This window comes from Patescibacteria group bacterium, assembly GCA_041645165.1.
Lineage (GTDB): Bacteria > Patescibacteriota > Patescibacteriia > 2-02-FULL-49-11 > 2-02-FULL-49-11 > 2-02-FULL-49-11.
Genome location: JBAZQN010000009.1, coordinates 1 through 57,671, shown reverse-complemented (window position 1 = coordinate 57,671; position 57,671 = coordinate 1). Strand labels below are relative to the sequence as shown.

Below are 57,671 nucleotides of genomic sequence, written 5' to 3'. Positions count from 1 at the left end.
TCATCCTTCGGATCCTGTTTCATGGTATGTCCAAATAATTGTGACTGTCTCATATGAAAGTATAGAACAATATAGTAAAAGAGTTTTCACGCAGATTTACGCAGATATTCTTTTTCTATCTCATTATGGAACTAAGGCGTTGTAAAACAATAAGTTATTCATTCCGTCATTCCAGACTTGATCTGGAATCCAGACAAAAATAAACAAAAATAGATGTTTCTTTTAATTTCTGGATTCCCGCTGGAGTTTACCCCGTAACGGCATACGGGGCGGGAATGACAGTGGAAGTTGAAAAGTTTATTAATTTACGTGCCCTAGTACCGTAACAATTAAGTTTCGCAACATGCATAGTGCCAAATCTCCCTGTAAATACTGTTCAAAACGCGCCAGTGATATGGCATAATTAAATTGTTACGGCACTAGCCAATAAAAGATTTAAGAGCCTGGAGTATCCCCGCCCCGTAGCGAAGCACGTCCCGGTAAGTCACAAATACAATCAAGAGGAGCAACAGCGCAAAGCCGACCGTATGGGTTATGGACTCTAATTTTCTGTTTACCGCTTTTCCTCGCAATATCTCTATAAAAATGAAAAGCACCCTCCCGCCGTCAAGCGCGGGAATAGGCAGATAATTCAGGATGGCGAGATTAAGCGAAAGTGTTGCCGCGAATTGCAGCACATACAAAAATCCCAAATGGACCACCTCACCGGTAAGCACTGCAATTCCTACCGGGCCGGATATGACCGCTTGAGTGCTCCCCGTGGTAATTAATTTAACAAGTATGGCGATAAACGTCTGGATAAGGTGCTGCGTGAGATAATAGGTGCTCCTTATCCCCTCGTACACGGCAAGGTACCATGGGTAGGATACGACTCCGGTGCGGATAAGCCCGACTCCCACAAGAGGAACATCGCCCCCCTCGGGGAGCTTTTGAGGCTTTACCGAGACATCGCGCGTGATGCCATTGCTCTCAAGAGTAAGCGTGAGGGAATTTCCTTCCATGCTCCGGATCGTATTTTGAAACTCCTGGATAGAATCAACCTCTACGCCGTTAATGGCGCGTATCGTGTCTCGAAGCGCAATATTCGCGGCTGAAGCCGGAGAATTCGGGATGACTTCGACAATCTGAATGCGGACATCGCGGAGGCTGGCATGAGATGAAAGATCATCTTCAATGACTGAGGGTGTACCGGTCATAAATCCGGCGCTGAACAGCACAATGGTAAAAAGCACATTCATGGCAACGCCTGCGCTTAATATGATGATGCGCTGCCACGCGGGTAAGCGGGAAATGCTCCCCTTTCCCTGCTCTTCGTCCACTTTATCCTCGCCGTAAAGTTTTACAAAACCTCCAAATGGTATCCAGTTCAGGGAATAGATGGTCGAGTCTTGCTCTTGGGGCGCATAAGAACTTCCCACCACCTTCCATGTGCCGTTCATTCGCATGACCCCAATAAGCCTCGCGGGAAGCCCGAAACCAAATTCAATGACGCGAACCCCGAAGCGCCGCGCAGTCAAAAAATGCCCCAGCTCATGCAGGAAGATGAGAAGGCTGAAGATGATAATAAATGTAATGAATGTGGCCATAGCTTTATGCGGGCTGCCTAATTAAAATTCAAGCTCCTTCTCCTTCTTCTTCCCCAGCTCGTCAAACGCATCCTGAAATTGCTTTATTTCCTTATCAAGGCGCTCCAAAAGGCGGAATTTCTCATCCTCCGAAATGGCCTTTTCTTTTTCTTGCCCGTTAATCTGTTGCTTCACCGAATCCCTTAACGCGCGAAGCGCTACTTTTGCCTGTTCCACTTCTTTCTGGACGCTTTTTTTCATCTTCTCGCGCGTTTCTTGGGTAAGAGCGGGGACAGAAAGCCTGATGACGTCCTTGTCCACCGCCACGCTGCAGCCAGTGTTCGCTTCTATCAGCCCCCGTTCAATATCGCGGATCAGCTGCTTATCCCATGCCTCAACGACCAACGTTTTAGGGTCTGGCACAGAAATGGACGCCACTTCCATAAGGCGCATCGTGGAGCCGTATGCCGCGATCGGCACGTGCTCAATCAACGATGGCATGGCTCTCCCTGTGCGTATCGTGGAAAGCTCATGCTCAAAATGCTCTTTGATTTTTTGGTAATCAGAGACGAGGGAGTCAAGAGGAGTAGGCATACAATATGAGAATTAAAAAATATGAATTTAGAATGTAGAATGAAGAATTAAGAAATCGTGTAGCGTGGCAGCTTGTCTGCCACCGATTGGTCGGAGACAATCTCCGACACTACTTTTTGGGATTCGTAACCCCCATATAGAGGATATCCGGGTTATACGCATCAACGGAAAGCGCAGTAGGGAGTCTGCCGCTGGGAAGCGCGAGCGTTGCCCAACGCGCGCCGCCATTGCTGCTTGCATAGAGCGCTTGAGGCACCGTGTAATAGATTTGTGACGAATTCTTTGGATTCACCGCCAATGAAAGGATTTCTATGGTCCCCGGCTTTGATATGAGGGGTATGGACTGCCATGCATCGCCGTTGTTCGTGGTGCGAAAAATGCCGTATACTGTCGCGAGCAAAAGCGCGTTTGGGGTGGCGGGATCGGGAATGAGCGTCTTATTTTCAAGCGCACCGGAGAACTCCTTCAGTGATTCTGAAACCGACTTCCATGTTTTGCCTTCGTCCGTGCTGCGCCAAATGCCCTGATTCTGCGTGGTGGCAAAAATATAATTTGATTTCGGCAACTGCAAAAGCCCCAATACCGGCATATCGAAACGGTACGCTACTTTCCAACTTCCTCCCTCATCCCTGCTTTCCAGGATATCTCCCGCGCTCGTAGAAGCGATTACGTGCCGCGCATCATTACGATTTATCAAAAGGCTCGTAATGCTGACATTGGAACGCGGTTCAAGATATATCTCTTCCCAGGTATTCCCCCCGTCGCCAGAGGTCAATATCCTATTCCCTGCCGCGAGATACAGCCGGGCGGTATCGCGCGCATCAAGTACCAGCGAGGAGATGCCCCCTCCTTGGTAAATGGAGAACCACCGCTCCGCCCCATCTGTAGTCTTCCAAAGGCCGGATTCGCGCGTAATAAGGTAGATAACTCTGCTATCTTCCGGATCTGCCACAAATCGCTTCACATTGACACTCGCAATAGTGTTGATTTTCTTTTTTACTTTTTCCACAAATACTTTCTGTTCCCATATTTCGCCGCGATTCAGGGACTTATACACCCCGCCATCTGTCGCCTTGTTCGTTGACAATGATATGGTACTGCATGAAATTCCGGTAAAAAGCATCATGGAAAGAAGGATAAAGAGAATGGATTTCATCATAGGCGTTGCGCAAGTGATAACGATAATATATCAAGGGCTAAATCTTGATTGACATGATGCGCGTGCGCGGACCAAAGTGCGCCAAGCGCCTTGCGCGCGCAGGGTGAAACGTCCTGATCACGGAACAGGAGCGCCATTTCATTGCGCAAGAGCTGCAATAACGCGTCAGGCGCTTTCCCATAGCGCGCCAGCATCTTGCGAATCTGCGTCTGTAATTCCCAAAAAGGCGCGTTTTTAAAATCTTTAAGCGCATCAACTTGCGCCAACATAGACGCCACATCCTCGCGCAGTTTAAAATTATCGAAAATTTTTCCTGGCACTCCCTGCGCATAGTTAGCAAGAGGGATGAGCTGTTCTGCGGCAACGGACTCTGATTTAAGAGCACTCATCATATCATGATGGGAGATGCGCTTGAAAGGGATCGCGGCGACCCGCGAATGGATGGTGGGCAGTAGCAGTGATGGCTGCGTTGCAGTAAGAATAAGGAGTGAGCGCGGATGCGGCTCTTCCAGCGTTTTCAAGAAGGCGTTCTGTGCGGCAATCGTACCGCGGTCTGCGTCTATGAGAATAAGGACGGAAAAACGGCCCTTAAGAGGAGTCTGATGAAGCCTCTCCTGCGCGTCCCGCACTTCGCGAATACTGACGGTGCGCACGTTGCGGTCCGCAGCGGCTATAGTCACATCCGGCATGGTGCCGTGCTCAATCGCGCGGCAATGTGCGCATTTTCCGCATGGCGCGTCAGATAATGCTAAAGCTTCACACTGGACCATTTGCGCGCACCACTTGGCCAATGTGGCCTTGCCTATGCCGCGCGGGCCGGTAAAAAGATAGGCATGGTGCATGGTGCCAGCTTGATATTCACGGCCTAATCGTGCCCTAATTTCTCTGTGAAATAGAATTATATTACTCTCGCGCATAACATTATAAATTCCAAATTGCAAGCACCAAATTGTCACCCTGAGCCTGTCGAAGGGTATTTATGATTTGGATATTGGGATTTGGAATTTTATTGGGCATTGGGCATTGGGATTTACGCGATCTATCGCGTAGCGAGTATGCTCCTCTTATACGCATCTAAATTATCAAGCGCCACCCCAGTGCCGCGCGCGACGCACAGCAGCGGTTCATCTGCCACATAGGAAGGCACACCCGTCGCTTGGGAGAGCAGCTTGTCGATGTTTCTTAACAAAGAGCTGCCGCCTGAGAGCACCATGCCTTTATCAATCACGTCAGCGCATAGCTCTGGCGGTGTTGCTGCAAACACGGATTTCACTGCGGAAATGACAGTTTCCAGCTCATGCTGAATTGCTTCCGTCACGTCGTCCGAGGTTACGGTAATGGTACGGGGAAGACCGGTGACCGTGTCGCGGCCGCGCACATTCATAGAAAGCTTTTTTTCAAGAAACAATGCAGAACCTATGGAAATCTTGATGTCTTCCGCGGTGCGCTCGCCTATCGCAAGGTTATACTTGCGCCTGATGAACTCTGTGATAGCGCTGTCAAACCTGTTGCCGCCGGTGCGCATAGAAGTATTGGCCACTATACCGCCGAGCGATATGACTGCGACTTCAGAAGTGCCTCCTCCTGTGTCCACAATCATATGGCCGGATGCTGAACCAATAGGGATTTTTGCGCCAATGGCGGCGGCAATCGGTTCCTTGATGAGATAGGCGGTTTTCGCGCCTGCGGCTATTGTTGCGTCAATAACGGCACGGCGCTCCGTGGAAGTGATGCCTGCGGGCACCGCAACCATAACTTCAGGCCTAAAAAGCCGCACGCCGCCAATGGCTTTATTAATAAAATACCGCAGCATAGCTTCTGTGGTGCGGTAATCCGCGATCACGCCATCTTTCAATGGCCGGGACGCCACAATCGTGTCAGGCGTGCGGCCGATCATTTCCTTGGCTTCCTCCCCAACCGCGAGCACCCTACGGTCCGAAAGCGAATGCGCCACCACCGAAGGTTCATTGATTACAATACCTTTCGTGGGCACATACACCAGCGTATACGTCGTACCCAAATCAATCCCGATTCTCTTGATGAACATAACAGGAACTCAAAACTTAGAACTCTCCGCCAAAGGCGGATCCGCCTCGGGCGGAAAAACTCATAACTTCAGTGTCTCAACTTCAGTGTCATTTCAGTGTTACACCACAACCAATTCAGTGCTCATTCAGTGTCTTTACTATACATAAAAATCCCCCTTTCGTCAAAAATAAACAAACTATTATCTCAATACATTAACCTATCCAACCCACCAGTCCAATTTAATTTATCCAACCTTTCCAACTTATCCGCCCTAATCACGACTCACCCACCCTATTTGCCTTATCTGCCCTATTCCGACTTACAATCTTATCCGACCTATCCACCCTATTACGACTTATCCGTCCTATTCACCTTATGACCGTAACCATTCCCCCATTACTTTATAATCGCTCCTACCTACTCCCCCCCTCCCCACTTATCCACCCTTGACAGGAGAGAGAAAGAGTAGTAAACCAATCCTTTATAAGCCAATCAAATAAAAATTGTTTCATTAACAAATGAGGAGGTGTGATACACTATAAAAAAGTCTATAAATCAAAACAATGTTTCACTAAACCTAATGGAGGTGCGCCATGAACGCACGAGCAATTTTATTGGCAGGGGTCCTGGGGATTTTTTTGTTTTCGTATTTTGGCTGCAATAGCGGCCAAAGTCAGTTGGAGAAGGAACAGCAGCAGGAAGCGTATCGTGACGAGAGAGAAAGGTACGTCACGACAGCAGAAACTTACTTCTATGAGGTGGTAGAATCCATGTGGAGGAATTCCTATGGATGTGCCGTCGACTTTAATAAAGTCGATACAGGCCTTCGTAGGAAAAATTGGACTGCTGTTATTCAAAGTCTAGTGCCAATGGATACGGCACGGCTGGACTTCTATCAAAAGCTCTCCGTCGCACATTGCGGAGGATTTTTGATTAATGGTGAACCATTTAAAATGGTGGTTTCCACCCCCCCAGATTCTGTATCCAAATCCAGTCTGGGACCGTGGTTCCATCCAGAAATCAACACTCCCACCACACCGCTCGTTGTCATCTCGGCGCAGCAGTGGGATGACCGGCGGGAAATAATCTACCAAATTTATTCAGGTGATTTTTCATTTACTTATTTAAAAAAAATGAAAAATACCGAATTCACATGGAAATACCATGGAATTCAATGGTTCGTCGCATTCTTCTATTACTCGATTGTAAACCGTTGGGGGGAAACGATCACAGATATTTTACCGTGGGAGCAAATTCCCAGGGAGACTCTATTTTTCAAGCCCGCAACTTTAGCGCAAGCGAAAAAATGGTATATGAGGCTGGTAAACGATATAGCCGACCAGTTATATCCGCCAGTTTCGTTAAAATCCTCCACTATCGTAGGGCTATAAGAATTACCCTCCCTAAATCACCCACCAACCGCACCTCACGACTGACATCAAAAAAGCCGCAGTGATGTACGATATTCCACTCGTATAATCATTCGCGGTTTTTGCTTTTTATTGAACTATTATACACTTTTCCCCCTACGATACTTTTTCTTTCACCTCACAAAAAACAGAAACCTTCAATTTTCTTCTTTCTATCTTCCATCCATCTTCCATCTTGTTATTTCTCTCCATTCCTTAATTTGAATCAGTGCCTATTAGCAGCGATCGTGGTATATAGGCATAGATACAAATACACTTTTTCGCTAGAATATCTTATCCGCAACTACAAATTTTACCCTCTCTTCTAATTCACAATTCACTACAATTCTGCCTGCGAATTCGAACGCTTTCTTGTCTTGGGTAAAGAAAACACTCTTTTGCAACTGGCTGAATCCAAGCGAATAGAGCACGTTACGAAAGGTATCGCGGAAATGCCGATATTGTTCGGGTATATCGAAAATAAGGATGTAGCCACCTTGCTTACCTTGAGGAGCATTTGATGTTTTGAAATGCTGTGAGTAGGTATACGCATATTTAAGCCATCCTTTTGGGGTAAGGCGGTACTTACCCTCTTTTCCTTTTATCAAAGTCACAAGATCTGCATTTACCAGATTCCTAAACGCTTTCTTAATGCGATCTTGTTCACGTTTTGCCTTTTCGCGCTTATAGCGGTCCCACCGTCTCATTTTTCTAAGATCATTAAAACCGAAAAGCTCATACGCCGCGCCTGATGACATACTAAAAATCGGCTCAAGCTCAGTGAGTTTAGAAAGTACACGTTCTGTGAGAGACTCCTTAGTGCGCAAACTCATATTTACTTCTTAATGGATAAAAGTATAAAAAGAGTATATCATATCCCTCCCTATTAGCAACGATCGCTGTATATAGGTACAGGTATCTTTTAATAATTATTCTTGTTTTACAGAATGTATAATAACAAAACCTCAACGGTATGCCCGTGAGAGGTTATTAATAACTATATCTTCTATCAATTTAGACACTTAATTGTGACTAAATTTATTCACTGCCGAAAAAGGTTCTTGATTGGGTAAGAGGGTATGAATAAGTAAACTCATCTGATTTTTTTGATTTTGACTGGAGAATTTTATCCTGAAGTATAATAGATTTTGGAAAATGGAAATTAAGGTTGAGGGTTGGCGTGCCGCTGCCGGCTTGGCGTTCGGCATGGAGGGTATAGGCTCCTTTTGAGAGTTTTTTAATTAGCGCAGAATTATTGAGCGAGTATTTGAACGTGAGCGTGCGTGAGGTGCTAGGTTCCACCGTAGTGAACGTGCCAAATATCACATATCCAAGCTCTTCAGTGACATCCAAAGGCGTTTGCTTCCCCTGCTCATCAACATTGCCATCCACGGACCTGATAGCCCCTTGGTTCGTATAGATGCGCGTGTACGTGCGGTAGCGCGATGTTTTCCAGTCAGGCTTTCCTTGATGGTCATAGGTAATGGAAAGCGTGGCAAGCGGCGGTACACCCGATTTCGTCGCATCCAATGAATAGGAAATAGTCCGCTTGATGACTGCATCTGTTTTTAACGCCTCCATATTGGCGTCCACGACAAACACTACGTCATTGTCTCCCGGTGGCGGCACTGCGCCTGCCCATCCGCTTTCGCGTAATGAATCCTGTGCCTGCGCTTGGGAATAATATGCCTGGATGTCTTTTGTGGCGAACGAGCGCGTAAGATTTGCAGCGATCTCAAAAAGCGTTGCGTTCTCAGTGTTGCTTATGCGGTCTATTAGCACGCGGCCCAAGAGCCCAACCAAATCTTTTCTGCGCGACTTCTCAATCCCCCGCTTCCAATATTCCATTTCAACTTCTTCCTCAAGCACTGACACGAGATTTTCGCTGGTCACCATCCTTTCATATACATTTAAGGGACCTAAAATTTCAAGCATGGGCGTGATTGCTTCTGGAGTCAGGGCGATCACGCCGCTCAAAGACTGTGCACTGCCCTTTGCTTTCCAGTATTCCAGAATGGCACGCGCGGTGGTAGGGAAATCAGGCGACCAGTTGATATTACGCAAATAGGTAGCATCTTGGCCCGCATAAGTCCTTATGGGCTGCGGCGGAGGAGGAGGAAGGCCGTCCCTCCCTCTTATATCAAAGTTATATACATCATCACTCTCAAATTCAACCAGCTTCCCGTGAAGAATGGTGGCAACCGCATACGTGCCAATGAAACCTCCTGTTGGTTTCAGTTCCGTTGAATTTTGCAAGAGAATGAGATACCGCTGTCCCTCCAGAGGCAGATACGGTATCAACGCTGAAATATTTGCGACAAACAGCGCACCGTCCCTCAATGACCGCAGCGCTTCAGGGGATGGCAATTGTGGAAATACATAGGTGCGTACGGTCTGCGGCAGCTCCCCATACGCATCGGTAAAAAGAGAAACATCGCGGGTTATCGTCTGAAGTTTAGGTGAAATTTCACCCAAACGGCGGGTAAGCTGAAGGCGTGACTCCGCTGGCAAATCAAAAAAGGTGTTCTTCCCGAGCGCATCCCGCACTTCTATCATCTGCGGTAAAAGAGGCTCTAAATCTACCATCGCTTGAGATGCATACTGGAATGTATCATTCAGCTTGTTCTTTTGATCTTTAAATACAAAAGGTATTCGCCCGGAAATCTTCTCATATGAAGCGCGTGACACTTCCATATTATTCCGAAAATCTGCATAGCGGGTTAAAACTTCGCCAATCGGTTCATACGCAATACTTTCCTTAAATGCATACGCCGATGCAGGGAGCGCGCCCCTCTGCTTCCAGAGGGAATAAAAAGGGGCCGCCACGACGGCGATAAGTATGCATAATAATATGAATATGATAAAGAACGCGCCCGCGACAACCCTCAAGGGATGGCGCTTATCCGATTTTTCTTCACTTTTAGACTCATGTGGATGCGCTCCTTCGAATTCATGAGAGCTTGAAATTTTTAAGGCGGAAATAGGCATATCACATGATAAATTCCAAATTACAAATTCCAAATCCCAAACTTCGCAATATACGAATCCGCGTCACTAATTGGTCATTGGGAATTGGTCATTGGGATTTAACCTCTGGTTTCTCCACTTCCAAAAATATTTGACCCATGAGGATATATGGATCCAGGTGAGCCGGTTAAAAAAAGTCCAGATCCCGTCAAACGATGAAAGTCGCTGCGGATAGTGGACCATAACCGCATCTGGCACATACGCCACCTCCCAATGCTTCTGCCAAAAACGCCGGCACCAGTCCGTATCTTCAAAAAAAAGAAAAAATCGCTCATCAAATAAACCAACCTCCTCGAGCGCATTGCGCCGCACAAGAAACGCAGAACCCTGCAGCCATTCGACGGAGCGGATATCATTATGATCCCATTCGCGCATTAAGAAACGGTCCAGTTCACTTTTGCCAGCGCTGAAATGCGACAGTTTTGTTCTTCGAAAAAAAGGGGTATACCAGCGCGGAAAACGGAAACAGCTGTATTGGAGAGTCTGGTCAGGGTTTAGCAATTTTGGTCCTGCCATACCGACCCGCGGTGACTTTGAAAGGTATTCGCAGAGCGTTTCAATCGCGCGCGGCAACAGGATGACATCAGGGTTAAGGATCAGCACATATTCTCCTTGCGCGCGTTTCAGGCCGGTATTATTCCCTGCGCCCATTCCGCAATTCCATGTAAGCGGCAATGCCAGAACGTTGGGAAACTCTTTTGAAAGCGTCTCTATACGATCGCCTGACGCATTATCAACCACAATTGTTTCATAAGAAAATGGCAGATGGAGCTCGTCTAATGAACGGAGTTGCTGCCGCACCAGATTGATTTTTTTATAGTTCAAGATAATTATGGAAAGATACATATTTGCTCAACTATCATTTGAGATATTTTCTCCTGTCTATAAGGACCCGCCAATTCTTCATAACATCCAGCCACGCACGAAAAAGTATAATAGGATGCGTACAAAGAAGATATCCTATCTTACCAAATTCCCATGATAAAAGCCATGGCAGCTCTTTCCAGTTCTTGAGCCAACGTTCATTTTTAACAAGTAAAAATATATGGTTGCGGTAAGAGAGAAAAGTAATGCGTGCAGTGCGGGATGCGTGCTCATGCCAAATAGTCCTCAAATCTGTGCCTGTCGTGCCTGCGCGGCGATAGTGGTATGCGCGTGCGCGCGGCACAAAGAGCGCGCGCCAGCCTCGGCGCTGCAATCGCCATGCAAGGTCAACATCTTCCTTATAGGAGTGGAACAGCTCGTCAAAATATTCCACTCTTTCTTTTTCGCGATATGCGGTGCTCTCAAGCGCCTTTCGGCGATAAAGCGCCGCCGCGCCGCTAGGGCCGAAAATTTCTGTACTCGAATCGTACTGTGCGCGATCCTCCTCCCCTGCCCCACGATCACGAAACCAACGCCTGCGGTCAATGAGAATACCGGTACTGTCAAGCGTGCGGGAAAAGGTGCTGTTCCCTAATTCGCCGGGATTCCCTTGCGCGCGCAAAATTTTGCCAGTGGCGCTCCCTGCGTGCTGGTTTTGATCCAATGCCTCAACCACCCGCGCGAGATACCACTCATGCAGAATCACATCGGGATTGAGCGTGAGCACATAATCACTCTCGGTAAAGTGGATCGCTTGGTTATGCGCCCGCGCATACCCGGCATTCTCCCGATTCCGCACAATCCTGTACTGCGGCCAACGTTCCGCAAGATAGCTCAAGGTACCATCGCTTGATGCGTTATCCACCAAAAGCACGGACCAGTCACTAAAGGTCTGATGTTCAAGCGACAGCAACACTGATTCCAAAAAAGGCTGCGAATTATGCGTGACAATATGGACAGAAACTTTGGGCATATTTAAGGTGAAAAATCCCAAACCCCAATGACCAATTTCCAATATCACGCCAGAGGCGGACCAGCCTTCGGCTGAAAACCCAATTCATAAAACATCAAACTGGCCATTCAGGCATTTAATCATTCGTTGGGCATTGGACATTAATTTGATATTGGAGATTGGAAATTGGGACATTACCTCCCCTCTTGACTTCTTCTTCTTCTGCTATTTTACAACGTTAAACCTATTTTAAAATCTAAAACTGTTAACTCTAGCGATTAAAGGAGGTGATACGAATGTCACGCGGGAGCGAAAAAAGAGTTCTGGGTAATACCATTCACATTTTTATCGCCATCATATCTGCAGGAGCGTGTTTTTACGCCGGGAGAGATATATTTAGTTATCCCGTGCTTGAAAACATTGGGTTGGTGTTCGCAGGTGTGTTTTGCCTGTGGGACGTGTTAATACACAGCATGATGGTACGTTGGGAAATCAGCTAAACCAAAAGCTGAACATCAAAGGCCTGCACCACTCTGTGGCTGCAGGTCTTGTTGCTTTAATACTATAACGCAAATACACAATAACACCAACCCGATCCCCAACGGATGATTCAGGTACGGGCTGGTGATATTAACAGTACTTATGCCAACCAATGCTAACAATAGTGCTGCCGCGAGCGTGGGAATTTCTGTCTGTTCCATCATATCCCATAAATTTTTCCCGATTACCGCAATAAGCCACAAATAACCCGCCAATCCCACAAGTCCTATTTTTAACCAAATGTCTAAAAAGCCCCACTCAAATGCGCTTGTGGTATACATGCCGCTCCCCCCCGGCGAGCGTGCGACGATCCGCGGATCTGCGCTGATGTAGGTGAGGGCTGTACCGAATCCAGAGCCGATGACAGGATGTTTGGCTATTGCCTTCATTAACGGGCTTAATTGGTTCATCCTGCTTGATCCCGCTGCTTCTATCGCTAATCGTTCACGCAGAGGGATCCCTCCTGCGGGAATCGGCGGAATGCGCTGAAATGCAATCATAAGGAGCATGGCTCCCAGTATTCCTCCCGCAGTCACTGCAAGGATGCGTTTTACAGGCGCAGCGTGATGATACAACGTCAATGTGACTCCGGTTATACCTACTGCAATAAGTCCAATCCAATTACTCCTGCTGAAGCTGATGAAAAGCGCTGAAAGAGTGACTGATAATAAAGCAATATGAGCAATTTTATTCTGTTGAGATTTAGCGATACTCGTGAGAAAGAACCACGCCGCCACAAAGAGCAGCCATACCTGGCTTTGAAGGAAAACACGCCATGCGCCAGGGCGAATAAAAGTAATCTCGCCAAACTGCATGTCCCGAATCCATAAGTAAATAGTGTGGGTAAATACATATTGATGCGCAAATACATGAAAAAATATGAGTGTGAGCAGCGCATTTGCAAGGCCTGCCCCGAGCACATACGTTACGGTACGATTTAAAAAAATATTTCCTTTCCCTTGATCAACGATGGACAACAACGGGAATAGAATAATTAAATATATCCACGCGTTCGCGTCAAAAAAAACTGGCCCAAACCCATTCCCTCTCACCAAGCCCCACCCGACTCCCCATATTATACTCAATCCCAATATAATAAGCACACTGCGGATCCCCGCAGGTATATTTTTCAATAGGGCGAATGGCGACGAGCTATTTCTAGAGTGAATTAAGATAGTGCCAAACCACGACAAAAATACTCCTGTAAAAATGAGAATTCTGATAGGCAATATAGTATCGCCAAATTGTAAGCTCAGCCACCAGCCTTTTCCTCCCATGGCCAGCTCGGCGAATACAAGACCGAACGCAATCTCAGGATATTTTAAATATAAATATATGATGCAAATGGTAATAATGCCGGCAAATATCCCATTGAGGAATGGCCATTGCCAACTAAGAAACGAACATAAAAAAAATAGAAGGGCGGCACCGAAGGCTTTCTTCATATATTTGTGGCGTTTGCCTTGTTTATTTTAAATAAAATTAATAAAAAAATTCGATATACAAATAACACAAGAGGAGTCGAAATAATGAGCGGCAACGCGGCGTGCTTTCCATGCCACTTGCCAATATAACGTTTCATGCTGATGAGAAATTGCTTCTGGTTCTCATAGGAGGAAACTTTGGAAAAGCTTTGCGCCCCCCAATGGATTGCTTTTGCGCGAGGATAATACCACACCTGCCACCCCAACTCATGTGCATGCCGCATAAGGTCAACCTCGTCGAACCAGAGAAAAAAACGCTCATCAAATCCGCCCACCTGGGTTAAGAAGGAATTCCTCACGATGAAAAAAGCTCCCATAACCTGATCTACCTGCTGGCTTACTTCATAATTGAAGGCGTCCTGAAAATAGGTGCGGAACAATGCACGCAGCACCGGTATATGGGGAATTTTAAGCGCCAACCCCAGCGCGACGAGGGGTGCGGGAAATGATCTGACTGATACCTGCCTGCTCCCATCAACATTTTGCAGCATCCCCCCTGCGATTCCGGCTATTGGGTGCTGATCCATAAAAGATACTAAATGCTGAAGTGCGCTATTTAGTAACTCCGTATCAGGATTTAAAAAACAAATATAACGCCCTTGCGCATGTGTAATGCCTACATTGCACGCGTGCGCAAAGCCCGTATTTGCAGGAAGGCGTACGAGAATCACCATAGGGAAGGTATCGCGCACAAAATCCGCGCTCCCATCGGTAGACGCATTATCGACCACGATAATTTTACATGACAGGCCTTGGGCGCACCTTTGCACCGACTTCACACAACGCTCAAGAAACTCTTTGGAATTCCAGCTTACAATAATTACTGAAAAATCCATACCCAGTATATCAACTTCCCACGCCAAACGCTGGTTTACTGCGAGTGTATTCCTGTAGTCGCAGACCTAGGAATCTCCGGCCTTGAGTTCCTTTCAGATAATGTTCACGGCGTTTGGCGTCGTTTATATTAAGACATCCTTCGAAGTAAATGAGTTTAAATGGTAGTCTAAACTTTGTTGCAAAATTTAAGCCTTTCCTATGTTCTTCCAGTCTCCTTTTCAGGTTATTCGTATACCCTATGTATTTATTATTATCCTTTATACTTTGTAGTACATAGACATAAAAGAACATATGGGAAGTTGTATAACTGGGCATAGTCATAAGGTTGTGATAGGTCTGCTCTGGAGCAGGTAAAACTTGCCACGGACTAATGCCCACTCAATGTCGCAAGGAAATCGCTCATGGCGCTCGACGCGCATACAGAGCTCCGCTAATGTTTTTATTTGTGCAGTCGTAAGCTTTTGCTTTGTCCGTAGTTTTTTAGGTACAGAAACCCAACAGTCGCCATTTCCTTTTTGATTGCGTACAAGTTTTTTTTCTTGTCTGGCAGTATGGAGATCTATTACTGAATAATCTTTTTTATGCAGCACATACGAATCAGGGGTAATCTGGCCGGACACCACCGCTTCCCCCAATCCCCACCCTGCTTCTATAATCATTTGATTTTTGTCTTTCGTCACCGGATGCACCGTAAATGCGATTCCGGCAACCTCTGACTCGACCATCGCCTGCACGACAACCGCAACTGACACTTTCACGCGGTGCAATCGCTTCTCATGACGGTAAAAAATCGCTCGTGGGCTAAAAAGCGACGCCCAGCATTTTTGGATATTCGCAAATAATGTCTTTGCAATAGTATTTAAATAAGTCTCCAACTCCCCTGCCCAGCTTGCCGTCTTTGAATCCTCCGCAGTCGCGCTGCTGCGCACTGCCACGAAGGAAGTATTAAGTGTGCCAAAAAATTTTATAACTTCCTGCCGCAGGTCTTTAGGAAACGGAGCCTCAAGGATAAGCGCACGAATCACATTTGATGCACGATCAATTGAATTCGTATCTTTATAATTCACTCTGCTTAATTGCGCATCGATATCTTCAAGCAATTCATTTTCTTCCAGAAACCGATCAAATGCCGCTGCTGTCACTACGAATCCAGCGGGTACCGGCAGCCCCGCCCGCATCAAATCACCCAAACTTGCCCCCTTCCCACCTGCAAGAGCAATATCCTTTTTTGAAATACTAGACAATTCACGAACGAATAACAGAACCTTCTCGGTTCTGTGTGCAATTCTTTTCATCTTTTTTAGATTACCCATACCTATAGAATACATTATTACACAATTTCATCAAGTATTAACATTCAGCATCTCGCCACGTGCTCAATTATTAAGCTTGTGTTTCGTTTTAATAATTTGTTCTGCTTCGCGGTACTTATTAAGTCTCGAAATATTCATGCCAAACTTGGTAAAAGGTATCTGGTACATGATGGACGGCAACCAACGGCTCATGGTGCCTTTTGTTTCCACGGTAAATAGAATTTCCGGCACATAGGCACCTATGGTACCCCGTTCAAGAAGCGTGAGGTAAAGATCCCAATCCTGCAGCCGTTTTAATTGTTCATCAAATGGATTCTCCGGGAGCGTTTCGCGTTTTATCAGGGAGGTAGTATGGATATAGGGCATCTGGCGCAAGCGAGCTGCATCAAAAGGGTAGGAAGGGAACTTCTTCCGCCCCCATCTAAATGAACTGTAGGCATAACCTACTCCTAAATTTTGATTTTTTCCGCCTGAGGCGGATCCGCCTTGGGCGGAGATTTTTGATTTTTGATTTAACGATATATACAACCTTTCCAACGCGTGTTTTTTCAATATCACATCCGCATCAAGAAATACGACCAGTGTGCCGTGAGATTGTTTAAATCCACAATTACGGGCTGCTGATGCCCCCCGATGGTCTTGTGTCAGTACGCTGACCTCAAAGGGTAATGTACGCCTTGCTTCTTCTGCCCATATGGCAGTTCCATCGATTGAACCGTCGTCAACAATAATAACCTCCGAGGGTTTTAGAGTTTGTTCCGCAACATGCACACTACAGCGCGCAAGCGCACGCTGCATGTTAAAGGCGGGGATTATTATTGAAATTGTATCCATAGCACATTAACCATCAATAGGTTTAAGATTTGATATAATTGCATTTGCTACCTCGTGAATATTGAAAGGATCATGAACAACAGTCACCTGCTTGCATTTTTGCAATGCCTCTCCCGTGCCTCCAGAAAGTGTTGCAATAATTGGTACATGGTACTGATCCGCTTCTAAAAATACAATGCCGAATCCTTCCACATCGCCGTGAGATTCTCGCGGTAATAAAATAAATTCATCCGCCAAAGAATAATAAACCGCCAACTCCTCGTCGCTCGCCTTCCCGACAAAGTGTATGGATAAATGGCCATTCACCCCTACGGATGGCGCCAACTGATAAACTATGGACTGATAAACTGGCAACTGGTCGCCTTCTCCCACAATCACATAATGAAGATGGGGCGAACGGCGCCATACCTCCGGCAATGCGCGCAATACGCAATCAATTCCTTTTCGCGCCACAAGCCTGCTCACCGTCAGTAAGACTTTCGCATCATGAGGGATTCCCAGCCTTGTCCGCAACGCTAAAATCTCTTCACGCGCCGCCTTTCGTTTCGGTTTCGGTTCAGGATATATTACCTCAATTTTGTTTCTTGTTCCTTGTTCCTTGTTCCTTGAAAAATAATTTTCAATAATTTTTTGCTTCGTCCATTCGCTGTTTGTAGTAATCAATGTGGCGCGGTTTAATATACGCTTCATGAGCCATCGCTTCCTTGGGGAATACAAAGGCAAAAGCACGTCCATGCCATGTGTTGAAACAATATAATATTTAGGCCAAAGATGTGATAACAGCCATACCACCGTACCCACTGGCAGCACCTGCCCCACCCACCAGACATCAGTTTTAAGTTTAATAGTTTTAAGTAATAAGGGAAATATCAATAACGGCCACCATGGCGTGAGCGTCCATCGACCCAACAATAATACTACAACTCTCGCATCACCTCCTCTGAATCTCTCCCTTGCCATGGGGGAGACGGAGGGGGTCTCCGCAGCGTTCAATCTGCGCACTAAATTTTCATAATACCACGCTACCCCTCCTGTCGCAGGCGGGTAATCAGTAGTTACCAATAATATTTTCCCTTTGGGTAATTGCGGTACCGACATCACCTATAGTGTATCGCTAAACTATCAAAATGAAAATCCCGCCTAGAAAGGCAGGATTAAATAACTCTACACTATCTGCGTTAATCTGCGTTTTGATCTGCGTATATCTGCGTCTAGGGTTAGCGTTTCTGCCATTGCGGCGCGCGCCTGGCGCGTTTTAAGCCGTATTTCTTCCTTTCTTTTGCTCTTGGATCGCGCGTCAGATACCCGTGCGCACGCAAGGTGGGGCGCAATTGCTCATCATATACCACAAGCGCCCGGCTTACCGCCATACGCAGCGCTACCGCCTGACCGTGTTTCCCTCCCCCTTGCGCGCGTGCAATCACTGATACCTTGCCCTCTAAACCCACGGCACCCAAAGGTGCGTGACCGAGTGCTTCATATAAAGGATAGGAAAAATACTTTTCAAGATCCTTCCCATTGACTTTAAATGCTGCAGGTTGCGTGAAATAGAGCCTCACCCCCACGATAGATTCTTTCCTCCGCCCGACCGCATAGAAAAAACGCTTCTCGCTCTGCTCTGCCTTTGGCGTTGCGCTTTTCAATTCATGATGCGCTTTGGGGGTGACGTGCCTTACGACAGGTATAGCTTTTTCCGTTCGCGTATACTTTGGCGCGGGGGTGCGTCTTGTAGCGGGCTTGCGTGCTATTTTTTTGGGTGTTGATGCGCTGCTGGAAGACATAAAATTAAATTAACCTACAGTTCATATCGTCTGCGTCAGTCTGCGTGGAGTCCGCGTATGTCTGCGATAATAAGGTTTTTAACGCGGACTTACGCCGACGTTACGCGGAACTACGCGGAAAGTGTAAAATGTCGAAATAATAAATTATGCGAACAAGAGCCTCTTGAGCCTTTCTTTTCTTAATTTATTTTTAGGCAACATGCCTCCTACCATCTTCACGAATAATTTTTGCGGGTTCTTTGTCCATTTCTCCTTCAAGGTGGCAATACGCATATTGCCGGGATAATTGGTGTGGGTATAATAACGCTTACCCGTAAGTTTTGGCACTGCCATATGCACTGACGAGAGATTCTTAACTGTGACTGACACACCCTCGTCTTTATTGGGACTATATGACACGAGATGCTTGCCTTGAAGATACTGGGCAGCGAGAGACGCGAGCCTACCTAAACTCTCCCCTGACGCATCGAGTGTGATGGCTGCGGGTTTGGATACTGCGTTCATACAAATGTGATATGCGCCAAACGCGCCGCATCGCCACGGCGTGTCCCGAGATGGGTAATCCGTAAAAATCCTCCTTTGCGATCCTTATATCGAGGCCCTAATACGTCACATGCCTTGCGCACCGCGCCTTTCGTGTAGAACACTTTGATGAGCATCCTTCGGTTTGCCAATGTGGGATTTTTCGAGAGGGTAATGAGCCGTTCCACGAAGGGGCGGAGCGCCTTCGCCTTTGCCTCTGTCGTCTGGATTTGATCATACAATACCAGACTCGTTGCCATATTACGAAGTAAGGCATTCCGATGGGCGGAACCTCGATCCAGGGTAATTTTGTTTTTTCGGTGTCTCATACAAGTCAGGTATTTATACGATTAGCAATTCTGACCCGTCAGGCATTATGCCGCGTTCTTCTTGCTTCGCTTTGTCTTTTTCTTAGGCGCATCTAACGCTGCTTCTTCTTGTACATTATTTCCCCCGTCTGATTTTTCTTGAGGCTGCGATTCTCCGGACTCATGCGTTGGTTCCTCCACAGACGATTTCATGTGTTCCTGCGCATCCTCAAACACGAGTGATGATATTTGATCGCGGAATATATCAAGTGACTGAATAAGAGCGTCTTTCGGGGATATGCTTCCGTCAGTTTCTACGGTAAGCACTATCTTATCGAAATTTGTCATCTGGCCCACCCGCACATGCTCTAAATTGAGCGCTACGTGCCGCACAGGCGAATAAATCGCATCTATGGCAATAGTGCCAATATCAAGCTTCTCTTTTTCTCGGGACTCCACAGGCAAAAATCCTCTCCCACGCGTAAGATATACGACGAGGTTAAATTCTGTATCGGGGCTGGTCGCGGTGGCGATATGCACCAGCGGTGTTACAACCTCTATCCCTGCGAATGTTTTGAATTCCTTTGCCAAAATCTCACCGCTCCCATTAAATTCCAGCGTTATGGGAACCGGTTCCTCATGTTCGCCCTCCATGCGGAACCGCACTTGTTTTAAATTCAATAGAATATCTACCACATCCTCTTTGATATCCTTTAAAGTGGAAAATTCATGGTGGACCCCGGGGATCGCCATCGCGCTGATCGCGCACCCTGGCAGTGAAGAGAGAAGTATGCGCCTTAAGGAATTCCCGAGCGTCGTCCCATATCCCGGATAGAGAGGTTCGATCGTAAACTGTGTACGATTATCAGTTTCTTCAACGAGAGTAATGTGTCTTGGATGAATAAGAGGTTCTACCATATGAAAGTGGTGGTATTATAATTGAGGTCAATAATAATTAACGTGAATAAAATTCTACAATGAGCCGCGTATCGATATTAGGTTCGCACTCTTTTAGCTCCGGAATATGGACCACCATTCCTTTGAGCGCATCATAATCAAACTCAAGCCACGAGGGTGCATTTAAATTCATCGATTTTTGAGCGGCAAGACGGTCTTTCACAATCTGGAGCGATAAAAACCGCGGAGTAAAACTTATACTGTCCCCTACCTTTATCTCATAAGAAGGGATAGATACTCTTTTATTATTTACGAGCACATATCTGTGACTGACGAGTTGGCGAGCCTGCGCGCGCGATGACGCAAGATGCAATCGGAAAATCACATTGTCTAACCTGCGCTCCAGCAATTCAAGCAGCTTCGAGCCCGTCTCCCCTTTAAATGTCAAAGCTTTCTCCATGGCGCGCGCAAACTGTCGCTCCATCATCCCAAAAAGCGCTTTGAGCTTTTGCTTCTCCCGCAGCTGAATACCATATTCTGTGAGGCGCCCGTATCCTTTCGGTCCATGAATTCCGGGAGGATAATTCCTTCTGGTAAACGCATGTTTCGCGCTCAAATCGCGCTCACCTTTAAGCTGGAGCTTTTCTCCAATTCTGCGGCTAATCTTACCTTTTGGCCCTAATTTTCGTCCCATACGAAGTAATTCCTAACTCGTGATTATAAAACTAAATTCGTCTCGGTTTCGGCGCACGAACCCCATTATGAGGTATAGGGGTCACATCGCGAATTGCAGTAATCAAAAAGCCGTTTGCCGCAAGTGCGCGCACTGCCGATTCGCGGCCTGCACCCACACCACGCACAAATACTTCTATTTCACGGATCCCCATTTCCTTCGCCTTGTCCGCTACCGCACGAATGATGACCCCGGCCGCGTAGGGTGTCGCTTTCTTGGGGCCCTTGAATCCGCATTTTCCCGCAGAAGCCCAGGTGAGTACATTGCCGCCAAGGTCTGTCACGGTCACCAAGGTATTATTGAAGGTAGCAAGAATATGGACATGCCCACGGCTTTGCAGCGGTTTGTTCGCCTTATGGGGGTGGGGTGCCGCTGCTTTTGCTGCGGCTACCTCAATTTTTTGAGATTCTTGTGGTAATGGAGAATTTGGTGTAGTATTTTCTTCCATAAAAAATCTTAAGTCTTTTGTGCGGCAGGCTTGCGGCCAGATCCCATGGTACGGCGCTCATTGTGCCTCACCGTCCTTGAGTTGGTCTTTGTCCTCTGGCCGCGTACCGGCAAACCCCGCGCATGGCGGATGCCGCGGTAGGATCCAATTTCTTTCAAACGTTTAATGTTGAGCATCACCTCTCTCCGCAGATCACCTTCCACTTTGTATTGCTTCTCGATGTATTCGCGCAGACGTGATACCTCATCATCGTTCAGGTCTTTTACGCGCGTTGCCGGATTCACATTCGTCTGCGCAAGTATGCGCACGCTTAATGAACGCCCTATGCCATAAATATAGCTTAGGCCGATATCTATTCTCTTATGTGGAGGAAGCGTTACACCTGCAATACGAGCCATATCTTAAATTAAATCAAAAACCAAAACTCAAAAATCAAAATGAAGGTATTCCGATCCGACGTAACGTCGTATCTCCATAATTTTGACTTTTGTCCCGCACCTTATTGTTAATCTCAATGGTATGCGGGATCCCGCTAAAGCGGTGAGATTTTGCGTTTTGCATTTTCAAGACTTATCCTTGCCTCTGCTTATGTTTCGGATTCGCACATGTGACATAAAGACGGCCATGGCGCCGCACTATCTTGCATTTCGTACAAATTGGCTTTACTGATGCACGTACTTTCATAACAGAACGATTCAAAACCTGTAAGTAATTCTTCCTTTACTCAGATCATACGGACTCATTTCTATTTTTATCCTGTCACCCGGCAAAAGAAGAATGCGGTTCATACGCATTTTCCCGGAGAGATGGCATAAAATTTCATGGCCGTTCTCCAATTTCACTCTAAAGGTGGCCGCCGGCAGTAATTCAACGACTTCGCCAATGGCGTCAATAAAACCTTTCCGGTTCGTTTGGATCCCTAAATTCCCCTCATTGCTTATGGGTGCGGCAGATGGTACCGCCCCGCTGCTCCCTGTTTGGTTTTGTTGCATAAATTAAACCTCAACCTTCTTTATCTTATTTCCCAGAAGGTTGGGTTATAATAGGTGAATTATTCGAAAATTTTGAAAAATAACACCAAAGAACACGGTGACAATATCATAGAATACTCTCACGGTTGTGTCAACTCTTGTTGCGCAACTTCAATGGTAATACGGTCCGCATCCCGCGGTATATAGTTTCTCAAACTCCAACGCAATGAAATCCTTACATCTTTTACTCCCGGGAGAGAGAGCAGGGTGAGGCGCGCTTGCTGCACGCTTTTCCCTGTAATTTTTTCAGAAAGCGCAACAGGATCAAAAGGAGGCGTCTGGACTTTGGAAAATACAAACTCTGCGTCCCCTTTCCTTTTCTCCATATCAAGTTTTCGCACTTTATCCACGCGTATCGCGCAGACCTCTGATTTTCCATTCTGAAATGAACCGCATATTTGTACATTAGCGCCAAACGCGCGGAGTACGTCTGCGGAAGAAAACGCAAGCGCCTGCATGGTCCCTTTCATATTTAAAGAAACAGCATCTGCTTCTACCCCTAACGGTGGGTCCACGGTGAGGTTCGTCACGGTTGCCGTAGTAAGCGGAAAGGCAACAAACCATTCATTGCCCAATCGCGATTCTAGCGTCTGGAATAAATCCTGCTGCAGTCTGTCCCATAATAGCGGTTCAAGTGCAGCCACGTGCTCTTGGCGCACTACCTTCCCCATGCGATCCGACCCTCCGGTAAAGGGAGACGTGATGACCGCCCAGATGCGCTGCTGCTTGTTTGAGGGGAGCGACGGAATCGTAAACCTGCCGCTTGAGCGATTTCCTTTAACTCCAGGTTCCTTGGCGGTGAGCGTTGCGGAAAGCGTGCCAAATTTTATGGTGGCATCCTCCGCAACATACGCGGCAGGGATCGTAAGTGCGCTCTCGCTGACATACACCATGCCGTCGTCGCTTAATAATTCGGTGCCAATAGAGAGCGCCACCTCTTGTCCTGTCTGATTTTCTATGCGCGCCTCACCCTTTGCTTTTTCTCCGCTTTCTGATAAGTCGGTGATAGGGGTGGTCGTCGCATATGTCCCTTCCTCCTTGAGCACCTTCCCGCGCAGATGGGCGGCGTCCCTCTGCTGATTGGGCCATTCGGCATTAATGAGCACGCCTGCTTTGCGTTCTATGACTTTCACATCCGGAATAAGAGTAATATGCGCACGGGGAGTGATCGAAGTAAATAAAAATAATATGACGGCCAACGCAATAAATAAAATAAACCACCAACCTCGCAAGTATTTCTTTTTTTGGCGTTGGAACGGCCGCATAGGCTGTTTAAAAAATGAACGTATAAGATGATCGCGGGCAGGAGGTTCCGTCAGTTCTTGGGGGGCGCGAGGAGCGATAGCATTCAAACCGTACAGTGCCAGTCGCTCCTGTAATTCAGGATCATGCGTGATGAAACATATTTCTTTTTTGATCCGCAACAATGCTATTGAGAGATATTCCATCGCCACCGCCGACTGGAAACTAGGATGGCGAGCGGGCACGGTTACCTCTATGCGGATTCCACGCGCCCTTTTTACCGCTTTCACGAGCTCCCAAAGAGTGTGATGCTCGTCAAAAATAAGCGAAACAGTGTCAGACACGCGCACGAATTCCTTCTGCGGAGACATATCCGCTGCATCATCGCCGATTGAAACAGGAGGCATACCGTGTTTTATGTGACTACTGCTTTAATGCGGCGCACCCCCGCGCTGACCGCTTCTTCCTTTACTATGGAAAAATGGCCCACAAGGGCTGTGTGGTCTACATGAGGGCCTCCGCAAATTTCTTGGGAAAAAATCTGTCCTGAACCTTTCGAGGCATCCCCGATGCGATACACTTTCACCTTTTCTCCATATCGTTCGGTAAATATGCCCATGGCGCCTTTTTGCTTAGCTTCCTCCACGGCCATTTCCTCCCAGAGTACAGGCAGATCTTCTGCAATTTTTTCATTCACTATCCCCTCTGTGCGGGCAAGCTCCTCGGGAGTGAGCCGTTGAGGATAGGAAAAATCAAATCGTAATCGTTCTTCAGTAATATTTGAACCTTTCTGATATACGTCCTTGCCCAGCACCATGCGCAGCGCCTGATGGAGAAGATGGGTTGCCGTATGCATGCGGACGATTTTTTCCGTATGGTCAGCAAGTCCTCCTTTAAATTTCTTCTGTGCGCCGCTTCGAGAAAGCGCCTGATGCGCCGCAAATGCGCTGCTATATCCAGTTTCATCAACTGGCACTCCTTTTTCCTTCGCGATTTCCTTAATGAGTTCAAGGGGGAATCCATAGGTAGTATAGAGCTCGAACGCGTCATTGCCGTTTACGGCGTTCTTGCCCGCTAAAATCCTCTCCAATGCCTTACTCCCCCTCTCTAGTGTCATTCTGAAATTCACTTCTTCCGCATCAATTTCTTTCAGTATCCGGTCCGCATTCCGCTCAAGTTCAGGATAGGTGGACGCAAAATGTCCGATGACCGCGCTCGCGACGACTTTGGTAAATCCCCGCTCTATCCCCAAGGTGTGGCCATGCCGCACGGCACGGCGTATCAGGCGCCGCACCACATATCCTTGGTCCACATTGGACGGGAGCACGCCGAGATCGTCACCCATGATAAACACCGCGGCGCGTATATGATCGGCGATAATGCGTATGCTTGAATTTGCGGACGGCTGTGCCACAGAATTCGGGAGAAGCCCGATGATCGCGTCAATGGTGCTTTGGAATGCATCCGTTTCAAATACAGTCGTCTTGCCCGTGAGCACCGCGACGACCCGCTCGAGACCCATACCAGTGTCCACGTTTTTCTGTTTCAGCGGCACAAAGGCTCCATCAGCCTGCTTATTAAACTGCATGAATACGTCATTCCAAATTTCAGTCCAGCGCCCGCAATCGCAGTTCGGATGACATTCTTGGCCATAGTGTGGATCGTGGGGACGCCTGGTGTCATAAAACATTTCCGTATCCGGGCCGCACGGCCCTGTCTCGCCCGCAGGCCCCCACCAATTCTTCTCTTTGGGATAGGTGAAAATGCGCTCCTTGGGCACGCCGGCATTGAGCCAGTAGCCTTCCGCTTCATCATCGCGCGGCGCATCCTTATCACCTGCAAATATGCTTACTGCGAGCCGTTCAGAGTCAATACCGAGCCACCGAGAATCGGTTAAAAATTCCCAACTCCATTCAATCGCTTCTTTCTTAAAATAGTCCCCGAGCGACCAATTGCCTAGCATTTCGAAAAAAGTGAGATGCCATTGGTCTCCCACCTCATCAATATCCGTCGTGCGTATGCATTTTTGCACGTCAGCTATTCTCTTCCCCTTAGGATGCGATTCCCCTAAGAGATAAGGAACCAGCGGATGCATGCCCGCGGTGGTAAAAAGCACGGTGGGATCGTGCTCTGGAATAAGGGATGCAGAAGGGATGATAGCGTGCCCTTTGGTGGCAAAAAAATCAAGGAATTTTTCCCGCAATTCATTGGTTGTCATATCCAATATATCAACCACGTAGAACTCACCCAGGTATACGTACACCACGGATGGTATGGGGGAATAAAGGTTAATCTAAACATTATGTGTGAAGCATTAAGTGATTCTATAGGGTCAACTTCCAATGCCACACATAGTTGACGTTCGATAATTATAGTGGATGAATGAGACTATGGTGGAATGATTCATACTAAGATTGGGGACAGGAGTGTGGCGATCGGTGGGGGAGGTTAGAAATAAATTTTATATTACAATAAATTAAGTTTTATAAAAGAATATTATCTATTATTCCAAAAATATGATCTGTCATTGGCGTCAATGCAACCACTACCATCGCCATCATAAATAGAACATGTCTGCCACTTTTGATCACCTTGACAAGTATTACTGCAATAATAGAAAAAAGAAACATTATCAGCACATGAATAATTGCTAGCTGTCGCCACACAATTAGCTGCACCACTGTTACCCAACTTAGTGCTACCTTCTAAATGAAAATAAATTAAGTAAGCAGTGCCGCTATATGGTGGAGAATTAAAGGCGTAATTACAACCATCTGTATTAGTTCCATCGCAAGGATTATCAGTATTTAAAGGATCCTTAATATTAGCAAATCTTGGCAGATAAGAGGCAAGCCCATCACAAGTATAAACTGGATAAACCCAAATATCACTGGGACCGCGCGCCGCGTCACACTGATAATCACCAACTTCATTATTATCAAATTTAAAAGCCATGGCTTTTCTAATAGCATTAATGTCAACTAATCTTTTAGTATCCCTGGCTTTCTGCCTCGCATTATTTAGCGCCACCACGGCCAAAGTTGCCAGCAAGCCAATAATGCCAGTGACAACTAATAACTCTATCAATGTAAAACCTTTATGTCGCATATTTATTTTATACCCATGCTTTGGGTGAACTTTAATTTTAATTGCTTCTTTTCCCGAGCGAATCTGTTGATGTCTAACATATGATTTAAAAAAGTAATAATAAATTAAGTCTTATGAAAAAAATTTATCTATTATTCCAAAAATATGATCTATCATTGGCGTCAATGCAACCACTGCCATTAGCATCATAAATAGAACATGTCTGCCACTTTTGATCACCTTGACAAGTATTACTGCAATAATAGAAAAAAGAGACATTATCAGCACATGAATAATTGCTAGCTGTCGCCACACAATTAGCTGCACCACTGTTACCCAACTTAGTGCTACCTTCTAAATGAAAATAAATTAAATAAGCAGTACCGCTATATGGTGGGTTATAAAAGGCATAATTACAACCATCTGTATTAGTTCCATCGCAAGGATTATCAGTATTTAAAGGATCCTTAATATTAGCAAATCTTGGCAGATAAGAGGCAAGCCCATCACAAGTATAAACTGGAAAAACCCAAGCATTACTTGGACCGCGCGCCTCGTCGCACTGATAATCACCAACTTCATTATTATCAAATTTAAAAGCCATGGCTTTTCTAATAGCATTAATGTCAACTAATCTTTTAGTATCCCTGGCTTTCTGCCTCGCATTATTTAGCGCCACCACGGCCAAAGTTGCCAGCAAACCAATAATGCCAGTGACAACTAATAACTCTATCAATGTAAAACCTTTGCGTCGCATATTTATTAAGTTTTATAAAAGAATATTATCTATTATTCCAAGTATAAGACCTATCGTTTGCATCCACGCACCCACTGCCGTTAAAATCAAATATAGAACAATAGCTCCAGTTTGAGCTCCCACTGCACGAACTGCTACAACCAAAAATTGAAATATCAGTCCCGCAAGCCATACCTGTTGGCGTGGCAACGCAATTAATCGCACCAGTATTGCCTAAAATGGTTGGGCCTTCTAATCTAAAATATAAAAGATAGATTGTTCCTCTGTATGGATTATAATTAAAAGCGTAATTACAATTAGTTGTATTTGTGCCATTACACGCTTCTGTTGGCTTAGTCGGATCTTTAAAAGTTTCTAAATTTGCCACATATTCTGGAAAAGTTGAACAGGTATAAACCGGATAAGTAGTGTCAACAGCGCTGCAACCAAAATTTACATCATTATTATTAAGTTTATATGACATTATTTTTCTAATTTTATCTACAGTACTCAACCGCGCCGTATCTCTGGCTTTCTGCCTCGCATTATTTAGCGCTACCACGGCTGAAGTTGCCAGCAAACCAATAATGCTAGTGACAACTAATAACTCTATCAATGTAAAACCTTTGCGTCGCATATTTATTTTATACCCATACTTTGGGTGAACTTTAATTGCTTCTTTTCCCGAGCGAATCTGTTGATGTCTAACATATAATTTTTGTATTATGTATTAGGGTTAGCGATAAATAAACTCTCAAGGAAATTGGTTAAAAAATTATATTTATTGGCTATAAGCGGCAAGTTCTGACGCCCTGCTAATTATACCATCTTTATCAAAATCAACAACAGCGCACTCAGGATTGTAAGACACATCTTTCAAATTACAGCCAGCCATGGATAAATCATCGGCGCAAATAGTCATTTCCTCATTAGTCGCGCAATTTGTCGGCCCGCTATTGCCAAGGCTGGTTGCGCCCTCTAAGCGAAAATAAATTAAGTAATGTTGCCCAGTGGGTAAACGAAATAAGAATGAATAATCGCAGTCACTTGAATTAGCGCCATTACACGCTGTAGTTGATTTTAAGGGATCGAGCACATTTACGGACTCAAGATACGGCTGCATATTACAGGTCGCAATTCTGGTTCCGGTGCATGATATCGCATAATTACCGTGATCATCATACATTAGATCAAGCGCCTTTTGATGCTGTCAATATCGCCCAATCTCCTCGCGTCTCTGGCCTTAACCCTGGCGTTATTCAAGCTGGTGACGGCCAAAGTCGCCAAAAGGCCGATGTGGAGATCGCCACTAATAATTCTATCAAGGTAAAACCTTTGCGTCGCATATTTATATTATATCCATGCTTTGGGTGAATTTAATTTATATTTTCTTCTTTTACTGAGCGAATTTTATAGGGCTAATATGTTTTCGCTAAATTATATTCCCAACAAATAAGTGCATAGATCCTGCCTCCCTCTTGAATGTAGTATTACTTGGCATAGTTGCATTAAACCAAAAATTCAAAAATAATGCACTAAATTAAACTCCGTACTTTTGTTGCGTAAACTGGCATGGTGCTAGTGTAAACTAGCCTCTACTGATGGGATAAGGAGCCACCTGTCGCCACATGATATGCGACTTAACGCTTATTGAAATTCCTATACAATTATTTATGATAAACTTTGTTCCTCTTGAAGGGTATCCTGCTGATCTTCATGCTCAAGCCGAAGGAAATCAAGAAGCGCTTTGGCATCCTTCTGTTCATGCGCGGTCGCATCCTGAAGCGCAGGATTTATGGTGAGTGACGCATGAGTGCGGAGCGCAATCGCGATCGCGTCCGATGGGCGCGCGTCCCTCACCTTGCGCTCGCCTCCGCGGGACACAATGACAAGAGAAGCGTAATACGTGCCCTCCTGCAACGTATGGATTTTTACCTCTTCAACCGCCGCATTGAAATCTTCGGTAATCAGAGATACCAGAAGGTCAACCGTTAAGGGGCGGGGCGGGGTGATTTTCTTCCAAGCAAAGAGGATTGCTTGCGCCTCCAAAAATCCTATCCATATTGGTATCACAATGCGCTCATCTTCAGTCCCGATAAACACCACCGGAGTATTGCGGGTGGGATGGACAAACAAACCTAACACTTGGCATTTAAGCACATCATTAAAAAAATCTTTTGATGTAATTTGTTCGGTCATATCACAATAATTTCAAAATTCAAAATCTCACTGCTCAGGCAGGATCCCGCATACCTTAGATAAAATAATTCATAGTGCGGGACAAAGTTCAAAGGAATGACAACCCTTCGACTCGGCTCAGGATGACACATCTTATTTGTCATGGTGAGCTATGTCATAGTGAGCCTGTCGAACTACTGTCGAACCATGGCATTTGTCCCGCTCCTTGATTTCTTATTCTCAAGGAAAGCGGGATCCCGCTGAGGTGGGAAACTTTGAGCTTTGACATTAACACTGATTGCTCTCATCGTTAAAAATAGTGGTATTTCCTGTTTAGAATTCATGTCTGCGCGCGCACGTGGTCCGGGCGTGCTTTTGCGGTTGGTAGTCCATTCTTCCATCGCGTCAACAGCAAAACCTGCTTCTGTCAATGCGCGCATATACACCCCGAGCGGACGATGAAATGTCCACGTCACCTCGTGCGAACGCCCTCCCGGATGCATTTGAATGGGAATTTTCATTTCACTCAAATAGCGGTCAACCCTCCGGTACTGCAGCTTCCTCTGCTCGTCCCACCCCCACCCGCTCTGCCGCGGGATGCGGAAACAGGGGTGCGCAACCACCAGCACCAAGCGGCCTGACGGTTTTAAAATTTTCTTGCATTCTTCAAATACGGGTTTTATGGGATCAATATTTGAAATGGCAAGTATGCATGAAATGGCGTCAAAACGCTCCCCTACCACTTCCTTTGGCAATTTCCTTGCGTCGCCTACATAATATTTAATTTTTTTTGATATATTAACGAGACCACCCCCTCCCCTCCTTACGAAGGAGGGGATGTGAGGGGAGGTTTCCTTGGATGTAAGATTAGAATTCCGATATAAAAAATTATTGCGAGCTAATGCAATCAACTGCGGTGATGCATCTATACCTGCGATCTCTCTACAATAACGCACCGCTTCCCGGCAAAACGCGCCTTGCCCGCACGCGACATCAAGCAGCCTCTCGTGAGGCTGCAAATGAAGCAACCGAAGCGCCTGTGGGAACACGACCGCTCTTTGGAGCTCCATCCCCTTCTCGCCCACCAGCCCGTGGTACCACTGCGCCGACTCATCCCATGAAGTTTCTATGTGCTGCCTTTTCCGATAAAAACTCTTTTGCATAATGGTATTATACCCTTCTCCAGCATTTTCGACAATTTGAAAAGCCTTAGGTTTTTAATCTAAGGCCCTTTCCAAATCCTTTCACGTTAATTCTTTTTACTGGCGGACCAACTGCCGCCAGAATTTTAGGGTCTCTTCCCGCCTCGCAAGGGGCACCTGGGCAAAATGTATCTTGCCCTCAAAGTAATAAGATTCCCCAGAAGGGAAATATAAATTTTTAGAAAGCTTTATCACTTCCCTCCCCCGTGAAGAGGTAACTAGGACAGAAAATAAACTATCAGGAAATTGTCGCAATAATTTCATACCGTCACCGTTTGGACCTAAAGATAGCGAATCACTTCCGCTAAGGATACAACTAAATTTATAGTCTAAGGGTAAATGATACTGATCCATACCCTCATAAATGTATCCTCCAACCTTCCCGTCCCTCCAATAGTAAGGGCCTATATAGTTAATGCTATAATCACGGAGATATGTTTTTCGATATCCATGATACTGAAGTAACGAATCAGCATCATGATAATATTCACCATGGATAATTCGTTGAGCATAATCCCCAACACCTGCTTTATAGTCGCTTAGCCATGTATATATAGAATCCATGCTGACTGAAATTGGAATATTACGATCGATTAATTTTTTCTCGAACATCCACTCCAACCAATCATCAATATTTATTTTCCCAATCATGGCGATCCAAAATATCCTTCCATTCCAGTAGGGGGATTCTAATTCTCCTGGTACGTAACTTAATTCAATTAAGTCTCGCCCCTTGGACATATCTGTCCTCATCCAAGAATATGTCAAATCCTGTATGAACTCGACGGGAAATATTGTATAACGCTGACTTATGAAAGTCGTTAAACCTTCATAAAAGCCGAGGGCATCGGTAGGATGGTATCCCACAAGATTTACGTATGAGGCGGGCATTAGACTTTTGCCCACGAAACTATGAAACATTTCGTGAACTATAAGTGGTTTTAACAGTGGTAAGTATTCCTTTGACACACCAGCAAATGGAGTATTCAAATGCTCCAAACCGATGTAGGGAGTTCCCAACATTACAGTCAATGTGTAATGCGATCCTCCCCAATTCTGCAGATGTTTATGCCAAAATTGAGGCGCGTAGTTCCCCACCTCCCGGATTGCCTCCGCAATAAGAATTCGTGCAGAATCTAAAAGTGCCTTCCCACTATCAGTCCAGATAAAGACTGTCCTGACAGTATCTAGATTATTCAGCGGAAAATAATCCACCGAATAATTCGTTGAATCAGCCCAGAATATCGGGAATTCCCGCGCCGTGAAGAGATTGGGAAATTCCAATTCCGCCTCTTCTCTAAAGATCTCCCCTCGACAAAAAATCACCTTACCTGATGCACGAAAGGTGACTTGTAAATTATCACCAAATTTTTCCGGCACCAAGCCCGAAGTGAGATGATACAATCCAATCCCATCATGCTGCCCACAGGAATTATTTCTCCCCAATTCGGGCAGCCGAACTGCAACGGAATCGAAGGTGAGCACTCCCAATGTGCTATCAGCAGAATGATAGCCGGGAGTGTAGAAGGTCTGGACTGAATTTTTACACTTCATCCAGACACTATCCCCCTTAACCTCGACCTGCAACCTTTGAATTGCATACGACTGCAAGGAGATTAACATCCCCAGTAATAAAGCAAATCTTTTCATGTCTTTGCCTTTCTTTGTTGAATGGAAATTGTCAACGAACATTATTTATTCTCAACGATTTTACATGATCTGCGGGAAAAAGCAACCTACATGACACAAAAACAGGATTGCTCTTGTTCAATGAAATCCATATTTAAACAGAATTATAGAGGTTATCTCGTAATCCAGCTCTTATTTTTCAGGGTAAAGAGCGCGATGATATTCTGCCAATAGAGCACGAATTCATAGAGGAACGTGTAGTAGATAAGGCCGAGGATTTTTTGGGGCGCATAAAAGAGCATGAAGACGTACCGCACGCTCATGAAGTAGAGCCAACCGGGCAGTATGAACCGGATGAAGAAAAGCGGCTGGGTGATGAAGAGAAGAAGCGACGCGACACGGATCCCGAGCGAGAGAAAGGTGAGTGTCAAATCCCAGAGGATGATTTCGAAGAAGAGAATTTTTCTCGTGCGCCACGCCCATGAGAGCGTATAAATAGATTCGCGCACGTAACCCCTTTTCCAGCGCTGCTGCTGTTTGAGAAACCCTTTGAGCGTATCAGGCGTATGGGTATAGCTTACTGCGCGGTCCTGGTAAACCACCCTGTACCCCTGCTTTAAGACGAGATTGGTCAAGTGCCGGTCTTCGGAATGGGTGCACGGCTCATTGAAAAATTCCTGCGCGACAAATTCATCAATAATCTTTAAAAGTGTTTCCTGCCGGTAGGCGGAAAGGCATCCGCTGCAGCATACCACGATGCCAAGCGCAGACTGCGCGCGTTTATAAATATTCAATCCTACCCAGTAATACGCGCCTACCATGCGCGTCAGCCAATTCGTGCGTTCATTCAATAGCCGCACATCGCCAGTGGATGCGCCGACCGAGGGATCCAAAAGCGGCTCCACCACGCGCGTCAGCGCATCTCGGTCCACTACCGTATCGCTGTCGACGCATGCCACGAACTCTCCTTTTACCAGATGCGTTACCGCGTAATGGAGCGCATGGCGTTTCCCTTTATTGGCAGGAAAACGGTGCACCCGAATGTTCGCATAACCTTCAAGCCTTGCAAGGGTATCTTTTGTGGCATTTGTCGACCCGTCGTCGACTATGATTATCTCCATATTGCCCCGCGCCTCCATAATGGAACGGAGAGAGAGCGCAAGAAGCTCCGGGGTTTCATTATAACAAGGCATGATCACGGATATAAGCGCACCGTCATACGCAGGGTATTTCTTAACCCGGAAATCATCCACAAAAAGGAGTAAAAATATATACCAAGTATAGGCGATAAGAAAATAAAAATAAATTCTCCCAAAGGCGTTCCAATATCCTGTCGCGGATGATAATTGATAATTTAGGAATAATGCGAGAGACGCCACCAATGCACCGACCAAAAATCCGTAAAATAGTTTGTGAAGCACCTTTTCCATATCAAGGAAAATGTTATTGACTAGACTTCATATAAATCGAGCAGATATCTATAAAGTTTGAAGTATATTCATAGTCTCAATTCTTATCACTCCAGCAAGGGATGACGGTAATGAAAAGTGTCTCGGAGGCCGAGTGGGCATGGTTCCCGCTATGCGGGAGAACGAGGCCGAGAGTCAAGCAGTGTCTCGCTCGCCGGGCGAGACAACTGCGTCTTTTCATGCCGTCATCCCTTGCGTCAACTCACCCCGCCATGGAAAAACGGATATAAAAAGCTGTGAAACGACACCGTCATGCAGTCTTCCTCCCCTAACCGAAACTTCCGCATAAATTCCAACACGTCAATATTTGTGCCAGTAGTATTCAAAAGCCTCACACGCGCATGGCCAATCTGCACTTCCCTGCCGTTAAAACTTGGCAATTCTGATGCAAGCCTTTCAAATAAATCACTTTTTATGCGGCATACTTGCTCGCGTTGCGAGAGCCGCAGAGACGGATGCCCACTTGAAGGCACATCAGACAATATAAAAAGCTCACCTTCCGCCACATCATCAAAGCCTTGGGCCAGGACCTCCTCAATCGAGGTGAATTTCCCTGGTCCCACAATCATGATGAGCGTAAATGAGCCCAACACCGCGAAATAACCGATCCAATGTAATATTTTTTTAATAAACATAAAAATGGTGTTTGTTTATATTTGTATTAATTGCGCATCGACCAAAATGCGCTTTTTTTATTACGTAACAGAGCAGTATAGCATAAAAAAAAGAACCTGTATAGACTTGCAGGTCCGGAAAAATATTGTTTAGTAAAATGTTATAGTATTTTGAAAAATTTCGAAACGAGCGCATAACAATAACTGACATTGAGTGCGCTCACCAATAAAATTGCGGCAAGGACTAACACGTTGTTTAGGCGGGAATTTGTTTTCATTCCCATAATATCTTTTCTGTTTAAGAGAACCATCATGCAGATAAAAAGCAGAGGGAGCACCATGGCATTGAGCGCTTGGGAAAACACGATGGTCGGCACGAGGGGTATTGAGGGAATCAGCACGAAGAGCCCTGCGGTGATGATAAAAAAAAGGAACAATTTATAAAACGCGGGAGATTCACGCAATCCCAAATCCACCTTCCCTTCCCATCCAAAAGCCTCTGTGATGAGATATGACGTCGCAATGGTAACCACGCCCGCCCCCAAAAGCGACGCGTTAAGCAATCCCCACGCAAACAGGTGCTTGGCGAGATATCCTGCAAAGGGCTCTAAGGCCGCAGCCGCTTGCGCGGCATCATTGATCTGGATACCCTTTGGGTAAAGCGTGCTCGCAGTGGCAACGACAATAAAAAAAGCAACCACGATAGTCCACAAAGTGCCTGCAGTGATATCCCACCTCATTAATTTAATATCCGCATCCTTCACTCCCTTATCCACATAATACGATTGAATAAAAAACTGCCCCCAGGCGGTCACGGTGGTCCCCACTAAGGCAATGGCAGTAAACAAAAACCCGTGCTCCATTGAAAAATGAGGAATAAATGAACCACTGGCTATCGCCGCCCAATCAGGATTTGCTTTCAATCCTGCGATGACATACGCAAGATATAGTAAGGATGAAGTAAGAAATACGCGCTGGACTATCTGAAAATTACCTTTTATTACAACGAATGATATGGCGGAGGCGGCAATCGCCACGAGAAGCGTCTTGGGAATATGGTAGAGATGCGCGACTGATGCGACGCCGGCAAATTCCGCCACAATATTCATCCAGTTTGATATGGCGGTAAGCACAATGACGATCACCGTGAGCCGAATGCTGAAATTTTCCCGAATAAGGGCCGCAAGACCCTTGCCCGTTACAAGCCCAAGACGCGCACCCATGTCCTGCGTAAGCCAGAGCACAAGCCCGACGAGGGGAAGAAGCCAAAGCATCTGGTACCCGTAATGGGCGCCGACAATCGAATAGGTCGTAATGCCACCCGCATCATTATCCGCCGCCCCGGAAATAATACCCGGACCGATCACGCTCAATATGATGCTCGCACGCAGCAACCAGCGTTTGAAGATAGGTACCATGAGATTATAGAACAATTCAGTATATTTCCGTGTAAGATTCAGGTTTTTCCGCGAGAGAAGCTTTTTACACTGAATGCACACCGAAACATACACTGAAACGGCTCTGAAAATTATACTTCTACTGTCTAATTATACATCGTATATGTGCGATACGAGCTGGCGCATGATGTCATCGAGAGTTATCACTCCCAGCAGCTGCCTTTTTTTATCAACGACTGCCGCCGAAAATAGCTTGTATTTAGCCATGATAACCGCAACCTCTCTCAATGGCTGTTCAGGCTTTAATGTTTTTAAGCCCTTACGGTCGCGCATGACCTCCTGCATGGTTTGGTTCGGATCGCTCGTAATCAGCCTCCGAAAAGAGGCAACTCCCATGAAATGATTCTCATCATCCACTACATACACATAGTGGATGAAACGAAAGGTAAAAGAGCGCTTCTTAATTTCTTCTATGACTTGGGCAACGGTACAGGAAATACTGCACTTAATAAATTCCGTCGTCATGAGCCCTCCCGCGGAATGGTTTGAGTATTGCAGCAAGCGTTCCGCTGTGGCAGCGCGCGATGACTGAAGATGAGAGAGCAGCTCCGCGCTCGTTGCCGCAGGAAGAGATTTTAAAAGATCAACGACTTCATCAAGCGGCATTTTATCGGTAATCAGCGCTACTTTGTCGGGACTCAACGCTTTCACTAAGATGCGCCGCGTTTCAGGGTCTATTTCTTCAAATACCCGTGCAGCCGTTGCGAGATCCAAGGATTTTACCAGTTCGCTCCCTTGGTTCACATTTAAATCTTCCACAATCGTTGCGATGTCTGCGGGGTGCATATGCACCACGTCTTTGGAAAGTGCTGCAACCTGCACTGATCCGGATACAAGGTTCGCCTGCCTCCAGTCAATAAGCCTCACCGGTATCATATTAAATACATCCACCCAATCAAGGTTGAGGCGTCTCAAAAGCGCTTTCAGGCTCACGTCAATCGCAATGACGCACATGCGGCCTTCAATGGTCCCCAATTGCAAATCATTCACGCGCACCACACGCGCGCCAGTAATATCGACAATCTGATGATCAAGGACCTTTTCCCGCAGACGGATATCCGTAGGGTCTACTTGCGCAGACGTCACGCGCGATAATAAGGCGGAAAGGTGGATACCCACCCTGCTCGCATTCTCGACGACGCTCCAAAGGATCACGAACTCTCCCTTTCCTTTTAAAAGCGTCACCACCAATGATTTCACGGGAGCATATTGGTCAGCGACCGCAGAAGCGATAATATCCTTATATTTCCCGACCAGCGCAAAACTGCTGTCATAGACAGGAGCGTTGCGGAGGGTGCTTAGGAAAAGCATATGACCTTAATGTAAAATCCAAAATGTCACCGCAGAAGCGGGATCCCGCATGCCAATGAGTTTAATAATAGGTGCGGGACAAATATCAAAATAAAGGATTTACGGTCCGACGTAACGTCGGACCTCCATATTTTCTATTTATGAACTTTGAATTTTGAGTTATCTACACGTCCAAATTCTTCACCAATTTCGCATGGGTCTGGATGAAGCGCTTGCGGGGATCAACTTCAGATCCCATGAGTACGTCAAAAATGTTATCCGCTTTTTCCGCATCATCGACGGTTACTTGGTACATGAACCGCCTTACGGGATCCATCGTCGTCTCCCACAACTGCGTAGGGTTCATTTCGCCCAAACCCTTATATCGCTGGATTACCGCGCCGCCCACCTTTTCACCGATATCTATCTCGCCCGCACGCGCTGTCCCCACCTCTTCTTTTGAGGATGCTTCTGTCTGCGCATCTCCCGCTTTCCCGCGAATAACGCTCCTTATAGATGAGAGCACTTTTTCCTTTTCCTGGTCAGAATACGCATACCAAAACTCTTTCCCTTTTTGTATGCGATAAAGGGGCGGCTGTGCGATAAAAAGATGACCGGTGGTAATAAGTTCCTTGAAATAACGGTAAAAAAAGGTTAAGAGTAATGTCCTGATATGCGCGCCGTCCACGTCCGCATCAGTCATGATAATGATACGCTCATACCGAAGGTCCGCGAGATTGAAATTTTCGCCAAAATTCGTGCCTATAGCAATGATGAGCGATTTCAATTCATTATTGGTCAGCATCTTGTCCAGCCGCGCGCGTTCCACATTCAGGATTTTGCCTCTCAAGGGGAGAATGGCCTGGTACTCCCGATTGCGCCCTTGTTTCGCGCTGCCGCCCGCAGAGTCTCCCTCTACAATATACAATTCAGAATGGTGCGAATCCTTAGTGGAGCAATCTGCGAGCTTCCCCGGGAGCGTGAGCCCATCGAGCGCCCCCTTGCGCAGCACGGTATCGCGCGCCGCGCGCGCGGCCACTCTTGCGTGTTGTGTCAGGACGCATTTCTCCAAAATCTCTTCTGCATCGCGCGGATGTTCTTCCAAAAATGAAGCGAGTGCATCACCCAACACCGATTCCACCGCATTCTTCACCTCCGGATTCCCCAGCTTTGCTTTTGTCTGCCCCTCAAATTGCGGCTCCGGCACCTTGACCGATACGACTGCGGTTAAGCCCTCACGCACGTCCTCGCCGGTAAGATTATCGTCTTTTTCTTTCAAATAACTTTTCGCCCGTGCATATGAATTGAGCACGCGGGTGAGCGCGCCGCGGAATCCCACCAAGTGGGTGCCGCCTTCAGGGTTGTAAATATTATTGGCGAACGCATAGACGGTCTCACGATAATCATCCGTATACTGAAGGGAAACCTCCACCTTGATCGGCGTGGCAGACTTTTGCGCATGAGATACAACCTGTGTTTCTTTCTGTGCGGTTTCCTTATCAAGCGCGCCGTTTGACCCGTTGGGTATAATTTCTTTTTCTATATAAAACACCACCTCCTGCTTCACGCTCCGGTTGTGATTTAAATGGGCCACATAGGAACGGATGCCGCCTTCAAAATAAAAGATATAAGAAGTGAGGAAATCAAAGGCGAGAGGCTCTTTTTCTTCCGGGTGAGGCTCTTTTTCTTTTATTTTTGCGTCAACCTTTTCGCGCATCCGTTCATCCCGCACAATGATCTTCACCCCCTTCGTGAGATATGCCTGTTGGCGGAGGTGGTCAAGCACCGTTTGGAAATCAAAACCAATGTCGCCAAAAATTTCCGTATCAGGCACGAAGGTAATCATGGTGCCGGTGCCTGAGGCTCTTCCCACGGGACGCACTTTCCTGCGGGGTTTGCCGCGTTCATATTCCTGCTCCCATAACTTCCCCTCTCTCTTCACCTCTGCCTTCATGTAAGAAGAAAGGGCATTCACCACAGAAACGCCTACCCCATGCAGCCCTCCCGATACTTTATAGCCTCCTTGGCCGAACTTGCCGCCCGCATGGAGCTTGGTGAGCACCACTTCCAGCGCGGATACTTTCGTCTGTTTATGGATATCAACGGGGATGCCGCGGCCATTATCGCTCACCTCCACCATGCGCCCCGGGAGCAGCCGGACGGTAATCTCGGTGCAAAATCCGGCCATCGCCTCGTCAATCGAGTTATCAACCACTTCCCATACCAAATGATGGAGCCCTTCCACGCCGGTTGACCCGATGTACATGCCCGGCCTTTTCCGGACCGGATCAAGACCCTCGAGTACGGTAATGTGCCTTGCTTGATAATCCGATGAAGCGCTCTTTTTAACCATATAATAGACGTAATAAATAATGCAAAACTTGCCATTTATAGAGAGGCAAATTCGCAGAAAAATCTATATTTTTAGTCTCTTTCATCTGGTTTTATTATAGCACAAAAAAATACCCCCTGCCAGAGGGAAAAGGGCACTAAAAATGGGGACAAATTACCTCTATCCCCTCCCCGCCAAGAGGTGGAATATCACGACCCCGAATGCGACAGAAACATTGAGCGACTCCTTTTTGCCATGCATGGGAATTTCAAGGATTTTATCCGCTTTCTTTAATAATGCCCGACGCAACCCATTCACCTCTTCACCTAAAAGCAGTGCAGTTGTCTGCCATTGTGAAGCAGATAGAGACACCCGCATATAGGGAATGGATGAAGGATCCTGTTCGAGCGCGAGTATCTTGAACCCATTGCGCTTCAATCTCCCTATAAGCCGTGATGCAGATGGCGCATGTTCCCAAACTACGGAGCGCTCTGCGCCCAAGGAAACCTTAAGCAATGGTGTGTTTGGCCGCTGAAACCGGTCAAGCGGTCCCGGGGTAATGCCGCACAAATAGAGCTTCTCTGCGCCTGCCGCATCTGCAGTGCGGAAAATGGATCCCACATTGTGCATACTGCGGATGTTGTGAAGAACAACTACCATGAAAATCGAAATGGCTAAATGGTTATACCTTATATTGTTAAACTGTTACACAATAAACAAAGCCCATAAAACCATGTAACCATGTGACAATTTAACAGTCAGACAATGAGAGCTTGTACCTGCCGCGCAATGGTTATTTCTTCAGAATGGGGAAACACATGTACCGGCACCCCTTTCGCGCATCCCAAATTTTTTGTGATCGCTTGGCGGGTGACAGAATCCCCTGCCCCTACCGCACCCGTAAAGGCAATCGCATCAAGTCGAGGGACTAAGGCGGCGTACGCGCCGATATACTTCCTTACCCGCCGCACGAAATAGTCAAATGCGAATACCGCCTGCTCAACTCCTATTTTTTTCTGCTCAAGAATGTCGAGAAATGTTGCATAACCGCTTAAAGCCTTCAAACCCGATGATTTATAAAATGCTTCGACCAGCTTCTGCACCTCTTCCTGCGCCCTTTCCAATGTTGGCGCCTCCTTCAGCTTTTTTTGCACGAGGTCAAATATGATCCCCGGATCTATATCGCCGCTCCTTGTCATCATGACAAGCCCTTCGAGAGGAGTATATCCCATGCTGGTGTCAACCGGCTCCCCTTTTTCAATCAATGCGATGCTCGAACCGCTTCCCAAATGGCAGCTGATGAAGGTAAGTTGCTTCTGCGGTTTTTTTAAGCGTAGGCTTAACAAATCTGCGACGGTCGCGTGGGAAATACCGTGAAACCCAAAACGCCGATACTCGCTGAATTCTGCGGGCAGCGGGTAGCGCGCCGCAAGCGCGGGAAGGTGCGCAAAAAATCCTGTGTCAAAAACTGCGACATTGGGTATGCCCTGCAAGTAAATTTGGCACGCTTCTATCCCTAAAATATTCCATGGATTATGCAGCGGCGCGAGATGATTCAGATTTTTCAATTCCGCCAAAATATCCGCATTCACGACAACCGGCGATATAAACCGGCTGCCGCCGTGCACCACCCTATGGCCGATGCCCTTAATCGCCGACACGTCGCCGATATCACGCACGCACTCGCGGAACGTGCGCATAAAATCCTCGCGAGAACTGCGGTCGGCTGCAAAATCATGGTGGCCCTCATGGAGGAGCTCGAGCGACTCGTGCGCATACCGGTGATAGCGGATCGAGGAAGAGCCGATGTTGAAGACGAGGAGCGAATCCATACATTAATGGGAAATTCTAAACTCTCTCGCTACGCGAGATCTGGCGTAGCCAGATAAATCCGAAATCCTAAACAAGCACCAAATTCAAAACGTGTTTCGATGATTTGGTTATTTGGATTTGTTTAGGATTTAGAGTTTTGGGTTTAGTGTTTTTCTAACTGTGAGCAAGAGCTAGCATGTAAGCGAAGTAATCATCATTTTACTATTACCGCAGACCCTTTCCTTTTTATCCCCGCCGCGTTCCCCTCGTCCGTGTCGATGTGGCAGTGCCAGGAGAAAGTGGGGTGCACGCGCACGATGACATTATGGAAGGTAAGCGCGCGCGGGCCTTCCAATTTCAGAGAAACGATGGCGCGGTCTTTTAGTCCCGCCTTCTTCGCGGCTAGTGGCGATGCATGAATATGGCGCTGAGGGATAATTACGCCTTTTAAAAGTTTTACCGAACCGCGAGGTCCTTTGAGTACAATGCTTGGCGTATGGGCTAAAGACCCTGACACATGCACTTGCGGGTCAAAACCAAGATGCAGCGCATCAGTCCGCGCAAGCTCCACTTGGGAATTGGGCCGAACCGGCCCTACGATACGCATGTGCTCTAGCTTTTTCTTGCCCTTAATGACACTCACCGTTTCCCGGGCCGCAAATTGCCCCGGTTGCGAAAGCGGATGATCCGCATGGAGATGGTAGCCTTTGCCAAAAAGGCGCTCAAGGTCCTTTTGGCTCAAGTGCACATGCCGCGCAGAAACCTCTACGGGTACACGGATGATATTCATATTAACGATACGCAAATAGAGTAAAAAGAATAATACCTACTAATACATACGCGACTGCGACGACCAGAATGACGAAAATACCCAAAATAATCGTTGCCGCATAAGGAGAACTTGCCATGGCAAAAAAAGAAACAATCTTTTCGTCGTCTTTGCTTACTGACGCGATACCCTCACTTGCAAGAATCATGCGCTGGTTTGCGGCAAGTAGTATGTTTAAAAACATATTATTAGAAAACTTAGTAATAGTTTCCCTACTAATACTATAGCATAATTTCTATTCTCCGAATACTTGTGCAGTGAATATATAAAGTTCGGCGTGAGGGTCTTTCCAACAATCACTTGCCATTCCCACTTTTTGGCTGCAGAGTTCACCCATAAATTCCCCTAATCCCCAATTGTTTTCTGTGGCAACTTGTGGAAGAAATATCCCCTCCCGGGAGCCTTTTCGCACACGGACTCCATGTTTTCCAATTTCGATTTCCCGCCAATCCTTAATCTTCCTCAAAGGACTTAAGATCGAAATTTCATACGTTAGCTCTCCGAGTTCCCCTTGATTTATGGGAAGGAACCGATGGTCCTCCACTGCTGCGGCTATGGCCATCTGGGAGACAAGTTGGTAGAGGGGCGCATCAGGATTAAACTGACCAATGCACCCACGGAGCGTATCATTCTTTTTAATCGTGACGAAAGCCCCTCTCTCCTGATTAAGGAAAAAAGAATCATCTTGCACCTGCGGGATCACCTGCGTATTCACATAGGACTCAACGGAAGTGCGTGCAATACGCAATAACTGCTCCTGCTCTATAGGGAGTAATTCGCTGTCTTTGCGCGCGCTCGTAAATGTCATTGCGGCATAGCCTACTACCCGTGACTTATCACCCACAAAAGAATCTCCTGAATTTGCATATTTGAGAAGTCGGCGTTCATCCGCACCCCATAATTGGGCGACCTTGAGCGCAATTTCAACCGCAGGTTGTGCGCACATAAAGGTAACTGCTTCCCTGATATGCTGTGTCTCCAATTGCGCTATAGAACGCTTCATCTGTTCCGCATTCCCGCTTAATAACGATTCTATCACTTTTGTATCGGCAGCGGTGGCGTCTTCATAGATGGGATAATGCGAAAGATCAGTACTGGCGATAAGTATTATATCACCGGGCAGGGACGCGAGCGCAGCGCTGATACGATTCTGCTCTTCTTCAGTGGCCTTGTTCACGAGTAGGGGCACTATTTCAAATTGTACAAAGGTTTTTTGGAGGAAAGGGAGCTGCACTTCTAATGAATGTTCATCTTTATGAGCTGCTGCATCAAGATGAAAAAGCGTACTCTGACGCACAAGCATATCCCGCAGCTCCTTATTGACGGGTATTTTCCCCAACGGCGTCTGCCATGCGTCATGACTGTCAAAAGCCGCTCCTTCCACACTCACCTTATGCCCTGAACCGATGAGGATTATGGTAGGCACACTGCGCACTCCTGCTCTGTTGGCAGAGAGCGCTCGATAGGCAGACGCGGCAACGGCGCCTGAATACTCGTATCCTGCATGGGGTACTATCATTATTCGAATATGCTCACTGATTGGCGTAGTACTTGCCTGTGTTAATAAATAATCGATCTGCGCAGAAAGTTCCTCCTTTGCATCAGGATAAAATGCACCAGCCACTGCCGGCATTCTTATTATGCTTGCGCCCCTCTGCAAAGTGATAATGTGCGATACCAAGCCCTCTCCTCCCCCGTTAAACAAAAAAACGAGCCATACTACTCCAAGAGTAATGGCTAATCCAATTAATACTGAAACAATGAGATTATTTCTCATATTCTGCGGCGTTTAGGCGATATCCGCAATAATCGCATTCTCTCCCCGGCTTCGGGAGTGAGTTTTGCTTTAAACATTGCGCAATATCTCCAAGCGTATCCTCTATCCACGCATCGCCCCCTTCATAAGGGATTAATTTCACGTCAAACTCCAGCTTGCCGTCAAACGCCTTGCGGTCAGTAATCCCATTGCAATAAACAAAATATCCTGTGGAAGAAACTTTGAACCCATTTTTCCTGAAAAGCCATTGGTATATCTCCATTTGGCGCTTGTAGCTGATCTGCCACTCCGCATCAATATTCACCTCCTGCTCTTTTGAGGTGCTTTTATAATCCACCACATGAAGCTCGCCCTTTGCATTCACCCAGAGGTCATCAATGCCGCCAGTGACGATAAAATTGGTGGCAGTATGATGGTACGTAATGCCTCTGCGCAGCGCATCGCGCCACTCCTCAATCTTCTCGTGCGGCAAAGGAACCGCGTCAATGCCATAGACCTTCATGAGCGGATGCGCGGTGCCATGCGCGCGGTGGATATCGAACTCTTTTTTCAATAATGTATCAACCGCGGAATTCAGGGAAAACGGAAAAGACGGCGGCTGGGAAATCCCTAACCGCCGATCAAGATAGAAACACCGCGGACAATTCATGAAGAGCTCAATTTTCGATCGGCTCAACCGAAACGGCTCCTGCGAAACAGGGTCAAATAAATTCTTCACGCGTTTAGGGTTATAGTAGATGGACATATATATAACTATGCCATATCTGTAGCAATTTTAAAAGGCAGGTCACATATAGCAGCCTGCCTTTAATCTATGTAGGGGCTACCCTTTCGCGAATTTTACGGAAATGGTAGCCAAAGATCATATACGTAACCGCATGTGATAATAACGTGGGTCGATTAAAAACGGTCCATAATAGCAACCGCCAATAATAAACCCGCTCTCTCCCTACTATTCCAAGGAAAACAAGAGAACGAATAAAAGCCGTAACATATCGCCATTCGAAGGGCGTCCTAACCTTCGGAGGATTTAAAACTCGTAATAAAACTCTTATACGAGCGTAATAGTTCCTTGGCTCATAGAGAAAAGCCAAGACATCCTTGTACCCTTTAAGGAGAGCTTCCGGCCCCATAACCGGATAAAGGTTCGTAACGGCATCCACATTATCCCCAGATGTAACATCTAAAAGACGTTTCTCCTCAGCTAAACGTTTATGGAGTTTAGTTCCCGGTAGCGCCTGGAGGAGACCGACCATTGCAGTAACAATACCGCTCCTCTGGATAAAATCTTTCAACCGTTCGAAAATCGAATGGTCATCGTGGTCAAATCCACAAATGAATCCACCTTGGACCTCGAGTCCGGCTGACTGGATAGTTTGAACATCGTGAAGAAGATCGCGTTTTAAATTTTGACGCTTCCCGCATTCTCTCAGTCCTTCTTCATCCACCGTTTCAATACCCACAAAAACGGAGTCAAATCCAGCTTTGACCATCAAGTCCATAAGTTCTTCGTCATCGGCGAGGTTTAGAGATGCCTGGGTATTAAACGGCATGCCCTCCTTACCTTTCCGCCATACGATCAGCTCAGATAAGAGCATCTTACAGGCTCTTTTGGGCCCAATAAAGTTGTCATCAACAAAAAACACTGGGTCATGCCATCCGAGGCGATGCAACTTATCTAGTTCTGTTATAACTTGAGCAGAAGTCTTCACTCGTGGCTTACGTCCCAAAGTACTAGTGATATCACAGAATTCACAGTCAAAAGGGCATCCACGTGAAAATTGAATAGCCGCTGACGAATAATACCTAAAGTTAACCAAATCCCACTGAGGAGCTGGGGACTTTTCCATCGCTGCAAATCCCGTAGAAAAGTAGACATGTTGTGGATCACCACTTTCCAGATCCACTAGAAACGATGGAAGTGTAACCTCTGCCTCCCCTAATATAAAATGATCAACCTCTCCAAACTGCTGATGCTCCCACCGAAAAAGTGGACCTCCGGCCACGACCTTAAGTCCTCCTTCTTTACATCGATGGATCAAATGACGGGCTGATTCCCTCTGCACGACCATTGCACTAATAAATGCGTAATCAGCCCACGCAAGATCCATTTCTGTGAGTGATGTTACATTGAGATCAACGAGACGCCGATCCCATGTAGGCGGTAACATCGCTGCCACCGTCAAGAGCCCTAATGGTGGCATCAGAGCACGCTTCCCTATAAAAGGGAGAGCATACTTAAAACTCCAGAAAGTGTCTGGAATTTCTGGATACACAAGCAATACCTTCATGTTTGATTCCTTTCTTTGTTAATGAACGATTTAAAACAAAACAATCCCAATTTTGGGATTATTGTACCACATTGCTTATCGCACGATAAACTTTCAATTAGAAATATTTTGTAGCGTCTATCCAGCCGCCTAATTCTTCGCTATTCTGCACATATCCAAGGATGCTAATCCCCTCTCCCTTGTATATCCCTAAATGCAGATGTTTCCTTTCCCCGTCTGTTTCGCTGCTGTACCCTTTTCCCAGCACCCCAAGGGTGTCTCCCGCACGAAGCGTTTCATTTACATTTATAGTAACACTTGAAAGCCTCACATGGCCATAGACCACGCTCACCGTCTCCCCCTGGAACACGCACTGCTGCACGGCTATACCCCCGTATCCTGATGCGGTTCTCTTGGCAACCAGCGGGCCATTGCAGATCGCATAAATTAACACGCCTTTTCCCTGCTCATCAGGTAATGTTTCGAAATCAGTGCCTGTATGGTAACCGGCAAACCGCTCCGGGGAAACGGGAGAATTGTCGGGTGTGATATAGATGCCAAATGGCTTTTTCGTAACCCGCGACTCCCAATTATCGATTGGGGGGACAAAACGATCCTGTGTTTTTTCCGTATTCGCCGCCCGGTTCCCCTTCAAAGCACGGTCAAAAAACACGACCGTGCGCTCCATCACCAAAGGCCACGCATTAATAAACTCGTGCGGCTCTCTCGGATAAGTAAAGAGTTTCGCATCCTTATTCTGCGCCTCAAACGCGCGCTCGAGCTTTTCAGACCACTCAAGAGGCACTGACTCATCCGCAGTGCCATGGTGGATCTCCACTGGCGCGGTCACTCGATCAAGGAAATTGAGGGGAGACAGGTTATGCCAAAATTCAGGCGCTGTTTCAAACGAGCCATACGTAGCAATCAACTGTTGTGCGAGTTCTGGTCTGCGGGAAGTCCACTTTTCAAAATTATCTTTTACGTCGGCGCTGACAGGCGCGAACAGCACAAACGCCTTGATTAAATCCGGCTGCGCCACCATCACATTCAACGCGATGCCCCCGCCCATGGAATGCCCAAGCATGCCGATGCGGTCTTTTGTTATTTCCGCAAGGGAAGAGTTCTTTACCGCAGACACCGCATTGACCACATCTTCAGTATAGCCCAAACGGAACCGCAGTTCGGCGTCGGGATCGGAATCGGAATCCGCATGATTGCGGTAGTCGGGATGCAGGACCGCGTACCCCCTCCGCGCCAGATAATCCTGTTCGCGCTTTAGGCCGCGTCCGTTCGTATATACCTCGGGATCTATGTACCCATGGTTAAGAATAATCAAAGGGAAAGGGCCGCCTTTTTTCGGTATATTCATGATGCCTGATATCGTGAGCGCGCCGCTTTTATAGGTAACATAATAACGGGTATAGGCTTCATTTTCCACCAGCACCTCGCCAAGCGTCAACTCGCTGCCGTTATACTCCTTTTCCATCAGCGCCTGCAGGGATACCGGATGGGGTACTTCTTGAACAGGAACAATCACACCATTATTGGACTGCTTAACCGCATTATCCGTCTGACTTGGTTGCACTGGCGTCCCCGAGGGAGTATATGTCTTATATAAAACAACGAATATCAAAACAGTCGCCATGATCCCCAGAGAGATAAAAAAACGCTTAGTAAATGCCAAGCTCATATAAAATAAGGTTAGTTTTTACGCTTAGTTTTCGCAGTTTTACGAAAGGCTCAATGTGGCTCATTTGCTGCAAATGAGCCACATGATAATAGAGAATAATATATCCTATTCCCCAGATAATTCAAGCCGCATCCTTTTCATGCATTCTTTAAACCCAAAACGCTTCCATACGCTCACTCCCAGGGCATTCCGTGCATCAACATTCAGCTCGACATAGCGAATCTTTTTCTGTTTAAACCAATCCAAAAAAATCTTGACTGCTTCTCGCCCAATGCCTTTGCCGCGATATTCCCTCTGCACAAAACCAATCCGGATATGCCCTATGTGCTTCGTATTCACCGTAGAAGACGCTGCCTTAATAAGCGCACAGAAGTAACCCACTACCCTCCCCTTATCTTCCGCAACATAATACCGTATGTTTCTTCTCCTCAACTCCTTAACAAAAATTTTTCTATACGATTTTCTGACACGACTTCCCGTCTTCCAGTAAGGATCAAGGTCGTGATGATAATCGGCAAGCAAACTGTTCAGACGCACAATGGCGCCAATATCCTCCTTGTTAGCCTTTCGTATTAATATATCCCCAATGGCTCCCTTATTCTTCATAATGTTCTAACTCGTATTGTGGCCAACATACAGCATTTTGGCCACATATTTATGCACCCTTTTTCGCTTCAAACTGGATAACCTGATACCCATGTTTATCAACTTCTGCTTGCGGCCAGAAGTGCAGATCCTTGGTCCTGAGGACATACGTGGCAGTCACCTCCACTCTCCTGCCGGTATATTTTTTCTTAATCTGGTCCCATTCTTCCAGAACCAACGTATCGCCTTCACGGACCTCAAAATCCGCAAGGCGCAGCTCAAATTTTTTCTTATGAGAGACGATCTCCTTAAAATATTCTTTCCAGACTTTTTTATGTATTGTAGCCATGTCGTTCTTTATATTTATTATAATTTATTTTCACACTTTATCCTCATCACGAATTATCTCGATATGCGCCATATTTGGATTGCCCTCTACATTTGTCACAATACATTTTGCGCACCTCGGCTTACTATGGAAGATCTTTCTTAGCTCACTCTTTACCTCCTCTGTTACTTCACAATTTAGAGTGATATCACCGCCATATATACCAGCTTCTCCTAACTGGCTCCGTACCCAATCCACTGCCGTGGGCACTGAATCGAATTCCCGAGAATTATTTTCTTGCATTTCTCGTGTCATAGGAATATATTTATTACGATTTTTATAATTCAAATTAATCTCGGGGACTTGGACTCGAACCAAGATTAGCAGGTCCAGAGCCTGCTGTCCTACCATTAGACGATCCCCGAATACACTGTGCCCGCAGCCACGGTATCATACTTTCGTTTTCACCTCAACTCCCCTCCACAAAATTGCTCACTACCCAAAAAATAAGGAACGCGAGGGAATTGCAATTTTTGAGGCGGAAAGGCGCATCAAGCTGTGTGATCGCGACGCCGAATAAAATTGTCAGTTCCCGAAGCGTACTATTAAAAGTTAAATTTTGGAAGTGAGCATTTACCTCTCCACCACCTTCCCGCCGAATAAATTTACCATTTTATCAAACGCAGCATCTTCGGGTTTTGGCAATGCAATAGGCGCTGCAACAAATTCAATTTTGATGACAGTGGGCGCGCCGAGCACCTCGCTGAGCGCTTGCTCAACTATGAGACGATTTTCATGATTGATGAGCCGGTCATGATGGAATTGGTACTTGCACCCGAGGCGCACTTGATTCGCCTGCACTTCCAGAGGCTCTGCAAATTTAAGGACGAATGGCAATGCATGATTTTTCTTATGCACCTTTTCAATGACTGTCTCCCATAATTCTTTGACTTTATGAAGGGTAATGCCGACAGGGTTATGCTTTTTTGACTCAAGTTTTGATTCAGCTGATTCATCAGCCAATGTTTCTGAAATTGGCTCTACCACTGCCTCCTTTATATTCGCTTTAATCGCAGGAGCAGGAATATTTTTTATCTGACTCCTGTCCTTTTGTTCTGTCACAGGGGCTGGGGAAACCGGTGGCAGGGTGCGATCATTCTCGTTATGAGGTAACTGCTCACTGGCTTCAATGCGACGCGAAGGAATGCCAATTTTTCGAGGACTTAAGCCTGTTTCAGACAGGCTTAAGCGTTCAAGCGGCTTGGTCGCGTCCGCAGAAAAATTGTGCATTCCGAGCGGTGAGGACCCAGACTGAGCACTAACATTCTCGTTATGAGTGTTGCTTTGGCTGCCGGATGAAACGCTAAAATGGTGCGCAAGATCGCCTGCGATGATTTCTAACACAAGGTCGCTTGGCACTTCACGCGATTTATCCAACTGGTCAATGATTATTCCCAACGCTTTGCGCAATATTGCCTGGTCATGCTGGAGTTTCAACATTTCCCCGATCATGGCAATGCCTGCCTTCCCGTGGCGCCTGATGTACAACGGATGGTTGTCTTCGGTAATCGCGCGGTAGTGCATGGCGCGCAACGCCTCCAAGAGGTCTAAGGTAAACCGCGGCACGTCCACACCCTCCTCTTGAAGCTCATTCAGCTGCTGAAACGCATTTTCAGCATCCCCCTTGAGGAGCGTTTTTAAGAAAGAAGAAACACTCTCCAGTGATGAGCGCTCCAAAATAACCTGCGCGTCCTTCCACGTGACAGATTTTCCCCCTAAAGAAAACAGCTGCCCAAGAAGCGATTCAGCATCGCGTACGTAGCCGCCCGCGCGCAGCGCAACTTCGTCAAAGACCTCTTCATCAACTATTATGGATTCGGCCTTGGCAATACTCACAAGCCTTTTTTTCAGCACCTCGTGCTCCACAGGGCGGAACCTGAATTGCTGGCACCGCGAAAGGATGGTATCCGGGATTTTGCGCGATTCAGTGGTCGCAAAAATAAATATGACGCTTAAAGGAGGTTCCTCAAGGGTTTTCAAAAGCGCGTTCCACGCGGAAGTGGAAAGCATGTGCGCTTCGTCAAGAATGTAGATTTTATAAGGACCAGCTTGGGGGATAAACCGCGCGCTCTCAATGATATTTTCCCGCACATTATCCACGCCCGTTTGCGATGCCGCATCGATTTCAATGAGATCGAGATATCTCCCGCCCCTAATCGCGACACAACGACTGCATTCGCCGCAGGGCTCTCCGTCTTTCAGGCGCTCGCAATTCACGGCCGCAGCCAAAATCCTCGCGGTAGAGGTTTTTCCTAATCCCCGAGGACCAGTAAAAAGATACGCGTGCGCAAGCATCTTATTGGCCACTTCCGAGAGTAGCGTATCGCGGATCATGTCCTGGCCGATAAGCTCGCTGAATTTTGCCGGCCGGTATTTACGGTATAACGCTAACATATTTCAATCGCATTTATATGCCTTTACGACGCCTTAACACGCATAATTTTATCCTGAATAGTACGCATACACAACATTGAAAAAGCTCTCCCCCCTTAGGGAAGAGATAATTAAGGGAAATATTTGGCGTATAGTGGCGTGGTAATGGCGTGTATGGCTTCTACGAATTAGATTTCCTCAAACTCATCCTTATCATCATCAAACTGGATTACCGGCGCAGGTGCGGGTGTCTGGAGAGGAACAGCGGGGGGGACCTGCGGGGCGTTCAGTTCGGGTTTTGGTTCTTCAGTTGATAGTAACTCCTCTTTCGGAGGTGGCGCAAGCTTAGGCTCATCCGGCTCTGTTTCTTCCTCTTCTTCCTGCTCATCTTTGGGTTCTGCAGGCGCTTTTTCTACCTCTGTTTCTTCCTCTTCTTCCACCTGTTCATCTTTGAGCTCTTTAGGAGGCGCTTTTTCTCCCACCTTGCCTTCTTCTATTGGTTCGTCTTGGAAATCACCGGATCCGGCGGAAATAATATTTTCAACCGCAGCCCATGAGGAAATCTTGTCGCGCGGGACCAGAATGACCACATCGTCTCCCACATTCCCTTTAAAATACGTAATGGACGCCATGAGCGTTTTATAGGATCTCCCTTCGGCAAGCACGCGAAACTCCCCTGTCTCCTCTTCCTGGATGAGTTTCCCCCGCAGCCGCTTCCTTTCCACCGGGCCGATCTGTTTATAAATAAATGATCCATTGAGCGCGATGGTAAGTTTCAGCAGATCCCCTTCCACGAGCTTTGATTTCGATGCGTAATTGGCCGGCATGGAATACTGTTTCCCGTCCGGCCCTACCATTTGCTGGCCGTCAAAGACCCCTTCAATCACATTAGATCCGTCAGAGGACGAGAGAATGGCGCCGGCGGCGCGCGCTTTCTCAAGCGCCTGGCTGGTCGCGTGCACGCCAGTCATGTCTTCAAGGAGCTGTTTGGCCTCCTGCAGGCTCAAACTCGCGCTCTCCACATACTGCCGAACCAATTCTATCTTTTTTGTGTCATTAAGCATATTTATTTTATTAGTATTACAGCAATTAGTAGTATATCAATAACTATGGGAGAATACAACAATCCGCACTGAAATAATAAGTAAATACTCTGCATCATGCGAATAGTTATATGTGCAAAGCCCTCATGTTGATACATAAGGGCTTTTTTAACCTAGATACTTTCTCAGTCGCTCCGAGCGCGACCGATGTCGCAAGCGCCGCAACGCTTTTTCTTTAATTTGCCGTACCCGTTCTCTGGTGAGCGTAAAACGCTTACCAATTTGTTCTATGGTTAGATGCTCCCCATCCAACCCGAAATAAAGCTTGACGATCTCAGCTTCTCTATCGGATGGTAGAGTCTTTAATACATTTTGAATTTCTTGCATTAAAGATTCTTGCGTCAATCCCATATCAGGCGGCTCATAGCGATCGCTTTCAAGAACAGCCAATAAGCTGTTCCCTTCTTCCTCTTTGAATGGCTCATCCAATGATAGATGGCGCGCCGAAGTTTTGAGTACGTCGGCAACTTCGAAAGAAGTCATTTCCATTCTATCGGCGATCTCTTCCATGCTTGGCTCGCGCCCGTGCTCTTTTTCCAAAGCTTCAAGCGCTCGTCCGACTTTGTTGATGGCTCCGATTCTATTCAAAGGGAGCCGGACGACTCTTGACTGTTCCACCAGAGCCTGCAAAATTGACTGGCGGATCCACCACACGGCATAGGTGATGAATTTAAAGCCGCGTGTCTCATCAAAACGCTGCGCCGCTTTTATGAGGCCGAAATTTCCTTCGCTAATGAGATCAATCAAAGTCATCCCATGACCTTGATATTCCTTGGCGACAGTGACGACAAAGCGCAGATTAGCTTTGACAAGTTTATCAAAGGCATCCTCGTCGCCACTACGAATGCGCTTCGCCAAGGCTATTTCTTCTTCGGGAGGTAATGGCGAAAACCCCCCGATCTCTTCAAGGTACTTTTCAATGGACTCTTTAATCCTGACCCTTGAAGATGGTCTTTTCTTTTTCTGTTTTTTCATTATCTTATCCTCCGTTTTTCAATTCTTTTATTATTATTTTCACCTACACTTAAACAAAAAACAGGCATAAGGTCAATATGCCTGTTCCCCAAAACAGATCGTCTTATGGCCGACGGTATTTATAAATCGGCACTGAAGAACTCTGCGCCAGCCGCTCCCCTTCCCATCCGGGCACCTGAAAGGCGTAGGAAATCACGATTGCAGAGGGCTTTAATTCGCGCTCGAATTTTGGTTTGAGCTTTTTCATTGCCATGGGCGTTAAAAAGCAATAGACCGCATCCGCTTCGCGCAACGAGACGTTATAAAAATTCTGCCACCGCACTTCACATCTCCTCCTCAATCCCAATAAACAATTTAACAATTTAGCAATTAACCATGCGGGAACTGAAATCTCATACCCGATGATATTCACGTTCGGATATGCCCTCGCGAGTGCGCGCATGACGCCTCCGCCGCCGCAGCCTAGGTCAATGACCGTGCCTTCCTGAAGCCCTTCAAACGCCTTTATTATCCTGCCATAATCTTTCCCCCACGTCGGCACCCATGATGCCGCAATAATGCCCGCATAACCATGGGTTATGAGGGCAAAAAATAAGATCCCTCCAAAAGTGATAAAAATCCAATCAGATCCAGACACAAAATAAATACTCAACAGTTTATACAATTAAACGTTTAATGTCATCCCCGACCGAGATCGGGGATCCAGAAACCAAACATACAAAAAAACGATCGATTTTTTATTTTTTTCTAGATTCCCGTTGGAGCTTGCCCCGTACCGCGATACGGGGCGGGAATGACAATAGAAAAGTGAATAAATGCGAAAAGATAAAATCAATATAGCAACTTACAGCGTTCTCTCAATCGTCGCCGTATCTGCCGGCTTTGCCGCTTCTCCGAGCTTGGTGCGCTCAAGGATTTCCGATTCCACGATCAGCCGGTCGCGCCCGTACTTCAAGCGTGACAGCTCCCTGATGGTCGCGGCCAATTTCGCATTACCCACGGTCGGCGGATAGGTGGCCATGCTGAATGCGCGGGAGGCAGTATTGCGTATCAAGAGCCGGATGTAGGCGTTAAAGCGGTCAACATTCACCACGTCGTACTCTCCGAACACGGGCGCAAATTCCTTTGCCATGATTTCAGCGTCCTCCACGCCGATGCGGAACGCCACCATAGAACCGACGTTCCCGAGCACCGCATCGCGGATTTTCGTATCCTGCTTGTCTACGAGCTGGCCTAGATATTGATGTGCAAGCGTCAGATTCAGCCGGTATTTCCTCGCTTCAGAAAGAATAGTAGCAATGGAGGGGGTCGTATAGTTTTGGAACTCGTCAATATAAAGGTAGAAATCTTTCCGCTCTTCTTCCGGCAATCCTGCGCGCGCAAATGCCGCCATCTGCAGTTTGGAGACGATGATGAGGCCAAGAAGCGACGAATTCACTTCTCCCACCTGCCCCTTCGAGAGGTTTACGAGGAGAATTTTCTGCTTGTTCATGATTTCCTGGACGTCAAACCCTGAGCGTGTCTGGCCTATGATGTTGCGCATCATGGTATTTTCCACGAACCTGCCCACTTTTGAAATGAGATATCCGAGCATTTCCGACTTGTGGAAATCAGTGGTTTTTGCCATTTCCTTTTCCCAGAACGCCCTCACCACCGGGTCCTTGAGCTTGGCTACCCATTTTTTCTGGAATTCAGTATCAGTGAACATGCGCGGGATTTCCGCAATGGTCCCCGGGCTCTCGAGGTCTGACATGAGTGTGAGCATGACATTGCGCATGTTATGCTCAAACATCGGGCCGATCATTTCCGGAGGAAACAGTTTGTAAAATATTTCCACCATCTCCTGCACCGCAAAATCTTTCTGCTCTTCGCTTTTTGCTTCCAGCATATTGAGGCCCATCGGGCGCTCCATGTCGGCAGGCTCAAAAAGCACCACGTCATCCGCGCGCTCTTCAGGAATGCAGGCAAGCACGTCTTCCACCAACCCGCCGTGCGGGTCAATAATGCCCACGCCGTGTCCCGCAAGAATGTCTTGTTTCGCCATCTCTGACATGAGCACGGATTTGCCTGAACCGGTCATGCCGATGATGTAAATGTGGCGGCGGCGGTCTTCCGTCTGCATGCGCACGACCGTATCAATGCCGCGGTAAAGGCAGTGCCCCAACGTGATGCCCTTCATGGGCATATTCGAAGGAGGCGGGGCGCGCCGAGAAGAGAGCCACCGGATATTCGGCGTCTCGGTTTTCGGGAGCGGGAAATGGTAAATGCTCGCAAGCTCTTCGGTATTCAACACAAACGAATACCGCTCGCTGAAATTCCTGTAGATAAAATCGCGAATCACATTGGGCGCGCTTCCCTTCCCCGCCGCTCTGAAGCCGTTCCCGTATTGATACACGTTATATTGAGAAAATGAATTGGTGATATTCTGGAGGAGCAGATTCGCGCGCGTGGCGTCCTGTGATGATACCAACACGCGGATGGTGACATCCAGGCCAGCCCTTGATGATTTCTCCTCGAGGCCTTTCACCAGCTCTTCTTCCATGGGCGACAAGCGGTAGGGCTCTTTTTCCTGTATTCCTAACCGCTTTTTTTCCCGTTGGCGTTCGGTATTCGTCTTACCTGTGTAAGCAGCTCCTGCGATTTCAGTAATAGTTTTCCCGGTGGCGTGCCTGATGGAATGGAGCCAAAACATCCTATTTCCCCGTTTTAGGGCTTCTTTTAATTTTCTCCCCTGCTGCATTTCTTGAGCAACTTTTGCGCCCCAGCGGTGCCATCGGCGGTGCGCGGAACGGACAATAATTTGCACTGCGGCGCCGTCTTCAGGGATCAATTTGGAAAGTGAATTCAGTATGGCGACAAAAGGATCGCCGTCTACTTTCCGGTACGTCTTAATGGGGAAAATATATTCGCGGTTCAGGCGCAGGTACGCGCTCGTGATGGCGCCTTGGGGAGAAAAAATATTATAATCCTCCACTACTTCCACCGAGGCGTCTGGGTACTGGGCGTGTATTTGCTGTTCAAGGTAGCGCTCGAGGTACTGCGGGACGGCGATATAAAATGAGATCAATCCTCCGTGCGCCACCACTTCCAGCGACACGTGATCTTCGCGGCCAAAAAGCCAGGTACGGATGCTCCGACGCACCCTCAAGCCGCCGATTGAATTCCACAGCGATTCCGCAATCGCGATTTTTTCTTTTGTCAGGTCGCTCGTTTCCTGTTGCTTCTCTTCCCCGTGGAACACTTCTTTTGGCAGGGTTACCAAAAGCACCTTTTTTTGGAATGCCTGCGGCAGCCTGCTTCCTTTCCGCAGCCAGTAGCGCAGCACCATCACACACGAGAAAAAGAGCAAAATAAAAATGGCAGCTGCAATAAACGGCGCTAAGAATTGGGAAAGTTCCGAGGAGAACATGACAGTTTAAAAAATCCAAAATCCCAATTCCCAATGACCAATAAAATCCAAAATTCCAAATTCAAATTGGGTATTTGGTATTGGGCATTGAGATTTGTTTGAAAATTGGGATTTGGTCATTGTGATTTCTCGTTTATGATCTTCATCACTTTATCAGTCTTGATCTTCGCTTCCTGTTCAAGGAAAAATTTATTGACGCCGGGAATGAGCATGAGCCATCTTCGGATGAGATACAGCACCTTGAACACGGTGGCCTTTGCGCTGGAGATAAGCCTGTCGATCTCCCGCACCGTCTTTTCCCCCTCCTCACGAAACATCTTGCGGTGCGCTTCGTCCATCTGAAAATAGAGGTCGCCGAGGTCCTCTTCTAAGATTGATTCAATGCGCTGGTATTGTGGTGACTTCGCGGCAATCGGCTCAGGTGCGGCGCTTGGCGCGGCAGGAATCGGGCCGACGGTCGGCGCTTCCTTTTCCTGCAAGGGCTGTTCCTCAATGCTTGTCTCAAAGGGAACGCGTTCTTGCTCCTTCACCGCTTCCTGTTCAGCTCCCGCCAAAGGAGCACCTGGCACTTCGGGCAAAGTCCTGCGCTCATCTTCTATGGGAAATTGACTTTTGGCCATAGTAAGCAGTTAATACCTTAGTCCATTAATTTCCGTTTCTGCGCTTTTCCGCGTGAGATTCTGCGTTTTTCTGCTATGCTGTCCGCTGAATTACGCGGAACCTAACACTGAAGAACGCGGAAAATTGAAGATCCTATATTTTAGATAGTATGTATTTTCCAGTCAAGGAATGAGCCCCAAATCAATAGTCACCAGGGACTGTGATTTTCAATAGCGCGTTAAAAGTTTTTTCTCAATTTCTCAAATAAGGCGGCCTTTGCTTTTTTCATCTCCTCGGC

The 57,671-nt window shown here is 46.8% G+C and carries 57 protein-coding genes and 1 tRNA gene (1 of these 58 running past the window's edge); 1 reads left to right on the top strand and 57 read right to left on the bottom strand.

Annotation, left to right across the window (positions count from 1 at the left end):
- The 6 genes from WC659_04365 to WC659_04340 form a co-directional block, all read right to left on the bottom strand.
- A protein-coding gene (locus WC659_04365) for an aminoacyl--tRNA ligase-related protein (protein MFA4873143.1) crosses the window boundary here: on the bottom strand, positions 1-53 show its beginning. Its footprint begins 1,180 nt before the window's first position; the window shows 53 of its 1,233 coding nt (coding positions 1-53); its start codon is at positions 51-53; its stop codon lies beyond the left edge, outside the window.
- A gap of 366 nt (positions 54-419) precedes the next feature.
- Positions 420-1,586 (bottom strand): RIP metalloprotease RseP, encoded by a 1,167-nt coding sequence (rseP, locus tag WC659_04360; protein ID MFA4873142.1) that lies wholly within the window; start codon positions 1,584-1,586, stop codon positions 420-422.
- A 21-nt stretch (positions 1,587-1,607) separates the two neighbouring features.
- Positions 1,608-2,159 (bottom strand): ribosome-recycling factor, encoded by a 552-nt coding sequence (locus WC659_04355; GenBank protein ID MFA4873141.1) that lies wholly within the window; start codon positions 2,157-2,159, stop codon positions 1,608-1,610.
- Positions 2,160-2,268: 109 nt separating this feature from the next.
- Entirely contained in the window at positions 2,269-3,318 is a 1,050-nt protein-coding gene (locus tag WC659_04350; GenBank protein ID MFA4873140.1) for a hypothetical protein, read from the bottom strand.
- Complete coding sequence (locus WC659_04345; protein MFA4873139.1) at positions 3,315-4,235, bottom strand: DNA polymerase III subunit; 921 nt, start codon at positions 4,233-4,235, stop codon at positions 3,315-3,317. Before WC659_04345 ends, WC659_04350 begins: the two co-directional genes overlap by 4 nt.
- Positions 4,236-4,357: 122 nt before the next feature.
- Positions 4,358-5,365 (bottom strand): rod shape-determining protein, encoded by a 1,008-nt coding sequence (locus WC659_04340; protein ID MFA4873138.1) that lies wholly within the window; start codon positions 5,363-5,365, stop codon positions 4,358-4,360.
- A gap of 619 nt (positions 5,366-5,984) precedes the next feature.
- Between WC659_04340 and WC659_04335 the strand changes: the two genes are divergently transcribed.
- Positions 5,985-6,737, top strand: coding sequence for a hypothetical protein (locus WC659_04335; protein MFA4873137.1), 753 nt, complete (start codon positions 5,985-5,987; stop codon positions 6,735-6,737).
- Positions 6,738-7,039: 302 nt separating this feature from the next.
- On the opposite strand, the gene WC659_04330 is transcribed toward WC659_04335, so the two are convergent.
- The 51 genes from WC659_04330 to WC659_04080 all read right to left on the bottom strand — a co-directional run bounded on the left by WC659_04330 (position 7,040) and on the right by WC659_04080 (position 57,393).
- Complete coding sequence (locus WC659_04330; protein MFA4873136.1) at positions 7,040-7,588, bottom strand: hypothetical protein; 549 nt, start codon at positions 7,586-7,588, stop codon at positions 7,040-7,042.
- Positions 7,589-7,793: 205 nt separating this feature from the next.
- Entirely contained in the window at positions 7,794-9,743 is a 1,950-nt protein-coding gene (locus tag WC659_04325; GenBank protein MFA4873135.1) for a DUF4012 domain-containing protein, read from the bottom strand.
- A gap of 66 nt (positions 9,744-9,809) precedes the next feature.
- On the bottom strand, positions 9,810-10,628 hold the full coding sequence (locus tag WC659_04320) for a glycosyltransferase family 2 protein (protein ID MFA4873134.1): 819 nt from the start codon (positions 10,626-10,628) through the stop codon (positions 9,810-9,812).
- Positions 10,629-10,641: 13 nt separating this feature from the next.
- On the bottom strand, positions 10,642-11,619 hold the full coding sequence (locus WC659_04315) for a glycosyltransferase family 2 protein (GenBank protein ID MFA4873133.1): 978 nt from the start codon (positions 11,617-11,619) through the stop codon (positions 10,642-10,644).
- 494 nt (positions 11,620-12,113) lie between these two features.
- The gene (locus WC659_04310; protein ID MFA4873132.1) at positions 12,114-13,583 is read right to left on the bottom strand and encodes an O-antigen ligase family protein; all 1,470 of its coding nucleotides are present in this window, start codon (positions 13,581-13,583) and stop codon (positions 12,114-12,116) included.
- The gene (locus tag WC659_04305) at positions 13,580-14,458 is read right to left on the bottom strand and encodes a glycosyltransferase family 2 protein (protein ID MFA4873131.1); all 879 of its coding nucleotides are present in this window, start codon (positions 14,456-14,458) and stop codon (positions 13,580-13,582) included. The genes WC659_04310 and WC659_04305 overlap by 4 nt, the downstream gene beginning before the upstream one ends.
- Before the next feature lie 10 nt (positions 14,459-14,468).
- Positions 14,469-14,750, bottom strand: coding sequence for a GIY-YIG nuclease family protein (locus WC659_04300; GenBank protein ID MFA4873130.1), 282 nt, complete (start codon positions 14,748-14,750; stop codon positions 14,469-14,471).
- A gap of 26 nt (positions 14,751-14,776) precedes the next feature.
- Positions 14,777-15,772: a PEP/pyruvate-binding domain-containing protein gene (locus WC659_04295; protein MFA4873129.1), complete on the bottom strand. Its 996-nt coding sequence runs from the start codon at positions 15,770-15,772 to the stop codon at positions 14,777-14,779.
- Positions 15,773-15,835: 63 nt separating this feature from the next.
- Positions 15,836-16,606, bottom strand: a complete 771-nt coding sequence (locus WC659_04290; GenBank protein ID MFA4873128.1) for a glycosyltransferase family A protein — start codon at positions 16,604-16,606, stop codon at positions 15,836-15,838.
- 6 nt (positions 16,607-16,612) lie between these two features.
- On the bottom strand, positions 16,613-17,704 hold the full coding sequence (locus tag WC659_04285) for a glycosyltransferase family 4 protein (GenBank protein ID MFA4873127.1): 1,092 nt from the start codon (positions 17,702-17,704) through the stop codon (positions 16,613-16,615).
- 119 nt (positions 17,705-17,823) lie between these two features.
- Positions 17,824-18,387 carry a 30S ribosomal protein S9 gene (rpsI, locus tag WC659_04280; GenBank protein MFA4873126.1) on the bottom strand — a complete coding sequence of 188 codons (564 nt, stop codon included), beginning with the start codon at positions 18,385-18,387 and terminating at the stop codon, positions 17,824-17,826.
- A 144-nt stretch (positions 18,388-18,531) separates the two neighbouring features.
- Entirely contained in the window at positions 18,532-18,891 is a 360-nt protein-coding gene (gene rplM, locus WC659_04275) for a 50S ribosomal protein L13 (protein MFA4873125.1), read from the bottom strand.
- Complete coding sequence (rplQ, locus tag WC659_04270; protein ID MFA4873124.1) at positions 18,888-19,169, bottom strand: 50S ribosomal protein L17; 282 nt, start codon at positions 19,167-19,169, stop codon at positions 18,888-18,890. The genes rplM and rplQ overlap by 4 nt, the downstream gene beginning before the upstream one ends.
- Before the next feature lie 114 nt (positions 19,170-19,283).
- Positions 19,284-20,135 carry a DNA-directed RNA polymerase subunit alpha gene (gene rpoA, locus WC659_04265; GenBank protein ID MFA4873123.1) on the bottom strand — a complete coding sequence of 284 codons (852 nt, stop codon included), beginning with the start codon at positions 20,133-20,135 and terminating at the stop codon, positions 19,284-19,286.
- Positions 20,136-20,172: 37 nt separating this feature from the next.
- Positions 20,173-20,808 (bottom strand): 30S ribosomal protein S4, encoded by a 636-nt coding sequence (gene rpsD, locus WC659_04260; protein MFA4873122.1) that lies wholly within the window; start codon positions 20,806-20,808, stop codon positions 20,173-20,175.
- A 31-nt stretch (positions 20,809-20,839) separates the two neighbouring features.
- A complete protein-coding gene (rpsK, locus tag WC659_04255) occupies positions 20,840-21,295 on the bottom strand; it encodes a 30S ribosomal protein S11 (protein ID MFA4873121.1) in 456 nt (151 codons plus the stop codon).
- A gap of 8 nt (positions 21,296-21,303) precedes the next feature.
- Positions 21,304-21,693, bottom strand: a complete 390-nt coding sequence (gene rpsM / locus WC659_04250; protein MFA4873120.1) for a 30S ribosomal protein S13 — start codon at positions 21,691-21,693, stop codon at positions 21,304-21,306.
- 172 nt (positions 21,694-21,865) lie between these two features.
- Positions 21,866-21,979: a 50S ribosomal protein L36 gene (gene rpmJ, locus WC659_04245; protein ID MFA4873119.1), complete on the bottom strand. Its 114-nt coding sequence runs from the start codon at positions 21,977-21,979 to the stop codon at positions 21,866-21,868.
- An 11-nt stretch (positions 21,980-21,990) separates the two neighbouring features.
- A complete protein-coding gene (gene infA / locus WC659_04240) occupies positions 21,991-22,212 on the bottom strand; it encodes a translation initiation factor IF-1 (GenBank protein ID MFA4873118.1) in 222 nt (73 codons plus the stop codon).
- Between the two features lie 194 nt (positions 22,213-22,406).
- Positions 22,407-23,975, bottom strand: coding sequence for a hypothetical protein (locus WC659_04235; protein ID MFA4873117.1), 1,569 nt, complete (start codon positions 23,973-23,975; stop codon positions 22,407-22,409).
- An 8-nt stretch (positions 23,976-23,983) separates the two neighbouring features.
- Positions 23,984-25,786, bottom strand: a complete 1,803-nt coding sequence (locus WC659_04230) for an alanine--tRNA ligase (GenBank protein ID MFA4873116.1) — start codon at positions 25,784-25,786, stop codon at positions 23,984-23,986.
- 278 nt (positions 25,787-26,064) lie between these two features.
- Positions 26,065-26,676 (bottom strand): type II secretion system protein, encoded by a 612-nt coding sequence (locus WC659_04225; protein ID MFA4873115.1) that lies wholly within the window; start codon positions 26,674-26,676, stop codon positions 26,065-26,067.
- 124 nt (positions 26,677-26,800) lie between these two features.
- Positions 26,801-27,412 (bottom strand): type II secretion system protein, encoded by a 612-nt coding sequence (locus tag WC659_04220; protein MFA4873114.1) that lies wholly within the window; start codon positions 27,410-27,412, stop codon positions 26,801-26,803.
- A gap of 25 nt (positions 27,413-27,437) precedes the next feature.
- Positions 27,438-28,028, bottom strand: a complete 591-nt coding sequence (locus WC659_04215) for a type II secretion system protein (GenBank protein MFA4873113.1) — start codon at positions 28,026-28,028, stop codon at positions 27,438-27,440.
- Positions 28,029-28,172: 144 nt separating this feature from the next.
- Positions 28,173-28,514 carry a hypothetical protein gene (locus WC659_04210; GenBank protein MFA4873112.1) on the bottom strand — a complete coding sequence of 114 codons (342 nt, stop codon included), beginning with the start codon at positions 28,512-28,514 and terminating at the stop codon, positions 28,173-28,175.
- A 548-nt stretch (positions 28,515-29,062) separates the two neighbouring features.
- Entirely contained in the window at positions 29,063-29,590 is a 528-nt protein-coding gene (locus tag WC659_04205) for a bifunctional nuclease family protein (GenBank protein MFA4873111.1), read from the bottom strand.
- Between the two features lie 173 nt (positions 29,591-29,763).
- Positions 29,764-30,732 (bottom strand): class I SAM-dependent methyltransferase, encoded by a 969-nt coding sequence (locus tag WC659_04200; protein MFA4873110.1) that lies wholly within the window; start codon positions 30,730-30,732, stop codon positions 29,764-29,766.
- A 96-nt stretch (positions 30,733-30,828) separates the two neighbouring features.
- Positions 30,829-32,421, bottom strand: a complete 1,593-nt coding sequence (locus tag WC659_04195; protein MFA4873109.1) for a hypothetical protein — start codon at positions 32,419-32,421, stop codon at positions 30,829-30,831.
- Positions 32,422-32,573: 152 nt separating this feature from the next.
- Entirely contained in the window at positions 32,574-33,830 is a 1,257-nt protein-coding gene (locus WC659_04190; protein ID MFA4873108.1) for a glycosyltransferase, read from the bottom strand.
- A 236-nt stretch (positions 33,831-34,066) separates the two neighbouring features.
- Positions 34,067-34,504: a hypothetical protein gene (locus WC659_04185; protein MFA4873107.1), complete on the bottom strand. Its 438-nt coding sequence runs from the start codon at positions 34,502-34,504 to the stop codon at positions 34,067-34,069.
- A 140-nt stretch (positions 34,505-34,644) separates the two neighbouring features.
- Positions 34,645-35,901 carry a divalent metal cation transporter gene (locus tag WC659_04180; GenBank protein ID MFA4873106.1) on the bottom strand — a complete coding sequence of 419 codons (1,257 nt, stop codon included), beginning with the start codon at positions 35,899-35,901 and terminating at the stop codon, positions 34,645-34,647.
- 129 nt (positions 35,902-36,030) lie between these two features.
- Positions 36,031-37,251 (bottom strand): CBS domain-containing protein, encoded by a 1,221-nt coding sequence (locus tag WC659_04175; protein ID MFA4873105.1) that lies wholly within the window; start codon positions 37,249-37,251, stop codon positions 36,031-36,033.
- 163 nt (positions 37,252-37,414) lie between these two features.
- Positions 37,415-39,583 carry a DNA topoisomerase (ATP-hydrolyzing) subunit B gene (gene gyrB, locus WC659_04170; protein ID MFA4873104.1) on the bottom strand — a complete coding sequence of 723 codons (2,169 nt, stop codon included), beginning with the start codon at positions 39,581-39,583 and terminating at the stop codon, positions 37,415-37,417.
- Positions 39,584-39,742: 159 nt separating this feature from the next.
- Entirely contained in the window at positions 39,743-40,222 is a 480-nt protein-coding gene (locus WC659_04165; protein ID MFA4873103.1) for a TrmH family RNA methyltransferase, read from the bottom strand.
- A gap of 98 nt (positions 40,223-40,320) precedes the next feature.
- Entirely contained in the window at positions 40,321-41,394 is a 1,074-nt protein-coding gene (locus tag WC659_04160) for an acetate kinase (GenBank protein MFA4873102.1), read from the bottom strand.
- Between the two features lie 194 nt (positions 41,395-41,588).
- Entirely contained in the window at positions 41,589-42,164 is a 576-nt protein-coding gene (pduL, locus tag WC659_04155) for a phosphate propanoyltransferase (protein ID MFA4873101.1), read from the bottom strand.
- 1 nt (position 42,165) lies between these two features.
- Positions 42,166-42,387 (bottom strand): hypothetical protein, encoded by a 222-nt coding sequence (locus WC659_04150; protein MFA4873100.1) that lies wholly within the window; start codon positions 42,385-42,387, stop codon positions 42,166-42,168.
- Positions 42,388-42,438: 51 nt separating this feature from the next.
- On the bottom strand, positions 42,439-43,980 hold the full coding sequence (gene amrB / locus WC659_04145; protein ID MFA4873099.1) for an AmmeMemoRadiSam system protein B: 1,542 nt from the start codon (positions 43,978-43,980) through the stop codon (positions 42,439-42,441).
- Complete coding sequence (locus tag WC659_04140) at positions 43,970-44,725, bottom strand: PD-(D/E)XK nuclease family protein (protein ID MFA4873098.1); 756 nt, start codon at positions 44,723-44,725, stop codon at positions 43,970-43,972. Before WC659_04140 ends, amrB begins: the two co-directional genes overlap by 11 nt.
- A gap of 67 nt (positions 44,726-44,792) precedes the next feature.
- A complete protein-coding gene (locus tag WC659_04135) occupies positions 44,793-46,271 on the bottom strand; it encodes a B12-binding domain-containing radical SAM protein (GenBank protein ID MFA4873097.1) in 1,479 nt (492 codons plus the stop codon).
- 97 nt (positions 46,272-46,368) lie between these two features.
- Positions 46,369-47,940 (bottom strand): alpha/beta fold hydrolase, encoded by a 1,572-nt coding sequence (locus tag WC659_04130; protein ID MFA4873096.1) that lies wholly within the window; start codon positions 47,938-47,940, stop codon positions 46,369-46,371.
- Between the two features lie 105 nt (positions 47,941-48,045).
- Complete coding sequence (locus WC659_04125; GenBank protein ID MFA4873095.1) at positions 48,046-48,546, bottom strand: GNAT family N-acetyltransferase; 501 nt, start codon at positions 48,544-48,546, stop codon at positions 48,046-48,048.
- Between the two features lie 49 nt (positions 48,547-48,595).
- Positions 48,596-48,874, bottom strand: a complete 279-nt coding sequence (locus WC659_04120; GenBank protein MFA4873094.1) for a DUF3850 domain-containing protein — start codon at positions 48,872-48,874, stop codon at positions 48,596-48,598.
- Between the two features lie 30 nt (positions 48,875-48,904).
- Positions 48,905-49,168, bottom strand: a complete 264-nt coding sequence (locus WC659_04115; GenBank protein MFA4873093.1) for a hypothetical protein — start codon at positions 49,166-49,168, stop codon at positions 48,905-48,907.
- Between the two features lie 39 nt (positions 49,169-49,207).
- Positions 49,208-49,278 (bottom strand) — tRNA-Gln (locus WC659_04110).
- Between the two features lie 208 nt (positions 49,279-49,486).
- A complete protein-coding gene (dnaX, locus tag WC659_04105; GenBank protein MFA4873092.1) occupies positions 49,487-51,307 on the bottom strand; it encodes a DNA polymerase III subunit gamma/tau in 1,821 nt (606 codons plus the stop codon).
- Between the two features lie 167 nt (positions 51,308-51,474).
- Positions 51,475-52,350, bottom strand: a complete 876-nt coding sequence (locus WC659_04100; protein ID MFA4873091.1) for a hypothetical protein — start codon at positions 52,348-52,350, stop codon at positions 51,475-51,477.
- Between the two features lie 147 nt (positions 52,351-52,497).
- Entirely contained in the window at positions 52,498-53,364 is an 867-nt protein-coding gene (locus WC659_04095) for an RNA polymerase sigma factor RpoD/SigA (protein ID MFA4873090.1), read from the bottom strand.
- Positions 53,365-53,467: 103 nt separating this feature from the next.
- Positions 53,468-54,001, bottom strand: a complete 534-nt coding sequence (locus WC659_04090) for a class I SAM-dependent methyltransferase (GenBank protein ID MFA4873089.1) — start codon at positions 53,999-54,001, stop codon at positions 53,468-53,470.
- A 207-nt stretch (positions 54,002-54,208) separates the two neighbouring features.
- Complete coding sequence (locus WC659_04085; protein ID MFA4873088.1) at positions 54,209-56,773, bottom strand: type IV secretion system DNA-binding domain-containing protein; 2,565 nt, start codon at positions 56,771-56,773, stop codon at positions 54,209-54,211.
- 116 nt (positions 56,774-56,889) lie between these two features.
- On the bottom strand, positions 56,890-57,393 hold the full coding sequence (locus WC659_04080; GenBank protein MFA4873087.1) for a hypothetical protein: 504 nt from the start codon (positions 57,391-57,393) through the stop codon (positions 56,890-56,892).
- Between the last annotated feature and the right edge of the window lie 278 nt (positions 57,394-57,671).

Coding starts and splice junctions, on each gene's coding strand:
- rseP (MFA4873142.1), bottom strand. CDS start 1,586: ATGGCCACATTCATTACATTTATTATCATCTTCAGCCTTCTCATCTTC.
- WC659_04355 (MFA4873141.1), bottom strand. CDS start 2,159: ATGCCTACTCCTCTTGACTCCCTCGTCTCTGATTACCAAAAAATCAAA.
- WC659_04350 (MFA4873140.1), bottom strand. CDS start 3,318: ATGATGAAATCCATTCTCTTTATCCTTCTTTCCATGATGCTTTTTACC.
- WC659_04345 (MFA4873139.1), bottom strand. CDS start 4,235: ATGCGCGAGAGTAATATAATTCTATTTCACAGAGAAATTAGGGCACGA.
- WC659_04340 (MFA4873138.1), bottom strand. CDS start 5,365: ATGTTCATCAAGAGAATCGGGATTGATTTGGGTACGACGTATACGCTG.
- WC659_04330 (MFA4873136.1), bottom strand. CDS start 7,588: ATGAGTTTGCGCACTAAGGAGTCTCTCACAGAACGTGTACTTTCTAAA.
- WC659_04325 (MFA4873135.1), bottom strand. CDS start 9,743: ATGCCTATTTCCGCCTTAAAAATTTCAAGCTCTCATGAATTCGAAGGA.
- WC659_04320 (MFA4873134.1), bottom strand. CDS start 10,628: ATGTATCTTTCCATAATTATCTTGAACTATAAAAAAATCAATCTGGTG.
- WC659_04315 (MFA4873133.1), bottom strand. CDS start 11,619: ATGCCCAAAGTTTCTGTCCATATTGTCACGCATAATTCGCAGCCTTTT.
- WC659_04310 (MFA4873132.1), bottom strand. CDS start 13,583: ATGAAGAAAGCCTTCGGTGCCGCCCTTCTATTTTTTTTATGTTCGTTT.
- WC659_04305 (MFA4873131.1), bottom strand. CDS start 14,458: ATGGATTTTTCAGTAATTATTGTAAGCTGGAATTCCAAAGAGTTTCTT.
- WC659_04300 (MFA4873130.1), bottom strand. CDS start 14,750: ATGTTCTTTTATGTCTATGTACTACAAAGTATAAAGGATAATAATAAA.
- WC659_04295 (MFA4873129.1), bottom strand. CDS start 15,772: ATGGGTAATCTAAAAAAGATGAAAAGAATTGCACACAGAACCGAGAAG.
- WC659_04290 (MFA4873128.1), bottom strand. CDS start 16,606: ATGGATACAATTTCAATAATAATCCCCGCCTTTAACATGCAGCGTGCG.
- WC659_04285 (MFA4873127.1), bottom strand. CDS start 17,704: ATGTCGGTACCGCAATTACCCAAAGGGAAAATATTATTGGTAACTACT.
- rpsI (MFA4873126.1), bottom strand. CDS start 18,387: ATGTCTTCCAGCAGCGCATCAACACCCAAAAAAATAGCACGCAAGCCC.
- rplM (MFA4873125.1), bottom strand. CDS start 18,891: ATGAACGCAGTATCCAAACCCGCAGCCATCACACTCGATGCGTCAGGG.
- rplQ (MFA4873124.1), bottom strand. CDS start 19,169: ATGGCAACGAGTCTGGTATTGTATGATCAAATCCAGACGACAGAGGCA.
- rpoA (MFA4873123.1), bottom strand. CDS start 20,135: ATGGTAGAACCTCTTATTCATCCAAGACACATTACTCTCGTTGAAGAA.
- rpsD (MFA4873122.1), bottom strand. CDS start 20,808: ATGGGACGAAAATTAGGGCCAAAAGGTAAGATTAGCCGCAGAATTGGA.
- rpsK (MFA4873121.1), bottom strand. CDS start 21,295: ATGGAAGAAAATACTACACCAAATTCTCCATTACCACAAGAATCTCAA.
- rpsM (MFA4873120.1), bottom strand. CDS start 21,693: ATGGCTCGTATTGCAGGTGTAACGCTTCCTCCACATAAGAGAATAGAT.
- rpmJ (MFA4873119.1), bottom strand. CDS start 21,979: ATGAAAGTACGTGCATCAGTAAAGCCAATTTGTACGAAATGCAAGATA.
- WC659_04235 (MFA4873117.1), bottom strand. CDS start 23,975: ATGCCTCCTGTTTCAATCGGCGATGATGCAGCGGATATGTCTCCGCAG.
- WC659_04230 (MFA4873116.1), bottom strand. CDS start 25,786: ATGACAACCAATGAATTGCGGGAAAAATTCCTTGATTTTTTTGCCACC.
- WC659_04225 (MFA4873115.1), bottom strand. CDS start 26,676: ATGCGACATAAAGGTTTTACATTGATAGAGTTATTAGTTGTCACTGGC.
- WC659_04220 (MFA4873114.1), bottom strand. CDS start 27,412: ATGCGACGCAAAGGTTTTACATTGATAGAGTTATTAGTTGTCACTGGC.
- WC659_04215 (MFA4873113.1), bottom strand. CDS start 28,028: ATGCGACGCAAAGGTTTTACATTGATAGAGTTATTAGTTGTCACTAGC.
- WC659_04210 (MFA4873112.1), bottom strand. CDS start 28,514: ATGCAGCCGTATCTTGAGTCCGTAAATGTGCTCGATCCCTTAAAATCA.
- WC659_04205 (MFA4873111.1), bottom strand. CDS start 29,590: ATGACCGAACAAATTACATCAAAAGATTTTTTTAATGATGTGCTTAAA.
- WC659_04200 (MFA4873110.1), bottom strand. CDS start 30,732: ATGCAAAAGAGTTTTTATCGGAAAAGGCAGCACATAGAAACTTCATGG.
- WC659_04195 (MFA4873109.1), bottom strand. CDS start 32,421: ATGAAAAGATTTGCTTTATTACTGGGGATGTTAATCTCCTTGCAGTCG.
- WC659_04190 (MFA4873108.1), bottom strand. CDS start 33,830: ATGGAAAAGGTGCTTCACAAACTATTTTACGGATTTTTGGTCGGTGCA.
- WC659_04185 (MFA4873107.1), bottom strand. CDS start 34,504: ATGTTTATTAAAAAAATATTACATTGGATCGGTTATTTCGCGGTGTTG.
- WC659_04180 (MFA4873106.1), bottom strand. CDS start 35,901: ATGGTACCTATCTTCAAACGCTGGTTGCTGCGTGCGAGCATCATATTG.
- WC659_04175 (MFA4873105.1), bottom strand. CDS start 37,251: ATGCTTTTCCTAAGCACCCTCCGCAACGCTCCTGTCTATGACAGCAGT.
- gyrB (MFA4873104.1), bottom strand. CDS start 39,583: ATGGTTAAAAAGAGCGCTTCATCGGATTATCAAGCAAGGCACATTACC.
- WC659_04165 (MFA4873103.1), bottom strand. CDS start 40,222: ATGGTAGTTGTTCTTCACAACATCCGCAGTATGCACAATGTGGGATCC.
- WC659_04160 (MFA4873102.1), bottom strand. CDS start 41,394: ATGGATTCGCTCCTCGTCTTCAACATCGGCTCTTCCTCGATCCGCTAT.
- pduL (MFA4873101.1), bottom strand. CDS start 42,164: ATGAATATCATCCGTGTACCCGTAGAGGTTTCTGCGCGGCATGTGCAC.
- WC659_04150 (MFA4873100.1), bottom strand. CDS start 42,387: ATGTTTTTAAACATACTACTTGCCGCAAACCAGCGCATGATTCTTGCA.
- amrB (MFA4873099.1), bottom strand. CDS start 43,980: ATGAGAAATAATCTCATTGTTTCAGTATTAATTGGATTAGCCATTACT.
- WC659_04140 (MFA4873098.1), bottom strand. CDS start 44,725: ATGTCCATCTACTATAACCCTAAACGCGTGAAGAATTTATTTGACCCT.
- WC659_04135 (MFA4873097.1), bottom strand. CDS start 46,271: ATGAAGGTATTGCTTGTGTATCCAGAAATTCCAGACACTTTCTGGAGT.
- WC659_04130 (MFA4873096.1), bottom strand. CDS start 47,940: ATGAGCTTGGCATTTACTAAGCGTTTTTTTATCTCTCTGGGGATCATG.
- WC659_04125 (MFA4873095.1), bottom strand. CDS start 48,546: ATGAAGAATAAGGGAGCCATTGGGGATATATTAATACGAAAGGCTAAC.
- WC659_04120 (MFA4873094.1), bottom strand. CDS start 48,874: ATGGCTACAATACATAAAAAAGTCTGGAAAGAATATTTTAAGGAGATC.
- WC659_04115 (MFA4873093.1), bottom strand. CDS start 49,168: ATGACACGAGAAATGCAAGAAAATAATTCTCGGGAATTCGATTCAGTG.
- dnaX (MFA4873092.1), bottom strand. CDS start 51,307: ATGTTAGCGTTATACCGTAAATACCGGCCGGCAAAATTCAGCGAGCTT.
- WC659_04100 (MFA4873091.1), bottom strand. CDS start 52,350: ATGCTTAATGACACAAAAAAGATAGAATTGGTTCGGCAGTATGTGGAG.
- WC659_04095 (MFA4873090.1), bottom strand. CDS start 53,364: ATGAAAAAACAGAAAAAGAAAAGACCATCTTCAAGGGTCAGGATTAAA.
- WC659_04085 (MFA4873088.1), bottom strand. CDS start 56,773: ATGTTCTCCTCGGAACTTTCCCAATTCTTAGCGCCGTTTATTGCAGCT.
- WC659_04080 (MFA4873087.1), bottom strand. CDS start 57,393: ATGGCCAAAAGTCAATTTCCCATAGAAGATGAGCGCAGGACTTTGCCC.